General features: G+C 63.1%; 47 protein-coding genes and 1 tRNA gene (2 of these 48 only partly in view). 19 read left to right on the top strand and 29 right to left on the bottom strand.

What is annotated here, in order from left to right:
* From L1P09_RS01720 to L1P09_RS01730, 3 genes are all read left to right on the top strand, one after another.
* Positions 1-336 carry the 3' end of a phenylacyl-CoA dehydrogenase gene (locus tag L1P09_RS01720; RefSeq protein ID WP_235768367.1) on the top strand. The gene continues 1470 nt to the left of window position 1, outside the view, so 336 of the gene's 1806 nt are visible here — the last part of the coding sequence; its start codon lies off the left edge, out of view; its stop codon occupies positions 334-336.
* A 170-nt stretch (positions 337-506) separates the two neighbouring features.
* On the top strand, positions 507-1787 hold the full coding sequence (locus tag L1P09_RS01725) for a GGDEF domain-containing protein (protein ID WP_235768369.1): 1281 nt from the start codon (positions 507-509) through the stop codon (positions 1785-1787).
* A gap of 127 nt (positions 1788-1914) precedes the next feature.
* The gene (locus L1P09_RS01730; RefSeq protein WP_232892595.1) at positions 1915-3693 is read left to right on the top strand and encodes an acyl-CoA dehydrogenase C-terminal domain-containing protein; all 1779 of its coding nucleotides are present in this window, start codon (positions 1915-1917) and stop codon (positions 3691-3693) included.
* 280 nt (positions 3694-3973) lie between these two features.
* On the opposite strand, the gene L1P09_RS01735 is transcribed toward L1P09_RS01730, so the two are convergent.
* Positions 3974-4897: a LysR family transcriptional regulator gene (locus L1P09_RS01735; protein WP_029886350.1), complete on the bottom strand. Its 924-nt coding sequence runs from the start codon at positions 4895-4897 to the stop codon at positions 3974-3976.
* A 211-nt stretch (positions 4898-5108) separates the two neighbouring features.
* On the opposite strand from L1P09_RS01735, the gene L1P09_RS01740 reads away from it, so the two are divergent.
* Together L1P09_RS01740 and L1P09_RS01745 are read left to right on the top strand one after the other, a co-directional pair.
* A complete protein-coding gene (locus L1P09_RS01740) occupies positions 5109-6389 on the top strand; it encodes an aspartate aminotransferase family protein (protein ID WP_232892593.1) in 1281 nt (426 codons plus the stop codon).
* Positions 6390-6549: 160 nt separating this feature from the next.
* On the top strand, positions 6550-6708 hold the full coding sequence (locus L1P09_RS01745; protein ID WP_009681539.1) for a YqaE/Pmp3 family membrane protein: 159 nt from the start codon (positions 6550-6552) through the stop codon (positions 6706-6708).
* 376 nt (positions 6709-7084) lie between these two features.
* On the opposite strand, the gene L1P09_RS01750 is transcribed toward L1P09_RS01745, so the two are convergent.
* The 9 genes from L1P09_RS01750 to L1P09_RS01790 form a co-directional block, all read right to left on the bottom strand.
* On the bottom strand, positions 7085-8908 hold the full coding sequence (locus L1P09_RS01750) for an alpha/beta hydrolase family protein (protein ID WP_235768371.1): 1824 nt from the start codon (positions 8906-8908) through the stop codon (positions 7085-7087).
* A complete protein-coding gene (gene pqqE, locus L1P09_RS01755; protein ID WP_225624737.1) occupies positions 8874-10034 on the bottom strand; it encodes a pyrroloquinoline quinone biosynthesis protein PqqE in 1161 nt (386 codons plus the stop codon). The genes L1P09_RS01750 and pqqE overlap by 35 nt, the downstream gene beginning before the upstream one ends.
* On the bottom strand, positions 10006-10281 hold the full coding sequence (pqqD, locus tag L1P09_RS01760; protein ID WP_009682813.1) for a pyrroloquinoline quinone biosynthesis peptide chaperone PqqD: 276 nt from the start codon (positions 10279-10281) through the stop codon (positions 10006-10008). The genes pqqE and pqqD overlap by 29 nt, the downstream gene beginning before the upstream one ends.
* Complete coding sequence (gene pqqC / locus L1P09_RS01765) at positions 10278-11033, bottom strand: pyrroloquinoline-quinone synthase PqqC (RefSeq protein WP_009682812.1); 756 nt, start codon at positions 11031-11033, stop codon at positions 10278-10280. Before pqqC ends, pqqD begins: the two co-directional genes overlap by 4 nt.
* A 103-nt stretch (positions 11034-11136) precedes the next feature.
* A complete protein-coding gene (gene pqqB, locus L1P09_RS01770) occupies positions 11137-12048 on the bottom strand; it encodes a pyrroloquinoline quinone biosynthesis protein PqqB (protein ID WP_009682811.1) in 912 nt (303 codons plus the stop codon).
* 83 nt (positions 12049-12131) lie between these two features.
* The gene (pqqA, locus tag L1P09_RS01775; RefSeq protein WP_003243383.1) at positions 12132-12203 is read right to left on the bottom strand and encodes a pyrroloquinoline quinone precursor peptide PqqA; all 72 of its coding nucleotides are present in this window, start codon (positions 12201-12203) and stop codon (positions 12132-12134) included.
* A 158-nt stretch (positions 12204-12361) separates the two neighbouring features.
* Positions 12362-14662, bottom strand: a complete 2301-nt coding sequence (gene pqqF / locus L1P09_RS01780) for a pyrroloquinoline quinone biosynthesis protein PqqF (RefSeq protein ID WP_232892626.1) — start codon at positions 14660-14662, stop codon at positions 12362-12364.
* A 132-nt stretch (positions 14663-14794) separates the two neighbouring features.
* Positions 14795-15589 carry a carbon-nitrogen hydrolase family protein gene (locus L1P09_RS01785; RefSeq protein ID WP_054904258.1) on the bottom strand — a complete coding sequence of 265 codons (795 nt, stop codon included), beginning with the start codon at positions 15587-15589 and terminating at the stop codon, positions 14795-14797.
* Positions 15590-15604: 15 nt separating this feature from the next.
* A complete protein-coding gene (locus L1P09_RS01790; protein ID WP_054904257.1) occupies positions 15605-17287 on the bottom strand; it encodes a flavin monoamine oxidase family protein in 1683 nt (560 codons plus the stop codon).
* 629 nt (positions 17288-17916) lie between these two features.
* Here L1P09_RS01790 and L1P09_RS01795 point away from each other — a divergent pair.
* Entirely contained in the window at positions 17917-18207 is a 291-nt protein-coding gene (locus L1P09_RS01795; RefSeq protein ID WP_033690402.1) for a hypothetical protein, read from the top strand.
* 12 nt (positions 18208-18219) lie between these two features.
* Here the strand turns inward: L1P09_RS01795 and L1P09_RS01800 are convergent, their stop codons facing one another.
* The 6 genes from L1P09_RS01800 to rpsU form a co-directional block, all read right to left on the bottom strand.
* On the bottom strand, positions 18220-18681 hold the full coding sequence (locus L1P09_RS01800; RefSeq protein ID WP_029887892.1) for an Lrp/AsnC family transcriptional regulator: 462 nt from the start codon (positions 18679-18681) through the stop codon (positions 18220-18222).
* 223 nt (positions 18682-18904) lie between these two features.
* Positions 18905-18981: transfer RNA gene (locus tag L1P09_RS01805), tRNA-Ile, on the bottom strand.
* Positions 18982-18997: 16 nt separating this feature from the next.
* Entirely contained in the window at positions 18998-22741 is a 3744-nt protein-coding gene (locus tag L1P09_RS01810) for a bifunctional diguanylate cyclase/phosphodiesterase (protein WP_235768373.1), read from the bottom strand.
* A 296-nt stretch (positions 22742-23037) separates the two neighbouring features.
* On the bottom strand, positions 23038-24888 hold the full coding sequence (gene rpoD / locus L1P09_RS01815; protein ID WP_235768375.1) for an RNA polymerase sigma factor RpoD: 1851 nt from the start codon (positions 24886-24888) through the stop codon (positions 23038-23040).
* Between the two features lie 67 nt (positions 24889-24955).
* A complete protein-coding gene (dnaG, locus tag L1P09_RS01820) occupies positions 24956-26935 on the bottom strand; it encodes a DNA primase (RefSeq protein WP_235768377.1) in 1980 nt (659 codons plus the stop codon).
* Between the two features lie 302 nt (positions 26936-27237).
* The gene (gene rpsU, locus L1P09_RS01825) at positions 27238-27453 is read right to left on the bottom strand and encodes a 30S ribosomal protein S21 (RefSeq protein ID WP_003255575.1); all 216 of its coding nucleotides are present in this window, start codon (positions 27451-27453) and stop codon (positions 27238-27240) included.
* Between the two features lie 204 nt (positions 27454-27657).
* Here rpsU and tsaD point away from each other — a divergent pair, with 204 nt between their 5' ends.
* Positions 27658-28683 (top strand): tRNA (adenosine(37)-N6)-threonylcarbamoyltransferase complex transferase subunit TsaD, encoded by a 1026-nt coding sequence (gene tsaD, locus L1P09_RS01830; protein WP_054904252.1) that lies wholly within the window; start codon positions 27658-27660, stop codon positions 28681-28683.
* A gap of 16 nt (positions 28684-28699) precedes the next feature.
* Here the strand turns inward: tsaD and plsY are convergent, their stop codons facing one another.
* A complete protein-coding gene (plsY, locus tag L1P09_RS01835) occupies positions 28700-29269 on the bottom strand; it encodes a glycerol-3-phosphate 1-O-acyltransferase PlsY (protein ID WP_235768379.1) in 570 nt (189 codons plus the stop codon).
* 74 nt (positions 29270-29343) lie between these two features.
* Here plsY and folB point away from each other — a divergent pair, with 74 nt between their 5' ends.
* A complete protein-coding gene (folB, locus tag L1P09_RS01840; protein WP_009682799.1) occupies positions 29344-29700 on the top strand; it encodes a dihydroneopterin aldolase in 357 nt (118 codons plus the stop codon).
* The gene (gene folK, locus L1P09_RS01845) at positions 29691-30200 is read left to right on the top strand and encodes a 2-amino-4-hydroxy-6-hydroxymethyldihydropteridine diphosphokinase (RefSeq protein WP_054904250.1); all 510 of its coding nucleotides are present in this window, start codon (positions 29691-29693) and stop codon (positions 30198-30200) included. The genes folB and folK overlap by 10 nt, the downstream gene beginning before the upstream one ends.
* Before the next feature lie 277 nt (positions 30201-30477).
* Here the strand turns inward: folK and L1P09_RS01850 are convergent, their stop codons facing one another.
* The 11 genes from L1P09_RS01850 to L1P09_RS01900 form a co-directional block, all read right to left on the bottom strand.
* Entirely contained in the window at positions 30478-31584 is a 1107-nt protein-coding gene (locus L1P09_RS01850; RefSeq protein WP_054906108.1) for a hypothetical protein, read from the bottom strand.
* 55 nt (positions 31585-31639) lie between these two features.
* On the bottom strand, positions 31640-33208 hold the full coding sequence (locus tag L1P09_RS01855; protein WP_009685231.1) for a SpoVR family protein: 1569 nt from the start codon (positions 33206-33208) through the stop codon (positions 31640-31642).
* The gene (locus L1P09_RS01860; RefSeq protein ID WP_235768381.1) at positions 33205-34479 is read right to left on the bottom strand and encodes a YeaH/YhbH family protein; all 1275 of its coding nucleotides are present in this window, start codon (positions 34477-34479) and stop codon (positions 33205-33207) included. The genes L1P09_RS01855 and L1P09_RS01860 overlap by 4 nt, the downstream gene beginning before the upstream one ends.
* 175 nt (positions 34480-34654) lie before the next feature.
* Positions 34655-36577 (bottom strand): PrkA family serine protein kinase, encoded by a 1923-nt coding sequence (locus tag L1P09_RS01865; RefSeq protein WP_009685233.1) that lies wholly within the window; start codon positions 36575-36577, stop codon positions 34655-34657.
* Between the two features lie 284 nt (positions 36578-36861).
* Positions 36862-37194: a thiosulfate sulfurtransferase GlpE gene (gene glpE, locus L1P09_RS01870; protein ID WP_009685234.1), complete on the bottom strand. Its 333-nt coding sequence runs from the start codon at positions 37192-37194 to the stop codon at positions 36862-36864.
* Positions 37195-37208: 14 nt separating this feature from the next.
* The gene (locus tag L1P09_RS01875) at positions 37209-38075 is read right to left on the bottom strand and encodes a symmetrical bis(5'-nucleosyl)-tetraphosphatase (RefSeq protein ID WP_009685235.1); all 867 of its coding nucleotides are present in this window, start codon (positions 38073-38075) and stop codon (positions 37209-37211) included.
* The gene (gene apaG / locus L1P09_RS01880; protein WP_029885942.1) at positions 38075-38455 is read right to left on the bottom strand and encodes a Co2+/Mg2+ efflux protein ApaG; all 381 of its coding nucleotides are present in this window, start codon (positions 38453-38455) and stop codon (positions 38075-38077) included. Before apaG ends, L1P09_RS01875 begins: the two co-directional genes overlap by 1 nt.
* 204 nt (positions 38456-38659) lie before the next feature.
* Complete coding sequence (gene rsmA, locus L1P09_RS01885) at positions 38660-39463, bottom strand: 16S rRNA (adenine(1518)-N(6)/adenine(1519)-N(6))-dimethyltransferase RsmA (RefSeq protein WP_054906107.1); 804 nt, start codon at positions 39461-39463, stop codon at positions 38660-38662.
* The gene (gene pdxA, locus L1P09_RS01890) at positions 39460-40449 is read right to left on the bottom strand and encodes a 4-hydroxythreonine-4-phosphate dehydrogenase PdxA (protein ID WP_235768383.1); all 990 of its coding nucleotides are present in this window, start codon (positions 40447-40449) and stop codon (positions 39460-39462) included. The genes rsmA and pdxA overlap by 4 nt, the downstream gene beginning before the upstream one ends.
* The gene (surA, locus tag L1P09_RS01895) at positions 40446-41765 is read right to left on the bottom strand and encodes a peptidylprolyl isomerase SurA (protein ID WP_033690895.1); all 1320 of its coding nucleotides are present in this window, start codon (positions 41763-41765) and stop codon (positions 40446-40448) included. The genes pdxA and surA overlap by 4 nt, the downstream gene beginning before the upstream one ends.
* On the bottom strand, positions 41746-44553 hold the full coding sequence (locus tag L1P09_RS01900; protein WP_047150036.1) for an LPS-assembly protein LptD: 2808 nt from the start codon (positions 44551-44553) through the stop codon (positions 41746-41748). The genes surA and L1P09_RS01900 overlap by 20 nt, the downstream gene beginning before the upstream one ends.
* 130 nt (positions 44554-44683) lie before the next feature.
* Between L1P09_RS01900 and L1P09_RS01905 the strand changes: the two genes are divergently transcribed.
* The 3 genes from L1P09_RS01905 to L1P09_RS01915 are packed head-to-tail and all read left to right on the top strand — an operon-like array spanning position 44684 to position 47140.
* Positions 44684-45703 carry an aminoglycoside phosphotransferase family protein gene (locus L1P09_RS01905; RefSeq protein WP_235768385.1) on the top strand — a complete coding sequence of 340 codons (1020 nt, stop codon included), beginning with the start codon at positions 44684-44686 and terminating at the stop codon, positions 45701-45703.
* Positions 45700-46371 (top strand): N-acetylmuramate alpha-1-phosphate uridylyltransferase MurU, encoded by a 672-nt coding sequence (gene murU, locus L1P09_RS01910; RefSeq protein ID WP_054906105.1) that lies wholly within the window; start codon positions 45700-45702, stop codon positions 46369-46371. The genes L1P09_RS01905 and murU overlap by 4 nt, the downstream gene beginning before the upstream one ends.
* A 1-nt stretch (position 46372) precedes the next feature.
* Complete coding sequence (locus L1P09_RS01915) at positions 46373-47140, top strand: TerB family tellurite resistance protein (protein WP_009685244.1); 768 nt, start codon at positions 46373-46375, stop codon at positions 47138-47140.
* A gap of 427 nt (positions 47141-47567) precedes the next feature.
* Here the strand turns inward: L1P09_RS01915 and L1P09_RS01920 are convergent, their stop codons facing one another.
* The gene (locus L1P09_RS01920) at positions 47568-48566 is read right to left on the bottom strand and encodes an alpha/beta hydrolase family protein (protein WP_054906234.1); all 999 of its coding nucleotides are present in this window, start codon (positions 48564-48566) and stop codon (positions 47568-47570) included.
* Positions 48567-48659: 93 nt separating this feature from the next.
* On the opposite strand from L1P09_RS01920, the gene L1P09_RS01925 reads away from it, so the two are divergent.
* The 7 genes from L1P09_RS01925 to rpe form a co-directional block, all read left to right on the top strand.
* A complete protein-coding gene (locus tag L1P09_RS01925; RefSeq protein ID WP_235768387.1) occupies positions 48660-51047 on the top strand; it encodes a PAS domain-containing sensor histidine kinase in 2388 nt (795 codons plus the stop codon).
* Positions 51048-51057: 10 nt separating this feature from the next.
* The gene (locus L1P09_RS01930; protein ID WP_009685247.1) at positions 51058-51687 is read left to right on the top strand and encodes a response regulator; all 630 of its coding nucleotides are present in this window, start codon (positions 51058-51060) and stop codon (positions 51685-51687) included.
* A gap of 237 nt (positions 51688-51924) precedes the next feature.
* Entirely contained in the window at positions 51925-53049 is a 1125-nt protein-coding gene (locus tag L1P09_RS01935) for an ABC transporter ATP-binding protein (protein ID WP_054906233.1), read from the top strand.
* 40 nt (positions 53050-53089) lie between these two features.
* Entirely contained in the window at positions 53090-54124 is a 1035-nt protein-coding gene (locus L1P09_RS01940) for an ABC transporter substrate-binding protein (RefSeq protein WP_029885951.1), read from the top strand.
* A gap of 60 nt (positions 54125-54184) precedes the next feature.
* Positions 54185-55432: an ABC transporter permease gene (locus L1P09_RS01945; RefSeq protein WP_029885952.1), complete on the top strand. Its 1248-nt coding sequence runs from the start codon at positions 54185-54187 to the stop codon at positions 55430-55432.
* 11 nt (positions 55433-55443) lie between these two features.
* Positions 55444-56271, top strand: coding sequence for an ABC transporter permease (locus L1P09_RS01950; protein ID WP_009685251.1), 828 nt, complete (start codon positions 55444-55446; stop codon positions 56269-56271).
* Between the two features lie 241 nt (positions 56272-56512).
* Positions 56513-56719, top strand: partial view of a ribulose-phosphate 3-epimerase gene (gene rpe / locus L1P09_RS01955; RefSeq protein WP_009685252.1) — the 5' portion only. 468 nt of this gene lie beyond the right edge of the window; 207 of the gene's 675 nt are visible here — the first part of the coding sequence; the start codon lies at positions 56513-56515; its stop codon lies beyond the right edge, outside the window.

Raw genomic sequence — 56719 nt, forward strand, 5'->3', positions numbered from 1 at the left:
CTGGCAGCCATCAACAAGGAATGGGGCGAGCTGACCATGAAAGTGGGCATGGCTGCCATGAAAGACCGCGAAGAAGTGGGTGCAGCCTCGGTCGATTACGTGATGTATTCCGGCTACGCCTGCCTGGCCTACTTCTGGGCCGACATCGCCCGCCTGGCCGCTGAAAAGCTGGCCGCCGGCACCAGCGAAGCGGCGTTCTACACCGCCAAGCTGCAGACCGCGCGCTTCTACTTCCAGCGCATCCTGCCGCGTACCCGCACGCATGTGGCGGCCATGCTGTCGGGCGCCAACAACCTGATGGACATGGACGAAGAGAGCTTCGCCCTGGCGTACTGATTCAACCGCTGTTGCCAGAACCCGCCTGCCCTCACCGGCAGGCGGGTTTTTTTTGTTCAGGCCCAGGCCACTCGACAACCCTGGCCGAGTTGAAATTCAACTGTTCGGGTACACTGCCGATGAAATAAGGGCACAATGCCACTATTGATCTGCCGGGTCGGAGATTACCCTTGTTTCGTTTTAACGCTGTACGTGCCAGCCACTTCCTGCCCTCGCTGCTGCTGCTGTTGGCAGGGCTCGCCGCAGCTTATGTGAGAGACCTCAGTGTGTTTTTCACATCGCTGTTCAATGTTCTGCCCACCTTGGTGCTGCTGCTGGGTGGCGCTTACTGCGCGGTGTATCGTCGCCAACGTGAGCTGTTTCTGATGCTTACGGTATACATCGCCTACTTTCTGCTCGACACCCAGACCGACTTCTACCGCGACCACGGCCGTTTGCGCGAGGATGCAGCGGTGGTCTTCCACCTGGTATGCCTGCTGTTGCCGGCATTGTTCGGCCTGTATGGTGCCTGGCAGGAGCGCACCCACCTGCTGCAAGACCTGGTGGCCCGTGGCGCCGTGCTGTTTGCCGTAGGCAGCGTGGCAGTGGCCCTGGAGCAAAGCTACCCCGAGGCGCTGTTGACCTGGTTGGCGGAGATTCGCTGGCCGACCTTGCATGGCCAGTGGATGAGCCTGATCCAGTTGGCCTACCCGCTGGTCGCGGGGGTGTTCATCCTGCTGGTGGTGCAGTACCTGCGCGCGCCGAGGCCGTTGCACGCGGCCCAGATCACAGGCCTGCTGGGCATTTTCTGGATGCTGCCGCAAACGTTCATCCTGCCGTTCACGCTGAACATCATGTGCAGCCAGGTGATGTTGATGATCGCCGCAGCGGTTGCGCACGAGGCCTACCAGATGGCCTTCCGCGACGAGCTGACCGGTTTGCCCGGCCGGCGTGCGTTGAACGAGCGCATGCAGCGGCTGGGTCGCAACTATGTCATCGCCATGACCGACGTTGACCACTTCAAGAAATTCAACGACACACACGGTCACGATGTCGGCGATCAGGTGTTGCGCCTGGTGGCCAGCCGTTTGGCCAAGGTCACCGGTGGTGGGCGTGCCTACCGCTATGGGGGAGAGGAGTTCGCCTTGGTGTTCGCGGGCAAGACCGCCGAGGAATGCGTGCCCCATGTGGAAGCGGTGCGCGAGGTGATCGCCAACTATGTGATGCACCTGCGCGACAAGTACAACCGCCCGCAAGACGATACCGCCGGGCGCCAACGCCGCGCCGGCAGCAGCGGCGGCACGGTTTCGGTGACCATCAGCATTGGCGTTGCCGAGCGCCAGGCCGATCACCGCAACCCCGAAGCCGTGCTCAAGTCGGCCGACCAGGCGCTCTACAACGCCAAAGGCGCAGGGCGCAATTGTGTGGTGGTGCATGGCCAGCAATCGCGACGTGGGGCTGTACGCACTTAGTGACCAAAATAGACTAATTGGTCGATTGATGACCCTATGTCTCGTAAATGTTGTTCGGTTACACTGGTATCAACCCCAGTGTCGCGGTACCCCGAGACCGCCCAGACCCCACTTGCGAGAGGTTGTCATGGCTGACTATAAAGCGCCCGTGCGCGACATGCGCTTCGTACTGAATGAAGTGTTCAACGTGGCTGAGCAGTGGGCCCAGTTGCCCGGGCTGGCCGAAGTCGTCGATGCCGATACGGCCATGGCCGTACTGGAGGAGGCTGGCAAGGTGACCGCCAAGAGCATCGCACCGCTCAGCCGCGCCGCCGATGAAGAGGGCTGCCACTGGGACAACGGCGCGGTGCGCACGCCGGCCGGTTTCATCGAGGCCTACAACACCTACGCCGAAGGTGGCTGGGTGGGCGTGGGTGGCGACCCGCTGTTTGGCGGCATGGGCATGCCCAAGGCCATTTCGGCGCAGGTCGAGGAAATGGTCAATGCCTCGAGCCTGGCCTTTGGCCTGTACCCGATGCTGACCGCCGGCGCCTGCCTGTCGATCAACGCCCACGCCAGCGAGGCGCTGAAGGAAAAGTACCTGCCCAACATGTACGCCGGTGTATGGGCTGGCTCCATGTGCCTGACCGAACCGCATGCGGGTACCGACCTCGGCATCATCCGCACCAAGGCCGAGCCACAGGCGGACGGCAGCTACAAGGTCAGCGGCACCAAGATCTTCATCACCGGCGGCGAGCACGACCTGACCGAGAACATCATCCACCTGGTGCTGGCCAAGTTGCCGGATGCGCCGGCGGGGCCGAAGGGCATCTCGCTGTTCCTGGTGCCCAAGTTCATGGTGAACGAGGATGGCAGCCTCGGTGCGCGCAACCCGGCCACCTGTGGCTCCATCGAGCACAAGATGGGCATTCAGGCGTCGGCTACCTGCGTCATGAACTTCGACGAGGCTGTGGGCTATATCGTCGGTGAGCCGAACAAAGGCCTGGCAGCCATGTTCACCATGATGAACTACGAGCGCCTGGGGGTGGGTATACAGGGGCTCGCGACGGCCGAGCGTTCCTACCAGAATGCCGTGGAGTACGCGCGCGACCGTTTGCAAAGCCGTGCCCCCACCGGCCCGCAAGCCAAGGACAAAGCCGCCGACCCGATCATCGTCCACCCGGATGTGCGGCGCATGCTGTTGACCATGAAGGCACTCATCGAGGGTGGCCGCGCGTTTTCCACCTATGTGGCCATGCAACTGGACAGTGCCAAGTACAGCGAAGACCCTGGCGTGCGCAAACGCAGCGAAGAACTGGTGGCATTGCTTACGCCGGTGGCCAAGGCCTTCCTGACCGACCTGGGCCTGGAGTGCGCGGTGCACGGCCAGCAAGTGTTCGGCGGGCATGGCTACATCCGTGAATGGGGCCAGGAGCAACTGGTGCGTGATGTGCGCATCACCCAGATCTACGAGGGCACCAACGGTATTCAGGCCCTCGACCTGATGGGCCGCAAGGTGGTGGCCAGCGGCGGCGCCTACTACACGCTGTTCTCCGACGAAATTCGCCAGTTCATTGCCAGTGCGGGTAGCGAGCTGGATGAGTTCACCCGCCCCCTGGGTGCTGCGCTCGGCCAGCTGGATGGGCTGACTGAATGGGTACTGCAGCAGGCCAAGGGCAACCCGAATGAAATTGGCGCAGCATCGGTCGAGTACCTGCATGCCTTTGGTTATGTCGCCTATGGCTACATGTGGGCATTGATGGCGCGGGCGGCGAAGGCGGGGGAGGGCGACGAGGCGTTCTATTCGGGCAAGCTGGGCACGGCGCGGTTCTACTTCGCGCGCTTGCTGCCACGGGTGGATTCGCTGGTGGCCTCGGTGAAGGCGGGCAGTGAGTCGCTTTACCTGCTGGATGCCGAGCAGTTCTAGCTGATTCAGGGGCCGCACAGCGGCCCCTGTGCTTCACGTATCTGCGAATGCCTCTCTTGTGTAAGCCTTTTCCTACACAACGTGGTGACTTTTCACCACTGTTCTCAGATTGGATCCACGGCTAATCTCTACCACATGGACGTTGCGCAGGAAGCGCAAAGGACAGATCAAGGATGGCGACGAAGGACCACCTGCCAGGATGGCGGGGCGATACGGATGTCACAGGGAAACAGTCTGGAAAACCCCGCTTCGGCGGGGTTTTCTTTGCGCGCGTGTTTTATCAGGCCAGTACATCCAGCGGTGATGCGCCCAGCTGTCGCGCGTCCGTCTCTTCTTCCAGCAGCGTACGCAGCAGTTCGACCGATGCCTGCTGGCGCTGGGCATCGCGGAACACCAGCCCTACCTTCAACGGTACTCGCGGCTCGCTCAGCGGCTTCCACAACAGCCCTGGGTCGTCCTCGGCGGCGTCTTTGGCCCGGCCTGGCAGAATGGTTGCCAGCGCGGTGTGCGCCAGGCTGTCGAGAATACCCGCCATATTGTTCATCTCGGCCTGCACCTGCGGCCGCCGGCCCTGGCTGGCTAACTGGGCCTGCCAGATCTGGCGGATTTGAAACTCCTCGCCCAGCATCAGCATGGGCAACTCGGCCGCCTGGCGGATGGACACCTTCTTGAAATCCTTCAGTGGGTGGGTGGCGGGTATCACCAATTGCAGCTCGTCCTCGTACAGCAACAGGCCATGCAGGCCGGGCTGGCGTGGCGGCAGGTAGCTGATGCCGATGTCCAGGTTACCGCTGAGCAGGCGCCGCTCGATCTCCAGCCCCGATAACTCGTAGATCTGCACCACCAGGTGGGGTTGGGCCTTGCGCAGCCGTTCGAGCAATTGCGGCACCAGGCTGGGGCGTACCGTTTGCAGCACACCGATGGCCAGGGTGCGCAAAGACTGGCCCTTGAAGTTGCGCATGGCCTCGTGGGCACGCTGCAGGCCATCGAGCAGCGGCAGGGCATGGTTGTACAGGGTATGGGCCGCCAGGGTCGGCAGCAGGCGCTTGTTGCTGCGCTCGAACAGGCTCAGGTCCAGGCTGTGTTCCAGTTGGCGGATCTGTTGTGAAAGCGCTGGCTGTGACAGCGACAGGCGCTCGGCGGCGCGGCCGACGTGGCCCTCTTCGTACACCGCGACGAAATAACGCAGTTGGCGAAAATCCATAAGTGATGCTTATCAAAAGTGCTGGAAAATCGAAATGGCCGTAACCCCTCGTGGCGCCTAGTCTATCGCCGTATTCCAACGGGTTACAGCGCTGAATCAGTCGATTGTTACCGTGGATGAGAAACACTTTTGATAGGCAAGACAAAATAATGAGCGGCGGCGCCAAGACCGCCCTGTGCTCGCCCCTTACCGTGCATTGGCTGGAGCCCCGATGAACCTGTTCAACCTGCGCCGCTCGGCCCCGACCGCCGCGGCCGAGCCCAAGCCTGTGCCGGTGCGTGTGCCACCTGCTGCCGAGTTGTCGCGTGACTGCCTGATGCCCGGGACCGAACGGCCTGCGCAGGTGTTCGTGCGCGGGCAGGGCTCCTGGTTGTGGGACGATGCCGGGCATGCCTACCTGGACTTCACCCAGGGCGGCGCAGTGAACAGCCTGGGCCATAGCCCCAGCGTGCTGGTCAAGGCGTTGGGCAGCCAGGCCCAGGCGCTGATCAACCCAGGCGCGGGGTTTCATAGCCGTGGCCTGCTGGCGCTGGCCAACCGCCTGTGCCAGAGCACCGGTAGCGACCAGGCCTACCTGCTCAACAGCGGTGCCGAAGCCTGTGAAGGGGCGATCAAGCTGGCGCGCAAGTGGGGCCAACTGCACCGCAGTGGCGCCTATCACATCATCACCGCCAGCCAGGCCTGCCATGGCCGCAGCCTGGGCGCGCTGTCGGCGTCCGACCCATTGCCCTGCAACCGCTGTGAACCGGGCCTGCCCGGGTTCAGCAAGGTGCCGTTCAATGACCTGGCGGCGCTGCACGCCGAAGTGGATTCGCGCACTGTGGCCATCATGCTGGAGCCGGTGCAGGGCGAGGCCGGGGTAATTCCGGCGAGCCGCGAATACCTCAAGGGCGTGGAAACCCTTTGTCGTGAGCTGGGCATCCTGCTGATCCTCGATGAGGTACAGAGCGGCATCGGGCGCTGTGGCGCATTGTTGGCCGAGGAGACCTATGGCGTGCGTGCCGACATCATCACCCTGGGTAAAGGCCTGGGCGGTGGTGTGCCACTGGCCGCGTTGCTGGCCCGCGGTACGGCGTGCTGCGCCGAACCGGGCGAGCTGGAGGGCAGCCACCATGGCAATGCGCTGATGTGCGCTGCGGGCCTGGCCGTGCTGGATACCGTACTGGAGCCCGGCTTCTTCGGCCAGGTGCAGGACCACGGCCGCCACCTGCGCGACGGCCTGAGCCGCCTGGCGGGGCGTTATGGCCAGGGCGAAGTACGCGGGCAAGGGCTGCTGTGGGCGCTGCAGCTGAAGGAAAACCAGGCGCGTGAACTGGTGGCCGCGGCCCTGCACGAAGGCTTGCTGCTCAATGCCCCACAAGCGGATGTGGTGCGTTTCTCTCCGGCGCTGACCGTGAGCAAGGGCAATATCGACGAAATGCTGCTGCGCCTGGCACGCGCCTTTGCCCGCCTGCATGCGCAGCAGCATGCGCGCCGCGAAGTGTCGGCCTAAGTGTCGGGGTAAGTGGCACGTTAACCAATTCTACGAACCGTCTGGCGTTCCTGCGCATCGCCCCTGGCCTGTTCCATTCGGCCCGGGGCGTTTTTTTTGCCTGTGGAACCTCCAGGACCAGCGGCTAGTCTGTGTTGTAACCCCTTCAGGAGAGACTCACATGGACTTTATCCGCATTATTATCGCCATTATCTTGCCGCCGCTCGGGGTGTTTCTCCAGGTTGGGTTTGGCGGGGCGTTCTGGCTGAACATTCTGCTGACCCTGCTGGGGTACATTCCAGGGATCGTGCATGCGGTGTACATCATCGCCAAGCGTTAGCCTGCCCAGGCTTCATTACCGGTAGCCGGAGCATCTTCAGCGCCTATGAGATCGAGCGCCGCCCGCGCGGCGCAATCGCGAGCTGCGCTCGCTCCTACGTTTGTTTCGGGCCAGTAACGCCTGTGACAGGCGCGCGCGGCCGCCTTGTTTGTACGGCGCGATATTGAGGCATGCACCAAGGCGTTCGCGCGCGAATCCCACAGGAATAATTGGCCCGAAACAAACGTAGGAGCGAGCGCAGCTCGCGATTGCGCCGCGCGGGCGGCGCTCGATCTCACAGGCGCTGCATATCTTCTGACAAACACCTGTCAGCCCTGATGCGATCCCTGTGGGAGCTGGCTTGCCGGCGGTTGAGCTGCAAAGCAGCCCCCAGGGGTCAGCCTTCCAACACCCGGCAATAGAACTTCCACTCTTCTTCCAGCGCATGCGCCAGGTTCTGCGCCTTGCGGAACCCATGCCGCTCGCCCGCGTAGAAGTGCCCTTGCGCCTCGATCCCGTTGGCCTGCAACGCCGCCAGCATCGACCGGGTCTGCTCTGGCACCACCACCGCATCCAGCTCGCCCTGGAAGAAGATTACCGGCACCCTGATCTGCCCTGCATGCAGCAGCGGCGTGCGTTGGCGGTAGCGCTCGGCATCCAGGGCGGGGTCGCCAATCAGCCAGTCCAGGTAATCACCCTCGAACTTGTGCGTGGCACGCCCTAGCGCTATCGGGTCGCTGACCCCGTACAGGCTGGCACCGGCACGAAACACGTCATGGAACGCCAAGGCGCAGAGCGTGGTATAGCCCCCCGCGCTGCCGCCGCGGATGAACGCCTTGCGTGGGTCGACCAGGCCCTGTGCTGCCAGGTGCCGGACCGCTGCACAGGCGTCGGCCACATCGCTCTCACCCCAGCGCAGGTGCAGTGCCTGGCGGTACGCCCGGCCATAGCCGGTGCTGCCCCGGTAATTCAGGTCGGCCACGGCAAAGCCGCGCTGGGTCCAGTACTGGATGCGCGGGTCGAGCACCGGGTAGCAGGCCGATGTCGGGCCACCGTGGATGAACACCACCAGCGGTGCGGCCCCCTGCGAACGGGCCGCCGGGTAGAAGAAACCATGCGCCGGCTCACCATCACTGGCGTAGTGGAACGCCTGTGGCAGGCTGACGTGGTCGGCTGGCAGCACTTCGGCCCCACCTGCCAGCACGCGAACCTCGTGGTTGCTGCGGTCGATGGCAATCACCGCCGGCGGGCTGATGGGCGAGGCGGCGATGGCATAGAGGTGGTCGCTGTCTATGGCCAGGTTGCGAAAGCGGGTGTAGGCACTGGCGAAGCGCTCGGTGCGGCCATCGGCCCCGCGCACCCCCAGTTGGCCGAAGCCGTTTTCGAACCAGCTGGCCAGGTAGCTGTGTGGGCCCAATGGCAACCAGGTGCAGGTGCCCAGCTGCCAGGGGGCCGCCGCGTGGTCTGCCTGCTCGGCAGGCATCGCCTGCCACTGGCCATCGACTTCGCCCCAAGGTTGCCAGAACCCATTGCGGTCGGACAGGCAGTACAGCCGGCCTTCGCCATCGAAGCGCGGCTGCTGCAGCGATTCTTCGGCTGCCGCCACGCACTGGGCGGGCAACCAGTGGCCACTGGCATCGCGCATGCGGCACATCAACCGGGTCACGGTCCATGGCTGTGCCGGGCGGTCCCATTCGATCCACGCCAGGCGCTGGCCGTCGCCACTTACCGTCGGTGCAGCATAGAAGTCGGCGCCTTCGGCAAGCACTTCGCAGCCGCCGTCGCGCAGCGCGACCAGGCGATGTTCGACCTGGTCGGCGTGGCGTTCTTCAACCGCCAGCACCTGGCCGTCGTGCCATTGCACATCGCCATAGCGGCAGTTGGCATTCTGCGTCAGGGCCCGCGGTTCCAGGTCGTCCAGCGGCTGGGTATAGACCTGCTGGTCCTGCTCGTTGACGAACACCAGCCCGTCGCCGCCCAGGCAGAAACTGCCACCGCCATACTCGTAGACCCGGCTGCGCACGCTGAAGCCATCCGGGGTCAGGCAGCGAGCCTGGCAGTACAACCAGTGCCAGATGCGGCAAGCCCCATCGGCTGGGCGGAATTCCAGCCAGAACAGCCCGTCGGCACTGACCTTGAGTTCGGCAAAGTCGGTGCCGGCGGCCACGGCCTGGGCCGCGCTGAATTCAGCCGCGGGCGATGACACGGGAGTTACGTTCATTGCGGAAGGTCATCTGTTCAATGGCGAGCTGGGCGCTTTCGGCCTCCTCGCGAGCCTTGAGAATGATGCCGTGGTCGGCCGACTTGGCGCACACCGGGTCGGCGTTGCGGGCGTCGCCGGTCAGCATGAAGGCCTGGCAGCGGCAGCCGCCGAAGTCCTTTTCCTTTTCGTCGCATGAGCGGCACGGTTCGCGCATCCACTCGTAGCCACGGAAGCGGTTGAAGCCGAACGACTCGTACCAGATGTGGTGCAGGTCGTGCTCACGCACATTAGGGAACTGCACCGGCAGCTGGCGGGCGCCATGGCAGGGCAGTGCGGTACCGTCAGGTGTGATGGTGAGGAACAGGTTGCCCCAGCCATTCATGCAGGCCTTGGGGCGCTCTTCGTAGTAGTCCGGGGTGACGAAGATCAGCTTGCACGGGTTGCCTTCGGCCTTGAGTTTTGCGCGGTACTCGTTGGTGATGCGCTCGGCACGCTCCAATTGCGCGCGCGTTGGCAGCAGGCCAAGGCGGTTGAGGTGCGCCCAGCCATAGAACTGGCAGGTGGCAAGCTCGACGAAGTCGGCTTCCAGCGCGATGCACAGCTCGATGATGCGGTCGATCTTGTCGATGTTGTGCCGGTGGGTGACGAAGTTGAGCACCATCGGGTAGCCGTGGGCCTTCACTGCGCGGGCCATTTCCAGCTTTTGCGCAAAGGCCTTCTTCGAGCCGGCCAGCAGGTTGTTGACCTGCTCGTCGCTGGCCTGGAAGCTGATCTGGATATGGTCCAGGCCGGCCTCCTTGAATTCGGCGATGCGCGCCTCGTTCAGGCCAATGCCGGAGGTGATCAGGTTGGTGTAGTAACCCAGCCGGCGGGCCTCGCCAATCAGCTCGGCCAGGTCCTGGCGCACCAGCGGCTCACCACCGGAAAAGCCGATTTGCGCGGCGCCCATCTGGCGTGCCTCGGCCATGACCTTGAACCACTCTTCGGTGTTCAGCTCCTGGCCCTGGGCGGCAAAGTCCAGCGGGTTGGAGCAGTACGGGCACTGCAGCGGGCAACGGTAGGTCAGCTCGGCCAGCAGCCACAGCGGCAAGCCCACAGCGGGCGTGGGCGGCAACTCAGGCGAGGACGATCCAGTGTTCGGCACGGGCTACCTCCATGAACTGCTCGATGTCCTCGGCTACCTGGGGCACGCCGGGGAATTGCTGTTCGAGTTCGTTGATGATCGCTGCTACGTCGCGCTGGCCGTCGATCAGCCCACCGATCAGGCTGGCGCTGTCATTGAGCTTGATCATGCCTTCAGGGTAGAGCAGCACATGGCCTTTCTGCGCCGGTTCGTACTGGAAGCGGTAGCCGGGGCGCCAGTTCGGCACTTGGTTACGGTCGAAACTCATAGGGTGATCCCCTTGTGCCACACCCGGTCCTGGGTGACGGAGTGATAGGGCGGGCGGTTCAGCTCGTAGGCCATGCTCATGGCGTCGAGCATGCTCCAGAGGATATCCAGCTTGAACTGCAGTATTTCCAGCATACGCTCCTGGCCTGCGCGGGTGGTGTAATGCTGCAGGGTAATGGCCAGGCCGTGCTCCACGTCACGCCGGGCCTGGCCCAGGCGGGTACGGAAGTACTCGTAGCCGGCCGGGTCGATCCACGGGTAGTGTTGCGGCCAGCTGTCCAGGCGCGACTGGTGGATTTGCGGGGCGAACAGTTCGGTCAGCGAGCTGCTGGCCGCTTCCTGCCAGCTGGCGCGGCGGGCGAAGTTGACGTAGGCGTCTACGGCAAAGCGCACGCCGGGCAGTACCAGCTCTTGCGAGCGCAACTGGTCGGGGTCCAGCCCCACCGCCTGGCCCAGGCGCAGCCAGGCCTCGATACCGCCGTCTTCGCCTGGGGCACCGTCGTGGTCGAGCAGGCGCTGTATCCACTCGCGGCGTACTTCGCGGTCAGGGCAGTTGGCCAGGATCGCGGCATCCTTCATGGGGATGTTGACCTGATAGTAGAAGCGGTTCGCGACCCAGCCCTGGATCTGCTCGCGGCTGGCCCGGCCCTGGTACATCGCCACATGATAGGGGTGATGGATATGGTAAAAGGCGCCCTTGGCGCGCAGGGCCTGCTCGAACTCGGCAGGGGACATCGGCAGTGCATCGCTCATTCGGCTGGCTCCTGTAAAACGCTTGACTGGCCTGGCAACTCATCCCTGTGGGAGCGGGCATGCCCGCTCCCACAGGGTTTTAGTGCCGTCTGGCCGTCTGTATTTACAACTCGATACTCATGCCGTCGAAGGCCACTTCTACGCCCCGGCGCAGTACTTCGGCGCGTTCGGGCGATGCTTCATCAAGTATCGGGTTGGTGTTGTTGATGTGGATAAGCACTTTGCGCTGGCGCGGGAAGCCATCGAGCACTTCCAGCATGCCGCCGGGGCCGTTCTGCGCCAGGTGGCCCATCTCGCGCCCGGTGCGGGTACCAACGCCACGGCGCTGCATTTCATCGTCTTCCCACAAGGTGCCGTCGACCAGCAGGCAGTCGGCGCCGTGCATCATCGCCAGCAGCTTGTCATCGACCTGGCCCAGGCCGGGGGCGTAGAACAGCTTGCCGCCGGTACGGGTATCTTCGACCAGCAAGCCAAGGTTGTCGCCCGGGTGGGGGTCGAAGCGGTGCGGCGAGTAGGGCGGTGCGGCGCTGCGCAGCGGGAAGGGCGTGAAGCGCAGGTTGGGGCAGGCGTCGATCACAAAGCTGCCTTCGAGCTCGATGCGGTTCCACTGCAGCCCACCGTTCCAGTGGCTGAGCATGTTGAACAGCGGGAAGCCAGTGGTCAGGTCCTGGTGGACCATGTCGGTGCACCACACCTGGTGCGGGCAGCCTTCGCGCAGGCTGAGCAGCCCGGTGGTGTGGTCGATCTGGCTGTCCAGCAGCACGATGGCGTTGATGCCGGTATCGCGCAGGGCCCGGGCTGGCTGCATGGGCGCAAAGGCTTGCAGCTGCGCGCGGATGTCGGGCGAGGCATTGCACAGTACCCAGTGCACGCCGTCGTCGGACAGGGCGATGGACGACTGGGTGCGCGCCGTTGCGCGCAGGGTGCCGTCACGGTAACCCTTGCAGTTGACGCAATTGCAGTTCCACTGCGGGAACCCGCCACCGGCGGCGGAGCCGAGAACCTGGATATACATGGCCACTCTCTATGCTGTGCAAAATCCGTATCTTGAAAACGAAAACGCCCCGGCAGGCCGAGGCGTGGAACCGTAAGCCGGGCTTAGCGGTTAGCGAAGTACATGGTGACTTCGAAGCCGATACGCAGATCAGTGTAAGCAGGTTTGGTCCACATGGAGTTACTCCTTCCGGATGGGTTTTGGTTTGCTCAGCTACTACTTGGGTACCGCCATGCGCAGGAGGTTCCCAGAACTGGGATTGCGCTATCTTACAAGAAAAATTTGTACCGAAAGGTTAATTATTCGAAAAGTGCCATTGCACTTTGCGTAACAATCATGGGCTTCCGCCCTGCCAGGAAGTGTCTGGCGCGGCAGCGTTGGCCAGGCAAAGCCAGACAGCCCCCGTATCGAGCAGGTTGCTGAGCAACTGGTCCAGATCCGTCTGCCGCGTGTTCAGGATAGACCTGCGCAGGCCATCGAGCTGGCCTGGTTGTGTAGCCAGGTGTGTCTGCCATGCCCACTCGGCGACCTCCGCGTTGGCCATGGCCGGCTCGGCAAATTGGTCGGCCAAGGCCTGGCGAACCTCGGCGTCAAGGGTAACGCCCTGGCGCAGCAGGGCCGTCAGGTGGTCAAGGACCTGAACCTGGCCGGTGTGCGGAGACTGCACACCGAACAACAGGCCACCCACGCCCTCGATCTGGCGAAAGGCACTGAATACCGCGTAGCCCAGTTGCAGTTCCACTCGCAGCCTTTGGTAGACCGGGCCTTGCAGTAATTGGGCGAGCAGGCGGCCGCGGGCTTCGTCTGCCGCAGCCAGTGGGCAGAACAGCAGCAGGGCGTGTTCACTGCCTGGTGCGCTAACGTGGTACCAGCGCTTGCTGGCCCAGCTGGGTGCCGGCGTAGGCCGCGCGCCTTGGCCGGGGCACTGCTGCACGGCAACACCCAGTGCGCCCAGCGCCCGGGCGTCGAAACCCGTGGCCAAGCCTTGCCACTGCGATTGCTGCCATAGGCTTGCGAGGTGCTGCTGCCCCAGCGAGCAATCCGGCGTTGTTTCAGGCAGGCCACCGGCTACCGCATCCGGCAGTTGCTGCAGCAACAGGCGGATGGGTATCAATGCCGGAAGCTGCGCGGGGCTGGCTTGCCAGCAGTTGACAGGCGGTTCGCGCAGCAACCCCAAGGCCTGGTGCGTTGTGCGCAGCACCGCTGCTGGCAGCCCGGCGCAGCGCAACTGCCAGTAAGCGCCGGCACTGGTGAATTGCAGTTGCACCGAGGCGCGTTCACAGCGTTCCTGCAACGGCGCCAGGGCCTGCTCGAGCACCCGTTTCAGCGGCTGGCGCAAGGGCGAAGGCACCTGCCAGCGCAGGTACAGCGCCGCGTACTGGCGCGAGGCCGGGAGCTGGCCACTGATGGTCAGCGCCGCCGGCAGCGGCTGAGGGTTGGCATTGGGCAGTTCGGCACTGAGCAACGGGTCGGCTGGCGGCAATTGCCAATGGCCGCACTCGGCGCAGGGCAAATCAGCAAGCAGCGCATCCAGCGCGTGCAGGCCTTGGGCATCCAGTTGGGCGAACGGCCGGCCTGCGCTGTCCCGGCGGGCCAGCTCCAGTGCGCTTGCACTGTGCGCGCGGCTGCGCTGCAACACACCGAACTGCTGGTTCAGCGAACGGCGGTCGGCTTGGCGCATGAAACTGAACCAGCCGTGCAGCAGGTCGCGGGCTTCGTCCGGGCAGGCGTTGGCACTGAGCTTGAGGTCGAGGTGCCACAGCAACTGACCGGCGAATGCATACAGTGTTTCAGCTTTGAAACTGTGCAGCCAGCCACGCTCACGCAGGGTGCCCAGCCAGCTCCCGGGGCGGCTGTCTTCAAGGCCGGTGGTCAGCAGCTCCAGCGCTTGCTCGGCGCCGTTTGGGAGTTGCTGGTGCGTGAACACCAGCGGGTCGGCCGTTGCCGACAGGCAGGGTGGCTGCGCCTTAGCCACAGGCTGCCCCACAGCGAAAAGCCCGGCATGTTGGCGGCCGATTCGCTCCAGTTCAGCCAGCGGTTGTGGGCCGCACAGGCTCAAGGTGATCTGCCCGCCCTGGTAAAAGCGCCGGTGAAAACCGCCGAGCGCTTGCTGGAAGCGCGGATCCTGCAGGGCCAGGGTGTAACGGTTGCCGGCATGGAATGCGCCCAGCGGATGGCCAGGCCCGGCCGCTTGCAGCAAGGCGAACTGCTGCTGGGCCTGCGGGTTGCGGGCCCAGGCGATGAACTCGGCGTGAATCACCTCGCGTTCGCGGCGCTGGCGCTCGCTGCCCAGGTCGGGTTCGGCAAGCATCTGGCACAGGCGCTCAAGGCCGCCGGCCAAAGCACTGGGTGGCACTTCGAAGAAAAAGTCGGTAGTACGTTCGCGGGTGCTGGCGTTGACTTGGCCGCCGAGGGTTTGCACGTAGCGCATCAAGCCATCGTTCAGCGCAAAGCGGGAGGTACCGAGAAAGAACAGGTGTTCGAGAAAGTGCGCCAGGCCGGGCCATTTGGCGGGGGCATCGTGGCTGCCCGCGTGCACCCGCAGTGCGGCCGCCGAGCGCTTCAGGCGCGGGGCGTGGCGCAGGGTCAGCTGCAGGCCGTTGGCGAGGGTCAGGTGGCGGGTGGCGTCAGGCATGGGGGGCTCCGGTTGCTCGGTTTCCATGCTAACCCATTTGTTTCCAGGCCCGACCCCTTCGCGGGCGAGCCCGCTCCCACAGGTACTGCACAGGGCTTTAGATTCACGCGGTCGATGTGAAAGCGGCCCCCGTCAGCCTTGACGCAGGTGCAGCTCCTGGCGCAGATCGCTCAGGTAGGGGAAGGCCGCGCGCCCCTGCACCACCCGCTCATGCTCAAGTTCGGCCAGCAACAGGCATTCATCGTGCCCGGCCATCGCCAGCAGGCTGCCGTCCGGGCCGATGATGCTGCTTTGCCCGCAATACTGAATCTGCCCTTCTGCCCCGCAGTAGTTGGCATACACCAGATAACACTGGTTCTCCTGCGCCCGCGCCCGCACGGTCACCTGGCAGGTGAAATCGTAGGGCGCCATGTTCGCCGTTGGCACCAGAATCAGCTCGGCGCCGTCCAGTGCCAGGCGCCGGGCGTTCTCCGGGAACTCGATGTCGTAGCAGATCAGCAGGCCGACCTTCCAGCCCTCCAGCTGTACCACCGGGAAGTGATCGGGGCCGGGGCTGAACATCGAACGGTCCAGTTCGCCGAACAAGTGGGTCTTGCGGTAGTTGCCCAGGCTGCGCCCATGGGCGTCGATCAACTGCACGCTGTTGTAGATCGCCCCGTCCTCGCCGCGCTCCGGGTAGCCGTAGACAATGGCGATGCGGTACGCCTGGGCGATTTCCACCACCGCCATGGCTGCTGGACCATCGGCCGCCTCGGCCAGGTGCTCCACCTGAGCCAGGCCGATGTTGTAGCCGCTGAGGAACATTTCCGGGCACACCAGCAACTGCGCGCCACGTTCAACTGCCAGCTGCGCCTGCTGGCGCAGCCGTTGCAGGTTGCCGGGTACATCCAGCGGCTGGGGATGGCCCTGGAACAGAGCAATGCGCATGTTGCCTCCTGCGTGTCAGTCGGCCAGGGCGATCGGGCCGATCTCGTCGAACACGTCGCCAGGGCCTGGGTTGTCGGGGTGGGTACGGCCACCGAAGTGGTTCATGATACCCCACACCGCATTCAGTGAAGTTTGCACCGCGCCCTCGACCCAGGCAGGTGTCCACGACACGTCGTCCCCGGCGATGAACATGCCGCGCTGTTCGGCGGGCATGTCCTGCTGCATGAAGTGGGCGTACATGCGCTGGTTGTAGCGGTAGTGGCCCGGCAATGCACCCTTGAAGGCGCCGAGGAAGTACGGGTCGGCTTCCCAGGACACGGTGATCGGGTCGCCGATGATGTGCCCGGCAATGTCGGTTTTCGGGTAGATCTTTTTCAGCGCATCCAGGGCCAGTTGCACGCGCTTTTCCACCGGGTGCGGCAGCATCTTCAGCGCATCGCTCATCCACGCGTAGGACAGGCAGATGACCCCCGGTTTGTGGTCACCGTTATCGAACAGGTATGTGCCGCGGGTGAGGCGGTCGGTGAGGGTCATGCTCATCAGGTCGCGGCCGGTTTGCGGGTCTTTGTCCTTCCAGAACGGCCGGTCGACCATGACGAAGGTCTTCGAGGACTGCATGTAGCGGGTCCGGTCCAGGGCCATCCACATTTTTTGCGAGAACAGCGATTCCTCGCAGTCGATCTGCGTGGTCAGCAGCCAGGTCTGGCAGGTGGTGAGCACTGCACTGTAGTGGCGGGTGTCACCCCAGTTGTCGGTAACCGCCAGGCGCCCGTCGGCTGCGCGGGCGATACGTTTTACACCGGTACGCGGCGCGCCGCCATGCAGCGCGCTAAGGCTGGTGCCCTGTGGCCAGTGCACGCAGCGCTCCGGTACATGGCGCCAGATACCTTGTGGCACCTGCTCAACGCCGCCGACTACCAGGTGCTGATGGTCGTCGCAGTTGGTCATGACCACGCGGAAAATTTCCAGCATCGAGTTGGGGAAGTCCGAGTCCCACCCGCCCGTGCCGAAGCCGACCTGGCCGAACACCTCGCGGTGCTGGAAGCTCAGCTTGGCGAACGAGCGCGAGGTGGCGACGAAGTCATAGAAGGTGCGGTCGTCCCACAGCGGTACCAGCTTGTTCCACAGCGCCTTCAGGCGGGTGACATCACGGTCGCGGATGGCTTGCTGAATGTCGGAGAACTGGGCACCGCTTTCCAGCGCATCGGCCCAGGCGTCGGCCACTTCATGGAACAGTTGCGGCAGGTCGGCAGCCTTCTCGGCGTAGTAGGTCTGGCCCTCCAGGTCGATCACCGTACTGCCCGACGCCGGGGTCAGCGGGTTGGGGAAAGGCTTGGTTTCCAGGCCTAGCTTGTCCACATAGTGGTAGAAGGCAGTGGACGACACCGGGAAGCGCATGCCGCCGAGTTCGGCCACGATCCCGTCGGTGCCGTTGAAGGCTTGCGAGCGCAGCCGGCCGCCAAGCTTGGAGGCCTCGTAGACCACCGGCTTGAGGCCCAGCTTCATCAGTTCGTACGCCGCCACCAGGCCGGCGATGCCCGCACCTACGATGGCCACCTCTTCACCGTGGCGTTCAGCCGGGATACTGCCAAGGCCTGCCGGGTGTTCAAGCCAGTCGTCGAAAGCGAAGGGAAAGTCCGGGCCAAAGATGGTGATCGGCTTCTTGCCGTCGGCGGGGTGGCGGTTTTTCTTGTTCATGAAGTGACCTTGCCAGAGGGGCTGCGCGGTGAGCAGAGCCTGAGTATAGGAGATGCCTGGTGGTCATTTTAGGGACAGCGGGGTTCGTAATTAAGATGCAGAGTGTTGTCTTAATGTCGTTTTCTGAGTCGAAATCTATTTCAAAAAATACATTATGACGAACAATGGCCCGTTGTAGGAGCGGCCTTGTGTCGCGAAAGGGCCGCAAAGCGGCCCCAGCAACATCTGCTGTATGCACAAATCCTGGGGGCGCTTCGCACCCCTTTCGCGACACAAGGCCGCTCCTACAACGGGCTGTGTAGCACTTGCGATCTGGGTGATCAGATACGTCCTACACCCATGCCTTGAGATAAAGAATTACCCTACACCCGCTATAGCCCCGGTCTGGCTGCGCGGAAAATGTCTCAGGGTTAACGTCACCGGGTCGCCGTTCTAAGGGCGACTGGGTGTGAGAACCCATCATTCAACTTCGCACCAAGGCTTGTGTCATGGCAGCCGTGCGCGGGCAGGCTTTGGCCTGGCCGGATTTCCAAGTTGGCCGGTTCTCACCCCGTGCATGGCTGCCACCTATTTCCCGTGAGAAGGAGTTGGTAGGCAGTTTCCTCAAGGCTCAATTTGGGAATTGCATCATGAAACAGACGGATTCTGACCGACCCGAAAAACTCAAACCCACCGCCGAAAAGCCCTTCTGCAACTGCGAAGCCAGCCACCCGCCGCTCTTCGCCATCCGCCCCGGCATTGACGCCGCCGACGCCTTGGTCCACGCCTGCCTGCTAGCCCGTGGCCTCAACCAGATTGCCTCTGACTACGCGCAACACCACGCGCCCGAGCGCAGCCGTGACATTGTCTGGTCGATGCAGCATTCTGCCGAAAGCCTGTCGGCCATCCTCGATGGCCTGCTTGACGGTCAGGAAGCCTGACCGCCAGCCCGCTCACAGCGGCTGACCGCGGTCCACCTTGCTGCTGAGGATGATCGACGTGGTGGTTTTTTCCACCCCGTCGACACTGCCGATCTGGTCAAGCAACTGGTCCAGTTGCTCGGGTGAGTCCGTGCGCAGCCAAGCCACGTAGTCGAATTCGCCACTTACCGCGCACAACTGCTGCACTTGCCCCATCGCACTCAAACGCCGCACCACGTCCTTGCCGGAGCGCGGTTGCACCTTGATCCCCACATACGCTTGCAGCCCGCCACCAATCACACTTTGCCCAAGGCGCACACCGTAACCGGCAATGACCTTGGTCTTCTCCAGCCGCTCCAGGCGTGAGTTGACCGTGGTACGGGCGATACCCAGCTGACGCGCGAGGTTGGCCACGCTTTCACGGGCGTTGATCTGCAGCAGCGCGATCAGCTGGCGATCGATTTCATCCAGGGTGATAAGGCGGGCATCCGACATGGCGAGTCTCTACGGTTGGCCCGCTAGCCTAGCCAGCCAATGCCAATCAGGGCAAGGCCAGCCGCTGCCGACGCGGCCCCTGTAGGAGCGGCCTTGTGTCGCGAAAGGGTGCATAGCGCCCCCAGGATTTGTGCATCAAGCAGATATCGCCGGGGCCAGAGCACGCTCCGAAGCATATTGCCAGGCATGAAAAAGCCGCGCATTCGCGCGGCTTTTCAGTAGCTGGTGGGCCCACACGGACTCGAACCGTGGACCAAAGGATTATGAGTCCTCTGCTCTAACCGACTGAGCTATAGGCCCTCAGTAAGTGGCCGGATTATAACGAGGGTTTCGCAGCTGTGCCATCTGAAAGATCCGATAGTGCTATGCGAAGGAACGAAGCGGCGAATTCCTCTGGCGGCAGTGGCAGGCTGACGATGTAGCCCTGGATCTGCTCGCAGCCTTCCGCTGCCAGGAAACGCTGCTGGGCCTGGTTTTCCACCCCTTCGGCAATGATGGTCAATTGCATGCTGCGGCCCAGCGCGATGATCGCCCGGGCGATGGCTGCATCGTGGGGGTCGTCAGGCAGGCCGCGGATGAACGACTTGTCGATCTTGAGGATATCCAGCGGCAGGCGCTTGAGGTAACTCAGCGATGAATAGCCCGTGCCGAAGTCGTCAATGGCCAACTGCACGCCCAGTTTCTTCAGTTGGTGGAGCACGACCAAGGCTTCTTCGGCCTGGCTCATGATGAAGTTCTCGGTAATTTCCAACTGCAGGTCGCCCGCCTTCAGGCCGTAGGTCTTGAGTAATTGCTCGATGCGCTTGGCCAGGCCGTGATGGCGCAATTGGGCGCCAGCCAGGTTGATCGAAAGCGGGCCGAACGCTTCATAGTCCCGCTTCCAGCGATGCATCTGCCGGCAGGCCTGCTCCAGTACCCAGTCACCCAACTGCAGGATGGTGCCGTTCTCTTCGGCCAGGTGGATGAAGTGCTCAGGCGGCACCTCACCGAAGGTCGGGTGGCTCCAGCGGATCAGCGCTTCGGCGCCGACCAGGCTCTGGGTCTTGAGGCTGAGCTTGGGCTGGAAGCACAGGCTCATTTCATTGCGCTCCACGGCGCGGCGCAGTTCATGCTCCAGGGCAATGCGTTCGCTGGCCTGGGCGGTGAGGTCGCGGGTGTAGGCTTCGACGCGGTTGCGGCCCTTGGCCTTGGAGCGGTACATGGCGGCATCGGCGTTGCGGATCAGCGTGGCGACGTCGCTGCCGTCTTGTGGGTACAGGCTGATGCCAATGCTGGCGCTGGTGAAGAACTCGTGTTCGCCAGCCTGGAACGATGCGTTGAAGCAAGCCAGCAATTTGTTGGCGATGGAGCTGGCGTCGCTGGGCTTGTGCAGGCCGGGCAGCAGGATGATGAACTCGTCGCCGCCCAGGCGGGCCACGGTGTCGACGTCACGTACCTGCTCTTTCAGGCGCTGGGCGATACCTTTGAGCAGCAGGTCGCCGACCGGGTGGCCGAGGCTGTCGTTGATGTGCTTGAAGCGGTCAAGGTCAAGGAACAGCACCGCACCCTGGCGGTTGGACACCTGCGCACAGGCCAGTGCAGCCTGTAGGCGGTTCTCGAACAGGGCGCGGTTGGGCAGGCCGGTCAGTGGGTCGTGGTGGGCCTGGTAGTCGAGCTTGGCCTGGGCATGCTTGAGGCTGGAAATATCAGCGAACACCGCGACGAAATGGGTGATTTCGCGCTCGGTGTTGCGCACAGCGCTGATGGTCAGCCAGCTGGGGTAAAGCTCCCCGCTCTTGCGTTTGTTGAAGATCTCGCCCTGCCAGTGGCCTTCAGCGGTCAACTGGTGCCACATGGCGGCGTAGAAGGCACTGTCGTGCTGGCCGGAGGCGAGCAGGCGCGGGGTTTGGCCGAGGGCTTCGATTTCGCTGTAGCCGGTAATTTCGCTGAACGCACGGTTGACCGCGCTGATGCGCTGGTCGATGTCGGTAATCAGTACGCCCTCGGCAGTGTTCTCGAATACCGTGGCGGCCAGTTGCAGTTTTTCCTGCATGAGGTGGCGTTCGGTAATGTCGCGGGCGATGGTCAGCATGCAGTCGATCCCGGCAATCGGCAGTGGCCTTGCCGAGAGTTCGCACAAGCGGATTTGCCCGTCGCTGCGGCGAATGTGGCAGGTGAAATCACGCACGAAGCCGTCGCGGTTCAACTGGTCGACCAGGCGTTTGCGCTCGTTGAGGTCGACCCAGATGCCAAGGTCCAGCGACGTCTGGTCGATGGTCGGGTTCAGATCGTAGCCGGTCAGGCGGCAGAAGCCTTCGTTCACCTCCAGCAGCAAGCCGTCACTCTGGCGCGACAGCAGCAGCCCGTCGGGTGAGGCGTGGAAGGCCTTGGCGAATTTTTCTTCAGAGGTTTGCAGTTGCTGCTGGGTTTCCTTGAGCTGGCTGATGTCGCGTACCGCCACTACCAACGCGGGGGTGCCGTCGAGCTCAAAGGTTTCCGCCGAGGTCAGGCCGGTAAACAATTGGCCATTGCTGCGGCGGAAGGTCATCTCCAGGTTGCGGATACCGCCTTGGTGCAGGCGCTCCAGCACCCGTGGCCCGCTGCCTTCTACGCCCCACAGGTTGAGCTCGGTAGCGGTACGGCCGATCACCTGGTCCGGCGCCAGGCCGATCTGTTCCTCGAACGCCTCGTTCACCTCCAGCAGGCAGCCATCGCTGTGGCGCGCGATAAGCAGGATGTCGGGGCATTGCTGGAACACCGAGGCGAATTTTTGCTCGGACAACCGCAGGGCGTCCTCGGTGCGCTTGGTTTCGCTGATGTCGATCATCAGGCCGCGCATCACGGGGTGGTGGCCATGTTCGATCATGCTGACGATGTTGCGTACCCAAAGCGCTTGGCCGTCGGCGCGGATGACTCGGTAATCGAGGCTGTGGTCGCGCCCGGCGGCGGTTTCGCTGTCGCAGTACGCCTGGGCCCAGAGGGCATCTTCCGGGTGCAGTATGCTGCGCCAGAAGCCCGGTTTCAGCCAGTCGGTCAGCGGGTAGCCGAGCAGGCCCTCGGCGTGGGGTGACACATAGCTGTAGGTATAGTCATTGGCGTCGGCTTCCCAGGCAATGGCTGACAGGCTTTCGACCAGCCCACGGTAGTGGTATTCGCTGCTGCGCAGCTCCTGCTCCAGGGCAATGCGGCGGGAAATTTCCGAGCTGAGCCGGCGGTTGATGCGGATGACAATGGCCAGTACGCCCATCAGGAACAGCACGGTTGGCAGGCCGTACACCAGCAAGTCAGACCAGAACATCCGCTGATCGACCACATTGCCCACCCAGCGCTGCTGGATCTCGCTGATTTCGCCGCTGCTCATGTCGGCCATCACTTTGTCGAGAATGCCGACCAGGACTGGATTGTTGCGCGGCACGGCCATTGCCAGTTGATAGCGATAGGGTGTTTCACCGCTGACATACAGGCCATCGAGCTTCAGCTGGCGCAGGCTCCAGATACTCGATGCCAAGTCCCCGACCACAGCATCCACCTGGTCGGTGGCCAGGGCCTGCAGCGCCGAGCTGACGTTAGGCAGTGCCACAAGGTTGAGGTCTGGGTGGTGGGTGCGCAGCAACTCATGTGGCGCATAATTTTCGACCACGGCAATTTTCAGCCCATACAGGTCTTTCAGGTCGCGCGGTTGAGCGCCGCCCTTGTGGGCGAGGATCACGATGGGAAAGTCCAGGTATGGCCGGGTGAAGGACAGGTATGCCTGGCGTTCTGGCGTCGACATGATGCCGGGCAGTAAGTCGATTCGGTTTTCGCGTGCCTGTGCCAATACCTCGGTCCAGTTACTGGGCTCGACCGGTTTCAGTGTCACGCCCAGGCGTTGCTGGATCTTGGCGATGTAATCGGCGGCCAATCCCTGGTAGCGGCCCTCCTGGTCGCGAAACTCGAACGGCGGCCAGGAGGCATCTACGCCCAGGCTCAGCTGCGGGTGGGCAGCCAGCCAGGCTTGCTCCTCGTCTGTCAGGGTAAGGGCGCCGGCCGTTGTGCTCCAGACAATCAGGATCAGCAACAGGATGGCCGGCTTCAGGGGCATGACGGCCTCGCTTTCAGGTGGTCTGAAGTCGAGTGTAGACGGGCATTGCTGCTGGTGTGCGGAAGAACAAGAGGCCTTTTGTCAGATACAACAGTGCCTTGAGAAAAACCCCGGCCTGGGCTTAATGCGAGTCAGTTGAGAAATTTGGGGTCGCTTTGCGACCCTTCGCGGGCACGCCCGCTCCCACAGGGGATCGCGCATTTCTTGAGTGGGAGCGGGCGTGCCCGCGAAGGGCTGCAGAGCAGCCCCAGTAACGCTTAACTAACAGGCATTAGGCCTGGGCCGGGGTTCGTTCGTCACTCGTCGAGGAAGGAGCGCAGGTGCTCGCTGCGCGTCGGGTGGCGCAATTTGCGCAACGCCTTGGCTTCGATCTGACGGATCCGCTCACGGGTCACGTCAAACTGCTTGCCCACCTCTTCGAGAGTATGGTCGGTGTTCATGTCGATACCGAAACGCATGCGCAGCACTTTGGCTTCGCGTGCGGTCAGGCCCGAGAGCACGTCACGGGTGGCTTCTTTCAGGCTCTCGACCGTGGCTACATCGATCGGGGACTGCATGGTCGAGTCCTCGATGAAGTCGCCCAGGTGCGAGTCTTCGTCGTCACCGATCGGGGTTTCCATGGAAATCGGCTCTTTGGCGATTTTCAACACCTTGCGGATCTTGTCCTCAGGCATTTCCATGCGCTCACCCAGCTCTTCCGGGGTCGGTTCGCGGCCCATTTCCTGCAGCATCTGCCGGGAAATACGGTTGAGCTTGTTGATCGTCTCGATCATGTGCACCGGAATACGAATGGTGCGAGCCTGGTCAGCGATCGAACGGGTGATTGCCTGGCGAATCCACCAGGTGGCGTAGGTCGAGAACTTGTAACCACGACGGTATTCGAACTTGTCTACCGCCTTCATCAAGCCGATGTTGCCTTCCTGGATCAGGTCGAGGAACTGCAGGCCACGGTTGGTGTACTTCTTGGCGATGGAGATAACCAGACGCAGGTTTGCCTCGACCATTTCTTTCTTGGCGCGGCGGGCCTTGGCTTCACCGATCGACATGCGACGGTTGATTTCCTTGATCTCGGCAACGGTCAGGCCGGTTTCGGTCTCAAGGTCGATCAGCTTTTGCTGGCAAGCAACGATGGCGGCGTCCTTTTCACCCAGGGCGGCTGCCCATTTGGTGTTGCGCTTGGCCAGGTCACCGCTCCAGGTCTGGTCGGTTTCGTTGCTGGGGAACAGGCGCAGGAAGTCGGCGCGCGGCATGCGGGCGTCACGCACGCACAGTTGCATGATGGCGCGTTCTTGCTGGCGCAGACGGCTCAAGGCGTCACGCACGCGCTCGACCAGTATCTCGAACTGCTTCGGTACCAGTTTGATCGGCATGAACAGGTCAGCCAGGCCCTGCAGGGCCTCGATGCTTTCCTTGTGGTTGCGACCGTGTTTCTTCAGAACCTTGTTGGTGACCTGAAGCTGGTCGTTGACCGCACCGAAACGCTGTGCGGCGACAACGGGGTCGGGACCGCTTTCGGTCTCTTCTTCGTCGTCACTGCCTTCGCTTTCTTCGTCTTCGTCGTCCGACTCTTCCTTGGCCGCTGGGGCCTTGGCGCCGATGACTGGCACTTCGTCGGTGGGCGCTGCGATATTGTCGTCAGGGTCGATGTAACCGCTGAGAACATCGGACAGGCGGCCACCTTCCGCGGTGACACGGTCATATTCGCCGAGAATGTAATCGACAGTGCCCGGGAAGTGGGCGATGGCGCCCATGACTTCACGAATGCCTTCCTCGATACGCTTGGCGATTTCGATCTCGCCTTCGCGGGTCAGCAGCTCGACCGTACCCATTTCGCGCATGTACATGCGCACCGGGTCGGTCGTGCGGCCGATATCGGTTTCAACTGCCGCCAACGCAGCAGCGGCTTCTTCGGCCGCGGCTTCGTCGGTGTCGGCTTCCGCCAACAGAAGGGCATCCGCATCCGGAGCACTCTCGAATACGTTGATCCCCATGTCGTTGATCATGCGGATGATGTCTTCCACCTGTTCCGGATCTGAAATATCCTCAGGCAGGTGGTCGTTGACCTCCGCGTAAGTCAGGTAGCCCTGCTCACGACCGCGGGTGATCAACTCTTTGATACGAGACTGCTGTTGCGCTTTTCCGGACATAACACCCTATCCACTGAAGGTCTTGGCGGGCAAAAAACAAGCCGAGGATTATACCCGAGCATGGGCCTCACGCGCCAGATGAGGTCGGCGTTTGTGCGGGAACATTCCGGCTCAGCAAGGCGAGGAGCTGGGTTTTTTCCTCGCTGGTCAATTCGCTTTGACGTGATTTCCTGAGCAGTTGTTCCAGGCTGCGCTCGCGTTGGCGGGCGGACAAGCTAGTAATGGTGTCGAAAAACTGTTGTTCAAGGTTGTCGGCCACGATCAGCCATTCCTTTTCTGCCAAGGCCCGCAGCAGGCGGCCCTGTTCGGTGCCATGCCAGCGTGCAATCAGCTGCATTGAGCTTAGCCCAGGATTTTTCTGTGCGGCTTCGATCAATGCTACCAGCAGCTGGCTGTACAGGTGCTCTTCGTCGGCGAAGTGGCTGGCATCTTCCACCTTGCCCGCCAGCAGCGGGTGGTGCAGCAAGGTACGCAGGGCCGCCAGGGTAGGTGGTTCGACCGGCGCCGGCACCCGTGGTGGCGCTTCATCGCGCTGCCAGTTTTTCCCGCCCTTGCGGTTCTTGTCCCATGGTTTGTCGCCCCACGGCTTCTTGCCGCCGCCCTTGTTGGGCTTCCAGGCCTGCTCCTGCTGGAACGGCGCCGGCTCGAACTGCGGCATGTCACCATAGTCGGGGGTGTAGCTGGCCATGGCGTCGTAATCGTAGCCAGGGTCGTAGTCCGGCATGCTGGTGGGCGCGGCTGCCTGCTGGGCCAGTTGCTCGACCTGTTGAGGGTCGAGGCCGGTGATTTCTTTCAGGCGGTTGCGCATCAGCTGGCGCAGGTTGGCGCCGGGAATCTTTTCGATCAACGGTGCGGCCAGGGTCGCCATGTGGGCCTTGCCTTCCAGCGAGCGCGGGTCGGCTTCGACGCCCAGTTGCTCGAAGAAGTAGTCGGCCAGCGGCTGGGCGTGCTGGTTGATGCGGGCCATGAAGGCGTCGGTGCCTTCGGCGCGTACCAGGCTGTCTGGGTCTTCGCCTTCAGGCAGGAACAGGAAGCGCGCCCGACGGCCGTCCTGCAGGTTGGGCAGCGCCGACTCCAGCGCGCGCCATGCCGCTTTGCGCCCGGCCTGGTCGCCGTCGAAGCAGAACAGCACGCTGGGCACCACGCGGAACAGGCGCTTGAGGTGTTCTTCGCTGGTGGCCGTGCCAAGGGTGGCCACGGCATTGCGCAAGCCTTGCTGGGCGAGGGCGATGACATCCATGTAGCCCTCGACAACGATGATTTCGTCGAGGTTGCGGTTGTGCTTGCGCGCCTCGTACAACCCGTACAGTTCCTGGCCCTTGTGGAATACCGGGGTTTCCGGGGAGTTCAGGTACTTGGGTTTGTCGTCGCCGAGCACCCGGCCACCAAAGGCGATGATGCGCCCGCGGCTGTCACGGATGGGGAACATTACCCGGTCGCGGAAGCGATCGTAGCGCTTGCCGCTTTCGGCGTTCTCGATCAGCAGGCCGGCATCGATCATCACCTTCTGCTGCAGGGCGTCGGCGCCCAGGTGCTTGAGCAGGTTGTCCCAGCCGGGCGGGGCGAAGCCCAGGCAGAAGTCGCGGGCAATTTCCCCGGACAGGCCGCGGCCTTTGAGGTAGTCCACCGCCGCCTTGCGGGTCGGGTGGCTGCGCAACGCCTGGCGGTAGAATTCGGAGGCTGCACCCAGCAGTGGGTATAGCGGCGAATCGGTGGGCTGACGTGGCTTGTTGTCACGGCGCCCTTGTTCGCGGGGTACTTCCATGCCGGCGGCGCGGGCCAGCTCCTCGACGGCCTGGGGGAAATCCAGGTTGTCGTGGTCCATGACAAAGCCCAGGGCGTTGCCACCGGCGCCGCAGCCGAAGCAGTAGTAGAACTGCTTGTCGGGGCTGACCGTAAAGGAAGGGGTTTTTTCCTTGTGGAACGGGCAGCAGGCGGAGTAGTTCTTGCCGGTTTTTTTCAGCTGGACGCGCGAACTCACCACATCGACGATGTCGAGGCGGTTGATCAGGTCGTCAATGAAGCTCTGGGGAATCAGCCCGGCCATGGCAGTCTCGTCATCTGGCAACTGGCAAGTCTAATCGCTCGCGCGCCGAATGGGGCGGGTGCCGCTTGATATGGTGCGAGGGAATGTGTGCTCGCCGCCGGCCACTAGGGGCCCGTCAGTCTGACGTGCACGTCTGGTCATGGAACAGCGAAGACCAGCTCTGACGTTTCAGGCAGGTTGCCCGTATGCAGTTCGCGTGAAGCTTGTGCGGGGCCTTGGGCTGGCTGCCCAAGTGTAAAACGACCACTGCCATCGCCCGGCGTTAGCCGGGCAGGGCAGAAGCTTTGCGTTGAACGCCTGTATTAGTACAGACGAACGGCGCGGCGCTGTTCGCGCTGAACTTTCTTGGCGTGACGCTTAACAGCAGCAGCTGCTTTGCGCTTACGCTCTGCGGTCGGTTTCTCGTAAAACTCGCGGCTACGAACTTCAGCCAGTACACCGGCTTTTTCGCAGGAGCGCTTGAAACGACGCAGAGCTACGTCGAAGGGTTCGTTCTCTTTAACTTTGACGGCTGGCATCCAGGGCTACCTTAATTCATTACCGGGGTAGACGTGCTCCTGGCAAAACAAAGGTGTGCTGGAGAACGTCGGTTTTCAAGGGTTGCGGATGTTAACCCTTAGCAAGCCGGAATGCAAAGCCTCTGATCGAAAACCGCTGGTCGGCACTCGGCACGGGGACTATCATGCGCGGCTTCGAATTCAGCCCCCACAAGGGACGAGCCCATGCTAGTACTGGGATTGGAAACATCCTGCGACGAAACTGGCGTCGCATTATACGACAGCGAACGCGGTTTGTTGGCCGACGCGCTGTTCAGCCAGATCGACCTGCACCGCGTGTTTGGCGGTGTGGTGCCCGAGCTTGCCTCGCGTGACCACGTCAAGCGCATGCTGCCCCTCATCCGCCAGGTGCTGGACGAGGCGGGCTGTGTCGCCACCGAAATCGACGCCATCGCCTATACCGCCGGCCCTGGCCTGGTCGGGGCCTTGCTGGTGGGGGCGTCGTGCGCCCAGGCCCTGGCATTTGCCTGGGACATTCCGGCAATTGGCGTACACCACATGGAAGGCCACCTGCTGGCGCCCATGCTGGAAGAAAACCCGCCCGAGTTTCCGTTCGTCGCTTTGTTGGTGTCCGGCGGCCATACCCAGCTGGTTCGGGTGGATGGCATCGGCCGATACGAGCTGCTGGGCGAGAGCCTGGACGATGCCGCTGGCGAAGCTTTCGACAAGACCGCCAAGCTGATTGGCCTGAATTACCCGGGTGGCCCGGAAATCGCGCGCCTGGCCGAGCAGGGCGTGCCGGGGCGCTTTGTGTTCCCCAGGCCGATGACCGATCGCCCTGGCCTGGAATTCAGCTTCAGTGGCCTGAAGACGTTCGCCCTGAACACCTGGCAGCAGTGCAAGAATGCTGGCGACGACGGCGAGCAAACCCGTTGCGACGTGTCGCTGGCATTCCAGCAGGCCGTGGTAGAGACTTTGACCATCAAGTGCAAGCGGGCCCTCAAGCAGACGGGCCTCAAGCGCCTGGTCATCGCCGGGGGCGTAAGTGCCAACAAGGCCTTGCGCGCCTCGCTGGAAGAGATGCTGGCTGGCATGAAGGGCAACGTATATTACGCGCGGCCGCAGTTCTGCACCGACAACGGCGCGATGATCGCCTATGCCGGCTGCCAGCGGCTGCTGGCCGGGCAGCAGCAGGGCCTGGGGATCAGCGTGCAGGCACGCTGGCCGATGGAGCAATTGCCACCGCTGTAACGGTGGGCGGCAAGGTTCAGAAGTGGCGCTCGCGCCCGGCAAACAGATCGCGCAGGTTGCTGCGGTGGCTCCAGACGATCAAGGCGGTGAGCACCGTGATCGGCAGCAGGGCTTGCGGCTCGCGCCAGGCCAGCAATGGCAAGGTCAGCGGGGTGGCGATCAGCGCGGCCAGCGAGCTGGTACGGGTGAGGTAGAAAATCAGCAGCCAGGCGCCAACCGCCAGCAGCGCGGCGGGGAAATACAGGCCCATGAGCATGCCGGCAGCCGTCGCCACGCCTTTGCCACCCTGGAAGTGGAAGTACACTGGAAACAGGTGGCCCAGCACTGCATACACGCCTACCCAGGCCTGTTCTTGCAGGTCCAGCCCGGCGAGGCGGGCGAGCAATACTGGCAGCAGGCCCTTGCACAGGTCGCCAAGCAGGGTCAGGATCGCCATTTTACGGCCTGCCAGGCGTAGCATGTTGGTAGCGCCGGCATTGCCTGAACCACTGGAACGCGGGTCCGGGCTGCCTGAGAGGCGGCTGAGAACAATGGCGAAGGACAGCGAGCCGAGCAGGTAGGCGAGCAACGCCAGTAACCAAAACATGCTAACTATTCCGGGCGAGGACGCCCTGATTCTAACGGCGCCAGTCGCCCTTGTCGTGCTGTGGAGAGAAGTGCTTGGACAGAGTGTTCATCGAAGGCCTGGAAGTCGATACCGTTATCGGTGCCTATGACTGGGAGCGGGATATTCGCCAGTGCTTGCGCCTGGACTTGAGCTTTGCCTGGGACAACCGCCCCGCGGCGGCCGGCGACGACCTGAACCTGGCCCTGGATTACGCCAGCGTTTCGGCGCGTATCCAGGCATTCGCCGAGCAGGCCCGTTTCGAGCTGGTGGAAACTTTTGCCGAGCGCCTGGTGGCTGCCTTGATGGAAGAGTTCCACATCCCGTGGGTGCGGTTGAAGCTGACCAAGCCTGGCGCGGTGCCGGCGGCCCGTGGCGGTGTTGGCGTGGAGATCGAGCGCGGATGTCTCTGAGCACGGTTTACCTGGGCCTTGGCAGCAATGTCGACCGTGAGGCGCATTTGTGTGCCGGGCTTGATGCGTTGGCCGCAATTCTCACCGACATGCGCTGCTCTCCGGCTTTCGAAAGCCAGGCGGTGGGGATCAAGAGCGGGCCATTCATCAATTTCGTGGTCAGCGGGCAAACCGCGCTGCCGTTGATCGAACTGGACCGCCGGCTGAAGTTCATCGAGGCCGACAATGGCCGTTATGCGCCTGACCGCAAAGGGTTGCCGCTGGATATCGACGTGCTGATGTATGACGACCTGCATGGCAACTTCGATGGGCTGGTACTGCCCCGGGCAGAGATCTTGAAGAACGCCTTCGTGTTATGGCCGCTGTCGCTGCTGGCGCCGGAACTGGTGCATCCGGGGGCGGGCAAGACCATGGCGCAGTTGTGGCAGGACGCGCAGATCGACCAGGTGCTGGCCCCGGTGGCCTTTGAGTGGCGTGGGTTGCAGTTGACGCCGGCGTAAGCCTGTTCCGGCCTTTTCGCGGGCTTGCCCGCTCCCACAGGTGAATCGCGCAGGCTTCAAATTTTGAGAAAGACAGTTGCTCCTGCAAGTCCGGCGGCAACTCCAAGCCAGCGCAGGCCCCCTGTGGGAGCGGGCATGCCCGCGAACACCGGCGAAGCCGGTGCCAGGCACCGCGTCGCCTGCTTCGCGGGCTTGCCCGCTCCCACAGGGGCTGTGTTGCCTTCACGTTGGCGCGCTACCTATGGGAGCGGCTTTGGTCGCGAAAGGGCCGGTAGCACTAGCAGTGCCGGTAAGCCTCAAGCGCTTTCAGCCGCTGCGCTTTGAGCGCTTCGCCCAGTGCCTGGCCAGTCAGCCCAGCCTGCACAAGCGGCTTCACATCCACCGCCCGCGCCGCTGCCGCAGCGCCACGCAAGTACTCGCCCTGTGGATAACCCGCTTTGCAATTCCCCAGTGCCACCATCTCGCAGGCAGCCAGGAAATCCTCAAACCGCTGCGGGCGCCGGTACACATCGAACTTCTGCAACAGCGCCAGCAGTGACATGGCAGGCAGCTGCAGCGCCTGATCAGCCTGCACCAGGCACTCCCCCGTCAGCAGGGCCAGCTCCTGGCATTCCCGCGGCGCCTTGAGGCGTTGGTTGACGGTCTTGATCGAGGCGGGGGGCAACTGGTGCAACAGGCAGGCCCAGCGCACGTGCAGGGGCTGGAGATGCGCAGCTGCTTGTTCCAGCGCAGCCAGGGCTTGGGGGGCGCTATCAAGCTCAGGCAACAGTTCCCGGAGGGCGGCGCACGCATGCAGGACCTGGAAGAACACCTGCGGCTGCGCCTCCATCAGCGCGCGCTCGATCTCCTTCCAGCTGCGTTCTGCAGTCAATGCCTGCAATTCACCCGAGGCACTGATCTGGCGCATCAGCTCCAAGGTTTCATCGGCCACCCGAAAGCCCAAGGGTGCATAGCGCGCAGCAAAGCGCGCCACCCGCAGCACACGCAGGGGGTCTTCAGCGAACGCTGGGGAAACGTGGCGTAACAGGCGTTGGTCCAGATCCCGCGCGCCCTGGTAAGGGTCATGAACCTGCCCGGCCTCATCCTCGGCCATGGCATTGATGGTCAGGTCGCGGCGGATCAGGTCTTCTTCCAGAGTTACGTCGGGGCTGGCATGGAAGGTGAAGCCACCGTAGCCGCGCCCGCTTTTGCGTTCGGTACGGGCCAGGGCGTATTCCTCGCCGGTTTTCGGGTGCAGGAATACCGGGAAGTCGGCGCCGACCGGGCGGTAACCCTTGGCCAGCATTTCCTCGACGCTGGCACCGACCACCAGCCAGTCGATATCGCTGACCGGTCGGCCGAGCAGGCGGTCACGTACGGCACCGCCAACCTTGTAAATGTGCATGAGCAACTCTCCATAACTGCCGACAGCATAACCCGCCGGCAGTCATGGCGTGGCTTCAGAGATGGTGAATCACCGCCAGGTCCATGCGGCCGTATTCGCCACCGTCGCCGTGCTCGCCGCGTGGCGGCATGTGGTGGGTCTTGACCACCTGCTCGCCTTGCACGGTCTCCAGGTGGATATCGAAGCCCCACAGCCGATGCAGGTGCTTGAGGACTTCGTCGGTCGAGTCGCCAAGCGGTTTGCGGTTGTGCTGCTGGTGACGCAGGGTGAGGGAGCGGTCCCCACGGCGGTCGACACTCCAGATCTGCACGTTCGGCTCACGGTTGCCCAGGTTGTACTGGGCTGCCAGCTGCTCGCGAATGAGCCGGTAACCCGACTCGTCGTGAATGGCCGGTACCAGCAGATCGTCCCGTTGGTCATCATCGAGAATGCTGAACAGCTTGAGGTCGCGCATGACCTTGGGCGACAGGTATTGCAGGATGAAACTCTCGTCCTTGAAGCTGCTCATGGCGAACTTGATGGTAGAAAGCCAATCACTGCCGGCAATGTCGGGGAACCAGTGGCGATCCTCTTCGGTTGGGTTCTCGCACATGCGGCGGATGTCGGTGTACATCGCAAAGCCCAGCGCGTAAGGGTTGATGCCGCTGTAGTACGGGCTGTCGAAACCAGGCTGGAACACCACACTGGTATGCGACTGCAGAAACTCCATCATGAAGCCTTCGGTTATCAGCCCCTCGTCGTACAAGTCGTTCATCAGGGTGTAGTGCCAGAAGGTTGCCCAGCCTTCGTTCATCACCTGGGTCTGGCGCTGCGGGTAGAAATACTGGGCTATCTTGCGCACGATGCGCACCACTTCCCGTTGCCAGGGTTCCAGCAGCGGGGCGTTCTTTTCGATGAAGTACAGGATGTTTTCCTGCGGCTCGGCGGGGAAGCGCCCTTCATCGCGGTCATTGCCCTTGTCGGCGCTTTTCGGGATGGTCCGCCACAGGTCGTTGATCTGCCGCTGCAAGTGTTCCTCGCGCTCCTGTTGCCGGCGCCGCTCCTCTTCGGCAGAAATAGGGTAGGGCCGCTTGTAGCGGTCTACGCCGTAGTTCATCAGGGCATGGCAGGAGTCGATCAGGTCTTCCACGGCGTCAATGCCGTGGCGTTCCTCGCACTGCGCGATGTACTGCTTGGCGAACACCAGGTAGTCGATGATCGAGCTGGCATCCGTCCAGGTGCGGAACAGGTAGTTGCCTTTAAAGAAGCTGTTATGCCCATAGCAGGCATGGGCGATCACCAGTGCCTGCATGCACATGGTGTTCTCTTCCATCAGGTAAGCGATGCAGGGGTCGGAGTTGATCACGATCTCGTAGGCCAGGCCCATCTGGCCACGGCTATAGGACTTTTCCGTGCTGAGGAACTGCTTGCCGTAGGACCAGTGGTGATAGCCCAGCGGCATGCCGACGGAAGCGTAGGCGTCCATCATCTGCTCGGCCGTGATCACCTCGATCTGGTTGGGGTAGGTGTCCAGGGCGTAGCGCTCGGCCAGGCGGCTGATTTCCCGGTCGTAGGTCTGGATCAGTTCGAACGTCCATTCGGACCCGGTGGAAATGGGTTGGCGTCTCTGTGCTCTGGCGGTCATGTGGCTAACCTGCGCTGGAAGAGTTCACGGAAGACCGGGTAGATGTCGCCGGCCGATACCAGCTGCTGTTGGGCAAACGTGTCGGGGAAGGCCTCGCCGATGCGTTCGTATTCGTACCACAGCGCCTGGTGCTCACGGGGGGTGATTTCGACGTAAGTGTAGTACTGCACGTGCGGCATGATCTGCTTGGCCAGGATATCGCGACAGATTGGCGAGTCGTCGTTCCAGTTGTCGCCGTCGGACGCCTGGGCAGCATAGATGTTCCAGTCACTGGCCGGGTAGCGTTCAGCCATGATCTCCTGCATTAGCTTGAGTGCGCTGGAAACGATGGTGCCCCCGGTTTCCCGCGAGTAGAAAAATTCTTCCTCGTCCACTTCGCGGGCACTGGTGTGGTGGCGAATGAACACGACTTCGATGCGGTCGTAATTACGCTTGAGGAACAGATACAGCAGGATGAAGAAGCGCTTGGCGATGTCTTTGGTCGCCTGGGTCATCGAACCGGACACGTCCATCAGGCAGAACATCACCGCCTTTGAACTGGGGTTGGGTTGCTTGACCAGCAGGTTGTACTTGAGGTCGAAGGTGTCGAGAAACGGCAGGCGGTTGATGCGTGCCTTGAGGCGCTCGATTTCCTGTTCGATTTCCTGGATATCGGTGGAATTGTCCGGTTCCTCTGCGCGCAGGCGCGCCAGCTCTTTCTGTGCTTCGCGCAGCAGGGCACGGCTGCTGCCGGTCAGGGCGATACGTCGGGCGTGGGCCGAGCGCAGGGTGCGCACGATGTTGATGCGCGACGGGTTGCCTTCGTTGGCGATACCGGCGCGCACAGTTTTGAAGGTGTCGGCACCGGTCAGGTGGCGTTTGACCAGGTTGGGCAATTCGAGGTCTTCGAACATGAATTCGAGGAACTCTTCCTGGGTGATCTGGAAGACGAATTCGTCCATGCCTTCGCCGGAGTTGCCGGCCTTGCCACGGCCGCCGCCACCCCCGCCGCCGCCTTGCGGCCTGGGTATGTGTTCACCGGCAGTGAACTCCTTGTTGCCGGGGTGCACGATGGTCTGTTTGCCCCCGCGGCCATGGTGCAGCACCGGTTCGTCGATATCACGCCCGGGAATGCTGATCTGCTCGCCGTGTTCCATGTCCATGATGGAGCGGCGGCTCACCGCCTCTTCGACGGCCTTCTTGATGTGTTCGCGGTACCGCCGCAGGAAGCGCTGGCGGTTGACCGTGCTCTTGTTCTTGCCGTTCAGGCGGCGGTCTATAACGTAGCTCATGGTCCCTCCGGTAGCTGGAGCAGCTGCAAGCCACAAGCCCTGGACGCCAAGCGGTAAGCTTCAAGCTGCAAGTAAGAGCAGCCATCGCTGCCGCAGATGCTGGCGCCTGGCATGCGTCGGCGCCAGCCAGCTTGTGGCTTGCAGCTTGTAGCTTGGCACTAGGCGGCTTGCCGCTTTATTGCGATTTCCTGACCCGCAGGTACCACTCCGACAGCAGGCGCACCTGCTTGTCGGTATAACCACGCTCCACCATTCGGGTGACGAAGTCGTTGTGTTTCTTCTGGTCCTCTTTGCTGGCTTTGGCATTGAAGCTGATGACCGGCAGCAGGTCTTCGGTGTTGGAGAACATTTTCTTCTCGATCACCACCCGCAGTTTTTCGTAGCTCAGCCAGCTTGGGTTCTTGCCGTTGTTGTTGGCGCGTGCGCGCAGTACGAAGTTGACGATCTCGTTGCGGAAGTCTTTCGGGTTGCTGATGCCGGCCGGCTTCTCGATTTTCTCCAGCTCTTCGTTGAGCGCGATGCGGTTGAGGATCTCGCCGGTTTCCGGGTCGCGGTATTCCTGGTCCTGGATCCAGAAGTCGGCGTACAGCACATAGCGGTCGAAGATGTTCTGGCCGTATTCGCTGTAGGACTCCAGGTACGCTGTCTGGATTTCCTTGCCGATGAACTCGATGTAGCGCGGTGCCAGGTACTCCTTCAGGTAGCGCAGGTAGCGTTCGCGCACTTCTGCAGGGAACTGTTCCTGTTCGATCTGCTGCTCCAGCACATACAACAGGTGCACGGGGTTGGCGGCAATTTCGTGTGGGTCGAAGTTGAACACTTTGGACAGGATCTTGAAGGCGAAGCGGGTCGACAGGCCATTCATGCCCTCGTCGACGCCGGCCGAGTCGCGGTATTCCTGGATCGACTTGGCCTTCGGATCGGTGTCCTTGAGGTTTTCACCGTCGTACACGCGCATTTTCGAATAGATATTGGAGTTTTCAGGCTCTTTGAGCCGCGACAGCACCGTGAATTGCGCCAGCATTTTCAGCGTGTCCGGAGCGCAATGGGCCTTGGACAGCGAACTGTTGACCAGCAATTTGTCGTAGATCCTGATTTCGTCGCTGACGCGCAGGCAGTACGGCACTTTGACGATGTAGATCCGGTCGATGAACGCTTCGTTGTTCTTGTTGTTACGGAAGGTGTGCCACTCCGATTCGTTGGAGTGGGCCAGCAGGATGCCGGTGTACGGGATGGCCCCGAGGCCTTCGGTACTGTTGTAGTTACCTTCCTGGGTGGCGGTGAGCAAGGGGTGCAGGACCTTGATCGGCGCCTTGAACATTTCCACGAATTCCATCAGGCCCTGGTTGGCCCGGCACAGTGCCCCCGAGTAGCTGTAGGCGTCGGCGTCGTTCTGTGGGTATTCCTCGAGCTTGCGAATGTCGACCTTGCCGACCAGGGCAGAGATGTCCTGGTTGTTTTCATCGCCCGGTTCGGTCTTGGCGATGGCGATCTGGTTGAGGATGGAAGGGTAGAGCTTGACCACTTTGAATTTGGAAATATCGCCGCCGAACTCCTGCAGCCGCTTGGTTGCCCAGGGCGACATGATGGTGTTGAGGTAGCGCCGCGGGATGCCGAACTCTTCCTCGAGAATGGCCCCGTCTTCGGTGGCGTTGAACAGGCCCAATGGCGATTCGAACACCGGTGAGCCCTTGATGGCGTAGAACGGTACCCGCTCCATCAGCTGCTTGAGTTTTTCCGCCAGCGACGATTTGCCGCCACCTACCGGGCCCAGCAGGTAGAGGATCTGTTTCTTCTCTTCCAGGCCCTGTGCGGCGTGGCGGAAGTACGACACGATCTGGTCGATGCACTCTTCCATGCCATGGAAGTCGGCAAAGGCTGGATAGCGGCGGATCACCTTGTTGGAAAAAATGCGCGACAGCCTGGAGTTGGTAGAGGTGTCGATCAGCTCTGGCTCACCGATGGCCAGCAACAGCCGTTCGGCCGCCGATGCGTAGGCACTGCGATCCTCTTTGCACAGCTCGAGGTACTCCTGCAGCGAGAGTTCTTCCTGGCGCGTTGACTCGAAACGTTGTTGGAAGTGGCTAAAAATACTCATGACGTCACCTCGCTCGATACGTGGAGACGACGCCGGATCAGTCAGCTGATGCTGGCAAGCAACCGGGTTCGCCAGTTGCTGTATACCCCCCAGAACACCCTGTTACGCTACCGATGACCCGCACGCCGGTGTACCGGCTCTCCCCTTTTTTGGATGGCCTGAGCTTAAGCGTAGTTGGTTATCTGCAAGGTCAAGGGGCGAGGAGTGCAGAAGTTACGAACGACCGTTCGTCAGGTAAGCCGCAAGCCCGCGCAGGGCGCGGGCTGCAGTAAAAATGAAAATATTTATTCGGCAGCGCCTTGGGCTGTCTCGGCCGGGTAGGTGGTGCGCCACAGTTCAAACCCACCGTCGACGCTGTACACGTCCGAGAAGCCCTGGCCTACCAGGTAGGCGGCAGCGCTCTGGCTGGAGTTGCCGTGGTAGCAGACCACCAGGGTGGGGGCGTCGAGGTCGGCATTGCGGATGAACTCGGCAACCGAATGGTTATCCAGATGCCGGGCGCCGGTAATGTGGCCGGCAGCAAAGGCTTGCGAGTCACGGATATCGACCACGACCGCACCTTCTTGCTTGCGAAGCTCCAAGGCCTGTTCGGGAGGGATGCGCTTGAATTCGCTCATGGGTACTACTTCCTTCAGGTGTGGTCATTGAGTGTAGTGGGTTGTGCCGGCTGGCGCAGGGTGCCGTCGGCGGCGCAGTCGCAGCGGTGGTATTGGCCGCTGTCGAGGTTGTACAGGGTCATGGCGCCGCCCCACACGCAGCCGGTGTCCAGGGCGATGACGTCAGGCTGGTCGACGCGCCCTTCAAGGGCGGCCCAGTGGCCGAAGATGATCTTCACGTGCCGCGAGCGGCGGTCCTTGTGGGCAAACCAGGGTTTGTAGCCTTTGGGCGCGGTGCCCAGGCCTTCCTTGCTTTTGAGGTCGAGTTTGCCTTCTGCGGTGCAGAAGCGCATGCGCGTGAAGTAGTTGGTGATGACCCGCAGGCGCTCGATACCGGTGAGGTTCTTGCTCCACTTGTTCGGCTCGTTGCCGTACATGCCATCCAAGTACAACTTCAGGCGAGTGTCATCGCGCAGCACCTGTTCCACCTCGTCAGCCAGCTTCAGGGCTTGCCCGAGCGTCCACTGCGGCGGGATGCCGGCATGAACCATGGCAACGCCCCGCGCCTCATCGTAGTGCAGCAGCTTTTGCTGGCGCAGCCAGTCGAACAACTGATCCGCATCTGGCGCTTCGATGATCTCGCGCAAGGTGTCGCTTTTCTTCAGGCGCTCGACGTTGTGCCAGGCGGCCAGCAGGTGCAGGTCGTGGTTGCCCAGCACGCAGACCAGGGACTGGCGCATGGAGTACAGAAAGCGCAGCGTTTGCAGTGACTCGGGGCCGCGGTTGACCAAGTCGCCCACCAGCCACAGGCGGTCCACGGCGGGATCGAAGCGTACGCGTTCGAGCAGGCATTTGAGTGGCTGCAGGCAGCCCTGCAGGTCGCCGACGGCGTAAGTGGCCATCAGTGCAGGGCCCCGGGCACCGCCAGGCGAAACGGGGCGATCTCGGCATCAAAACGTTTACCGTCTTCGGCAAACATCTGGTAGCTGCCCTGCATGGTGCCTACGCGGGTGCTGATGACAGCCCCACTGCTGTAGGTGTGGCTCTGGCCCGGCTCGATATTGGGCTGCTGGCCGACCACCCCGGCGCCGCGCACTTCTTCGACCTTGCCGTCACCGTTGGTGATCAGCCAGTGGCGCGACAGCAGTTTGGCTTTCAGCGAGCCGTTGTTCTGCACAGTGATGGTGTAGGCGAAAGCGAAACGACTGTTTTCCGGGTCGGATTGCTCTTTGAGGTAGCGGGTCACGACGCTGACGTCGATTTGATAGCGGGGGTCGGACATGCAAGGGCCTTGGGCGAACTGACGCAATAATGCAGTCTAGGCCATTGGCGGGGGGGAGGGCCAGCGGTGGAAGGGCTGGGGGTTTTGTGTTGCCTGGGCTGGCCTCTTCGCGGGCACGCCCGCTCCCACAGGATTCCACCGCATTTGAGGGGTGATTTACCTGTGGGAGCGGGCATGCCCGCGAAGAGGCCGGATCAGGTTGAATCAGGCTTTGGGCTGATCGGCCAACTGATCGGCCAGGCGCACGAAGGCGGCCAGGTCCAGCTGCTCCGGGCGCAGGCTGCCATCCACGCCGGCAGCTTCGATGGCCGCGCTGTCGAGCAGGCCCTTCATGGTGTTGCGCAGTGTTTTGCGGCGCTGGTTGAACGCGTCACGCACCACCCGCTCCAGCAGTTGTGCATCTTTGGCCGGGTGAGGCAGCACTTCGTGCGGCACCAGCCGCACGATGGCCGAATCCACTTTCGGTGGCGGGTTGAACGCCCCAGGGCCAACGTTGAACAGGTGTTCCACGCGGCAGTGGTACTGCACCATGATCGACAACCGCCCCCAATCACCACCGCCAGGGCCGGCGGCCATGCGCTCGACCACTTCCTTCTGCAGCATGAAGTGCATGTCGCGGATCAGCCCGGCATGGCTGAGCAGGTGGAAGATCAGCGGCGTGGAGATGTTATAGGGCAGGTTACCCACCACCTTGAGGCTGCGCGGCGGGACGCCCAGCTGGTTGAAGTCGAACTTCAGGGCGTCGCCCTGGTGCAGGCGGAAATTGCTGCGGTCGGCGAACTTGTGCTGCAGGATCGGCACCAGGTCCTTGTCCAGCTCGACCACGTCCAGTTGCGCGCCGCTGCCCAGCAGGCCCTCGGTCAGGGCGCCCTGGCCCGGGCCGATTTCCAGCAGGTGTTCGCCAGGCTTGGCGTGGATAGCGCGCAGGATACGGTCGATGATGCCGGCGTCGTGCAGGAAGTTCTGGCCGAAGCGCTTGCGCGCCCGGTGTTGGTATTGCTCGTTCATGGTCGGTTCTCGGCCATCTGGTAGGCGGTTTCCAGCGCGACGCGCAGGCTGCCGGTGTCGACCTTGCCGCTGCCGGCCAGGTCCAGAGCGGTGCCGTGGTCAACCGAGGTACGGATGATCGGCAGGCCCAAGGTCACGTTCACGGCCGCACCAAAACCCTTGTACTTGAGTACGGGCAGGCCTTGGTCGTGGTACATCGCCAGCACCGCGTCGCAGTGCTCCAGATATTTGGGGGTAAACAGGGTATCGGCCGGCAGCGGCCCGCGCAGGTCCATGCCTTCGGCGCGCAGGCGGGCCAGGGTCGGCTCGATGATGTCGATTTCTTCGCGGCCCAGGTGGCCGCCTTCACCGGCATGCGGGTTGAGGCCGCACACCAGGATGCGTGGGGCGGTGATGCCGAACTTGTCGCGCATGTCTGCATGCAGGATGCGGGTAACCCGCTCGACGCGCTCGGCAGTGATGGCGTCGGCGATGTCCCGCAGCGGCAGGTGGGTGGTAACCAGGGCCACGCGCAGGCCGCGGGTCGCCAGCATCATCACCACTTGTGCGGTTTGGGTCAGTTCGGCGAGGAATTCGGTGTGCCCGGAAAAGGCGATGCCGCTCTCGTTGATCACACCCTTGTGCACGGGGGCGGTGATCATCCCGGCGAATTGCCCGTCCAGGCAGCCCTGGCCAGCACGGGTCAGGGTTTGCAGCACGAACGCGGCGTTGGCCGTGTCGAGCTGGCCCGCTGTTACCGGGGCCGCCAGCGGGGTATCCCAAACATACAGGCTGCCCGCTGGGGCTGGCTGCTCGGGCCATTGGCCCGGGGCAACCGGCAACAGGTCGACAGCCAGCCCCAGCTGGGTGGCCCGCTCGGCGAGCAGGTCACGGCTGGTGATGGCAATCAGGGGGTGGGGCTGGGCGTCTGCGGCGAGCAGCAGGCACAGGTCAGGACCTATGCCGGCCGGCTCGCCGGGGGTGACGGCGAAGCGCAGGGGCTTCACTGGGCGGCCTGGTCGGCGCCAGGCAGCTTGATTTCAACGTAGGCTTCGTCGCGGATCTGGCGCAGCCAGGTTTGCAGCTCTTCGTCGTATTTGCGGTTACGCAGCACGTTCAGGGCCTGTTGCTCACGCGCCTGCTCGGTGCTGTCGGTGGCCCGACGGCCCAGTACTTCCAGCACGTGCCAGCCATACTGGGTTTTGAACGGCTTGGTCACGACGCCTTGCTGGGCGTTGGCCATCTGCTCGCGGAACTCCGGCACCAGGCTGTTCGGGTCGACCCAGTTGAGGTCACCGCCGTTGAGCGCTGAGCCCGGGTCTTCCGAGTAGCTTTTCGCCAGTTCGGCGAAGTCTTCGCCGTTCTTGATGCGTTCGTACAGGCGCTCGGCCAGTTGCTCGGTGGCCGCGTCGCTGCGGATCTCGCTTGGCTTGATCAGGATGTGGCGCACGTGCACTTCGTCGCGCAGCACGTTCTCGCTGCCACCACGCTTCTCTTCCAGCTTGAGGATGATGAAGCCGTTGGGGATGCGGATCGGCTGGGTGATTTCACCCACGGGCATGCTGCTGAGCATCTTGGCGAAGTCTGGTGGCAGCTGGGCCGCTTTACGCCAACCCATCTCGCCGCCTTCCAGGGCGTTTTCGCTGGCGGAGCGGGCGATGGCCAGTTGGCCGAAGTCCGCGCCTTGCTTGAGCTGCTGGTACACCTCGCCCACCTGGCGTGCAGCCTTCTGGATGTCTGCCGAGTTGGCCGCCTCCGGGGTGGGGATCAGGATGTTGGCCAGGCGGTACTCTTCCGACATCTGCATCTTGCCCATGTCGGAGTTGAGGAAGTTCTTCACTTCCTGCTCCGACACCTGGATGCGCTCGGCCACGCGGCGTTGGCGCACGCGGCTGATGATCATCTCGCGCTTGACCTGGTCGCGGGCGTCGTCGAACGACAGGCCGTCATGGGCCAACGCTGCGCGGAACTGGTCCAGCGACATGCCGTTGCGCTGGGCAATGGTGCCGATGGCCTGGTTCAGTTCTTCGTCGGTGATGCGAATGCCGGAGCGTTCGCCAATCTGCAGTTGCAGGTTTTCGACGATCAGGCGTTCCAGTACCTGCTGTTCCAGGGCGCCGGCGGGCGGCACGCTGCCGCCGCGCTTGGCGATGGTTTGCTGAACCTCATGCACGCGCTGGTCCAGCTGGCTTTGCATGACCACGTCGTTGTCGACGATGGCCACCACGCGATCAAGCGGCTGTACCGCGGCATGCACCGCGCCACTCAGCAAAGCAACGCCCAGCAGCACTGGGCGCAGTCGATCAATAAGCTTGGTCTTCACGTTCACGGTAACCTTGAATGCCTTGGTCGAGGAAAGATTCGACCTTGTTGCCAACTACACCACCGAGGCCTTTCAGGACGATCTGAAGGAAGACACCGTGGTCGCCTTTTTCGTTCTGCGGAAGGGCCTGGCTGAAATCGTCGTAGTCGATCCAGTACCGGTTGACCAGACGCAGCTTCCAGCAGCAGTTGTCGTATTCGAAACCACCCATGGCTTCCAGGGTGCGGTTGCGGTTGTAGTCATGCTGCCAGCGGGCAATCACGCTCCACTGTGGCACGATCGGCCAGATGACCGAGAAATCGTGCTGCTGGATCTTGTAGTAATCCTTGATGTAGTTCGGATCGCCTGGGGTGCCATAGTCACCGCCGCCCACCTTCCAGGTACCCGTTGTCGAGTCGTAGGCGATGGTGTCGTTACGGTAGCGGTAGCCGAGGTTGACGATCTTGTTCGGGTTGTCTTCAGGCTGGTAGTGGAACATCGCGCTGCCCGAGCGGGTGCTGTGGCTGTCCGGGTCCCAGTTGAAGTCCGAATTGAAGCGCCAGTCGCGGTTGAAGTAGTAGTTGTACACCAGGGCGTATGGCGACACGTCGGACTGCGAGTCTTTGCGGGTGCGGTAGTCGATACCCGGCAACTGTACCTTGCGGTCTTTGAAGTAGTAGGCCTGGCCGATGCTGAAGTTCTGGCGCTCGAAGCCGTTGTCTTCGATCCAGCGGGTGGTGACACCCAGCGACAGCTTGTTCTCGTCGCCGATGCGGTCGGTGCCGCTGAAGCGGTTGTCGCGGAACAGCGAATCGTAGCTGAACAGGGTTTCGCCAGTATCGAACAGCGGGATGTCCTTCTGGTCCTTGTACGGGACGTACAGGTAGAACATGCGCGGTTCGAGGGTTTGACGGTAGTTGTTGCCAAACAGCGAGGTATTGCGGTCAAAGTACAGGCCGCTGTCGACGCTGAAGATCGGTACATCGCGGCTTACGGAGCTGTCGTAGCTGCCGTAGGCGGTTGGATTTCGAGCTTCCAGGGCGATTGCATCGGCCTTGCCTTTGCTGTCGAGGTCCAGGTCGTACTGGGTGTAGGCATATTTCAGCTTGGGCGTCAGGAACCCGTAGCTGGCCGTCATCGGGTAGCTGATGGACGGCGCCACATTCAGGCGCGTGCCGTTGGCTCGCTCGATGCCTTGAATGTTCTGATCCAGGCGACGACCGTCTGGCCCGGCTGTGAGGTCGAGGTTGCCATCCTTGTCGAACACGGTGTCGTTCTTCAAGTCACGCTCGAAGCGTACCGCTTCGGTCTCGTAACCCAGGTTCAGGCCGCCTGGCTGGAATGGCAGGGTACCGTTGAGGGTCAGCTGCGGCAGGCGGTCATACGGCGTGATCTGCGAAATGGTCGCCATTTCGTAGGCATGCACGTTCAGGCGCGCGGTGTAGCTGTCGCCACGGTAGGTCAGCGCGCCCTGCTGGTTCAGCACGTCGCGGCTTTCTACGCCGATCTGGTCGGACTCCAGGTCCTGGAAGTAGAACGGGTCGCTGATGTCGGTGTAGTCCACCTCGGTCATCAGGCGTTCGTCCAGGCCACCCTTGTGCTGCCAGTTGACCATCCAGCGCTGGTCTTTGTAGTCCGTCTGGTCTTTGCGGTCGTCGTTCTTGTCGTTCAGGTACGCGCCGCCGAACTGGCCTTCGCTGGACTTGGTCAGGTAGCGGAATTCGCCTTCCATCAGCAAGCCGCGCTTGGTCATGTAGCGCGGGTACAACGTGGCGTCGTAGTTCGGCGCCAGGTTGAAGTAGTACGGCGTGACCAGCATGAAGCCGGTGTCGCTGCTGCTGCTGAACGAAGGTGGCAGGAAGCCGGACTGGCGACGATCGTCGATCGGGAAGTAGATGTACGGTGTGTAGAACACCGGGAAATCCTTGACCCGCAGGGTGACGTTGGTCGCGGTGCCGAAGCCGGTGGCCGGGTTCAGGGTGATGTTGTTGCCCTTCAGCTGCCAGGCGTTGCTGCCCGGTTCGCAGGTGGTGTACGTACCGTCCTTGAGGCGGATGATGGCGTTTTCGCCACGCTTGGCGTACAGGGCGCTGCCGCGGATATGCGACTTGTGCATCACGTATTCGGCGTTGTCGACCTGGGCTTCGCCCGTGTCGAGCTGAATCTGTGCCTGGTCACCGACTACCAGCGAGCCGTTGTCACGGATCTTGACGTTGCCTTTGAGCTCGCCACGGTTTTCGGCCTGGTACAGGTTGGCCTCGTCCGCTTCGGCCTGCATGCTGCCCTGGCGCATGACCACGTCACCGGCGAGGGTAGCGATCTGCTGCTCCTGCTGGTACTTGGACACCTTGGCATTGATGTAGGTCGGCGACTCGTCCTTGGGCGTGGTGTCGGCCATGCCTGGGCGAGTCGGCTCGATGTAGGCGCCACCGCAGTACGGGCCGGTTTCGGCCAGCTGTGCGGCAGTGAGCTTTTCACGCGGCACCCAGTCGAGGTGGCTGTAGTCTTCGCTGCGCGACTTCAGGCCGCGGCCTTTGGCCTCGGTGACCAGCATCGGCCGGTCCGCAGTTTCGCCTTCGCTCGCGGCTTCGGTGCCGCCGCTGACGGCGGCACCTTCGTGCACCGGGCGTGGCGGCAGGTTGCTGGCTGGGGTCTTGGGCTTGCAGTCCCAGCCGCCGGCGGCGGACACTTGGCAGTCAAACTGCTCGGCTGCCACCACGTACGATGTGGCCAGAGGTTGCAGGGCCAGCAGACCGCCGGTGACCAGCAACGGAAACTTTCTACGAAACGCGGGGGATTTCAATGCCATCTTATTAGTCCGGGCTTCCTGCGTGCCATCTGCCCGCGTGTGGGGCCGCACGCCTCTCGATGGTCTGAAAAAGATGCTGGATAATAAAGCATGACCCGCTTGACGGCTAGGGCCGTCGGAGACCCTTGTAATGCCTGAACACGATGTACGCCTGCAACAGCTGACGGTCTGGCTCGCCGAGCAGCTCGATGAACTTTTCCGCAGCAAGGCTTGGGGCGAGGTGCCCGAAGGCCGCCTGACCGCGGCCAGCAGCGATGCCAGCTTCCGCCGCTACTTCCGCTGGCAGGGGGCTGGGCACAGCTTCGTGGTCATGGACGCGCCCCCGCCGCAGGAGAACTGCCGACCGTTCGTCGCCATCGACCACCTGCTGGCCAGCGCCGGTGTGAATGTGCCGCAGATCCACGCCCAGGACCTGGAGCGTGGGTTCCTGCTGCTGGGTGACCTGGGTCACCAGACATACCTGGACATCATTGATGAAGACAATGCCGACAGCCTGTTCGCCGACGCCATCGAGGCGTTGCTGAAGTTCCAGCGCCTGCCAATGGACGCCCAGTTGCCCAGCTACGACGACGCCCTGCTGCGCCGCGAGGTTGAACTGTTCCCCGAATGGTACGTAGGGCGCGAGCTTGGCCTGGCCCTCAACGATAGCCAGAAAGCTGCCTGGCAGCGCGTCAGCCAACTGTTCATCGACAGCGCCCTGGCCCAGCCGAAAGTGCTGGTGCACCGCGACTACATGCCGCGCAACCTGATGCAGAGCACCCCGAACCCTGGCGTGCTGGACTTCCAGGATGCGGTGTACGGCCCGGTCACCTACGACATTACCTGCCTGTTCAAGGATGCCTTCCTCAGCTGGCCACAGGCGCGCGTCGAAGGCTGGTTGCGTGCCTATTGGGAGCGGGCAGTGGCGGCCGGAATCCCGGTTCATGCTGAGTTCGAGGCGTTCCAGCGTGCCAGCGACCTGATGGGCGTGCAGCGCCATTTGAAGGTGATCGGCATTTTTGCCCGTATCTGCCACCGCGACGGTAAGCCGCGCTACCTAGGGGACGTGCCGCGTTTCTTCGCCTATATAGAAGAAGTGATCGGTCGCCGGCCCGAATTGGCGGAGCTGGGTGAGCTGATTGCCGAGCTGCAAGCCGGAGCGCGTGCATGAAGGCAATGATCCTGGCGGCGGGGAAGGGTGAACGCATGCGCCCGCTGACGCTGCATACCCCCAAACCGTTGGTTCCGGTCGCCGGCCAGCCGCTGATCGAGTACCACCTGCGTGCGCTGGCGGCTGCGGGTGTCCGCGAAGTGGTGATCAACCATGCCTGGCTCGGCCAGCAGATCGAAGAGCACCTGGGCGATGGCGGCCGCTTCGGCCTGCGCATTTGCTACTCGCCGGAGGGTGAGCCGCTGGAAACTGGCGGCGGCATCTTCAAGGCGCTGCCTTTGCTGGGCGACGATCCCTTCCTGCTGGTGAACGGCGATGTCTGGACCGACTACGACTTCACCCGCCTGCAGGCCCCCCTGCAAGGCCTGGCGCACCTGGTGCTGGTTGATAACCCTGGCCACCATGGCCGTGGCGACTTCCGCCTGGCGGACGGGCAGGTGGTCGATGGCGACGACGCGCCGGGTACGCTGACGTTCAGTGGTATCTCGGTCTTGCACCCGGCGCTGTTCGCGGGTTGCCAGGCTGGTGCCTTCAAATTGGCGCCGTTGTTGCGCCAGGCCATGGCGGCTGGCCGGGTCACGGGCGAGCACTACCGCGGGCATTGGGTGGACGTCGGCACGCTCGAGCGGCTGGCCGAGGCCGAGCGGCTGATCGGCGAGCGCGCCTGACATGTGGTGGCCAGGCACACTGATTGGCGCTGGCGCGGGCTTTGCCGTGGCCAATATCCCCGGGGCGCTGTTGGGGCTGCTGCTCGGCCAGGCCCTCGACCGCCGCTTGCGCCTGCAGGGCTGGGATGACATGCGCGACCGCCTCAGCGGGCGCCCGGCGCTGGCTGACGATGAGTTGCTGTTCGTGATGCTGGGGCGCCTGGCCAAGAGCGATGGCCGGGTGGCCGAGCAGCATATCCAGCAGGCGCGTCAGGAAATGTCGCGGCTGGACCTGGCGGAGCCGGCCCGCTTGCGCGCCATCAAGGCGTTCAACCGTGGCAAGGCCGGCAAGGACCGGCTAGGCGGCCACTTGCGGCGGATTCGCGAACAGCCGCATGCGGCCGAAGGCACCTTGCGCGCCTGTTGGCGCATGGTCTGGGCCGACGGCAAGATGGGCAACAAGGAGCGTGAGCTGCTGCTGGACTGGGGGCAGAAGCTGGGCCTGAGCCGGCGCCAGGTGCAGGCCATGTCGGTGGAATACGAGCCGCGCAGGGCTGCCCGGCCGGAAGGGTTGGCCATGACCTATGCGGCGGCGTTGCGCTTGCTGGCGGTAGAGGCGGACACCGAAGCTGACAAGGTCAAGCAGGCGTATCGCCGGCTGGTCAGCCGGCACCACCCGGACAAGCTGGCAGGCACCGGCGCCAGCGAGGCACAGGTGCGTGAAGCGACCGAGCGCACGCGGGAGTTGCACCAGGCCTATGCCATGATCCGCAAGCGGCGGGGCCTTTGAGGGGCTCATCGCCGGCAAGCCAGCCCCAGGGATCGCAGCAGGGCTGGCAGGTGTTTGTCAGAAGATATGCAGCGCCTGAGACATCGAGCGCCGCCCGCGCGGCGCATCGCGAGCTGCGCTCGCTCCTACGTTTGTTTCGGGCCAGTGAGGCCTGTGAGGGGCGCGCGCGACCGCCTGATTCATACGACGCGATATTGAGGCATGCGCCAAGGCGTTCGCGCGCAAATCCCCCAGGCATAATTGGCCCGAAACAAACGTAGGAGCGAGCGCAGCTCGCGATGCGCCGCGCGGGCGGCGCTCAATCTGACAGGCGCTGAAGATGCTGCGGCAAGCACCCGGCAACCCTGATGCCATTGCCAGAAACCATAGAGTCTCCCACAGGTAATACACAACGCCTGAATATTGTGGCCTACCTGTGGGGGCAATCTTACCCTTGCGGGTTCATCCAGCCTCGCACGCGGCGGAACAACTGCTCTTGCTCGGCGGCCTGGTTGCCTGGCATGGCGATCAGCGACAACTGCCGGTACTGGCTGTCTTTCTGCCGCTTGCTGGCCTGCAAGCGCAGCGCGGCGGCGCTGCGGTCAGCACTGCGGGTGGCGTAGTAGATGTCGGCGGTGGGCACCTTCAACGTCGGCGCCAGGCTTTCCAGGTCATGCTCCACGCGCGCCGGCGTCTGCGCCGCCACCATGACCAGCTTGTGCACCTGCGGTGGCTGTTTTTCGCTCAGGTAGCGGGCTGCCCAGTACGCACCACTGCCATGGCCGATCAGCACGATGCTGCGGGCATTGCGCTGCTGGGCAAACGCCACGGCAGCGTCCAGGCGGGCGAAAATCCGCTCGGCATCGGCCGGGTCGCTCTGTTCGCTGGCCAGTTCGGCATCGGTGCTTTCTGCGGTGTCGGCATCGGCGGCGGTGGCCTGGGCGACATTGGCATTGGCGTCGGCTGGCACATCCTTGACCGGTGCACGCTCACCCTGGGCTTGGTCCATTGCGGCCTTGGGCTTGGCTTCTACCCGGGCTTGCGGGCTGTCGGCGAGCAGGTCAGGCAGGCTGATGCTCAGGCTGTGCCAGCCGACATCAGGGAATTTTTGCCGCAGCGGGCCAACGGCATTTGGCCAGTCGGCGTTTTCGCCGGCACCCGGCACGATGATCACGGCACCTTGCGGATCACTGTCGTTGGCCGGCTTCCACAACGCCAGGAAACTGTCGGCACCTGCCTGTAGCGTCTGTTGCTCGGCCTTGGGTACCAGCCGCTCGAGTGCCAGGGCATCCTCTTGGCTGCGCTCGAGCAGCGGCGGGCGTGGTGTTTCGGCTGCCGGTGCCGCATTGGCCGCCGGCGGTGTTTCGGCATCGGCGGCCAAGGCGCCGAGTGGCAGGAGCGAAGCCAGGCAGCACATTGCCAGCGTCGTGCGATAAAGTGTGGACATGCGTCACCCAAGGCCAGAATGATACCGGCAGCCTAATAGTATTTGCCCGTGACGGCCATGCTGCATGGCCGCCTTGCCAAGACGAGCGTATAGATGAAGCGAGTGCGTCGCCTGTTGGTTATCGGCTGCTTGTGGCTGCCCTTGATTGCCTTTGCCCGGCCCGAGGCGCCGGCCACTGTTGCGCTCGAGCCGGCCCAGCAGCAGTGGTTGGACGCGCACCGCAGCCTGCGTGTGGGCCTGGTGCTGCAAGCACCCTATGCTCAGTTCGACCGGCGCCTGCAGCAGTTGTACGGTGCCAACGTCGAATTGGTCAGCAACCTGGCACACGTGCTGCGCCTGGACCTGACCTGGCGCCATTTCAGTGACCAGGCCAGCCTGGAGCATGCCCTGCAGAACGGCGAAATCGACTTCGCCCCCGGCCTTACCCAAACCCCGGCCAGCCTGCGCCTGTGGTTGTTCAGCGACCCGTACATGCGCGTGCCGCAATTGGTGGTAGGGCCACGCACCGGGGCCATGGCGGTGGAGCTGGAAAAGCTCGACCGCGAGCAGCGCGTGGCCGTGCGCATGCCCAGCCAACTGGCAGAGTACTTGCGCGGTAACTACAGCAACCTGAACCTGCAGGGGGTGCCCAGCGAGCGCGAGGCCTTGCAGCTGGTGGTGGGCGGCCAGGCCAGCTTCGCCGTGCTGGACGAGGCGCAACTCAGCCGCCTGTCACGCGAGAGCGAGTTCGGTGAGCTGGCCGTGGTGGGCGATATTGGCCTGCCGCAGTTGCTGCGGTTTGGCTCGCGGCGTGACTGGCCGGTGTTGGCCGATGTGCTCGAACAAGGCTTGCAGGCCCTGCCTGCCAAGGAGCTGGAGCAACTGCACCAGCGCTGGTTGCAGCCCAAGTACCCGCGCCTGAGCGAGTCGCCCGGTTTCTGGCAGAACCTGGCGTTGCTGTTCGGCCTGCTGCTGCTGTGCGCCCTGGCTACCCTGGTGTGGCAACGCCGGCAACAGCGCCAGCTGGAGCGCAGCCTGCTGGCTGCGCGGGAAAGCCTGGTGGAGCGCCAGGTGCGTGAAGAGGCCCTGCGCCTGAGCCAGTTCGCGATTGACCAGAGTACGGTGGGTATTCTGTGGGTCAACTGGGACAGCCATGTCCGGTACGCCAACCACGCCGCTGAACGCATGCTCGGTTATGCCGAAGGCGAGCTTCTGGAGCGGCCGCTGAGCGACTTCGAGCCGAGCCTGAGCATGGACCGCTGGCTGGAGCTGTGGAAAGGCGCCCGCGCCGGGGCTGGCGGTGTAGGCCAGTTCGAGGCGCAGTGCAAGCGCGCGGACCACAGCTTGCTGCCGGTCGAGCTGTCGTTGAGCTTCTTGCGCTTTCGCGACTCGGAGTACCTGGTGGTGTACCTGGCCGACGTTACCGAACGGCACCGGGCCTTGGCGGCTTTACGCGAAAGCGAGGCGCGGCTGAAGGGCATTGCCGGCAACGTGCCAGGGCTGGTGTTCCGCCTGGAGCGGGACCCGGCCGAGGGCGAGCTGGAGTTCCCCTATATCAGTGAAGGCAGCGAGGCCCTGGTCGGTTATGCGCCCAGCGAGATCCAGCACCCGCAAATGGGCCTGCGCAACCTGGTACACCCCGATGACCGCGCCGATTACCACCGGGTCCAGGACCTGGCCCTGGCCAGCGACCAGGACTGGTCCTGGCAGGGGCGTATTCTCACCCGCCAGGGTGAACAGCGCTGGGCCGACATCAAGGCCAGTACCCGACACCTGGGCAACGGTCAGGTGGTATGGGACGGCGTGGTGTGGGATATCACCCAGGGCAAGCGCGCCGAACTGGCGCTGGCCAAGTCACAGGAGCAGCTGCGCGAGCTGTCGGCCCACCTGGAAAGCGTGCGCGAGGAAGAGAAGGCCCGCATCGCCCGCGAAGTGCATGATGAGCTGGGGCAGATGCTGACCGTGCTCAAGCTGGAAGTGTCGATGTGCGAGCTGGCGTTTGCCGAGCTCGACCCGGGGCTCAACGAGCGCCTGGCCAGCATGAAGCGCTTGATCGCCCAGTTGTTCCAGTTGGTGCGTGATGTGGCCACTGCCCTGCGCCCGCCGATCCTCGACGCGGGCATCGCCTCGGCCATCGAGTGGCAGGCCAGGCGCTTCGAAGCCCGTACGCAAATCCCCTGCCTGGTGCAGGTACCGGATAATCTGCCAGCATTGAGTGACGCCAAGGCCACCGGGCTGTTCCGCATTCTGCAGGAGGCGTTGACCAATGTGATGCGCCATGCCCAGGCGCACAGCGTGGAAATCGAGCTGGTTCATCAGGGCGGGCAGTTACGCCTGACAGTCAGTGATGATGGCCAGGGCTTTTGCCGTGAGCAGCCCCGGCCCACCTCGTTTGGCCTGGTCGGCGTACGCGAGCGGGTACTGATGTTGGGCGGCAGCATGGTGCTGGACAGTCAGCCGGGCGAGGGCACCAGCCTGAGCGTGGCCATACCGTTGGAGTAGGAGAGCAAACGTGATTCGAGTGCTGGTAGCCGAAGACCACACCATTGTCCGTGAAGGCATCAAGCAGTTGATTGGCCTGGCCAAGGACATGCAGGTGGTGGGGGAGGCCGGGAATGGCGAGCAGTTGCTCGAGACCCTGCGGCATACGCCGTGCGAAGTGGTGCTGCTGGATATCTCGATGCCGGGCGTGAGCGGGCTGGAGGCGATCCCGCGGATTCGCGCGCTGCTCGACGCGCCGGCGATCCTGATGCTGTCGATGCATGACGAGGCGCAAATGGCCGCGCGGGCGCTGAAGGCCGGTGCGGCGGGCTATGCCACCAAGGACAGCGACCCGGCGCTACTGCTGACGGCGATTCGCCGGGTGGCTGCTGGCGGACGCTATATCGACCCGGCGTTGGCTGACCGCATGGTGTTCGAAGTGGGCCTGACCGAGTCGCGGCCGTTGCACACCCTGCTCTCAGAGCGGGAGTTTTCCGTGTTCGAGCGCCTGGCCCAGGGCGCCAACGTCAATGACATTGCCCAGCAACTGGCGCTGTCGAGCAAGACCATCAGTACACACAAGGCGCGGCTGATGCAGAAGCTGAAGGTGAACTCGCTGGCGGAGCTTGTGAAGTACGCCATGGAGCACAAGCTGGTCTGATTGCGACCCCGGCGGTATCTGCGGTGCAGCGGGAATTCTGGGGCCGCTGCGCGCACCATCGCGACACAAGGCAGCCCCCCAGGGGCAAGGCTGTTCTGAACGCGCCATCCTTGTAGGGCAATCCCTACATCAAATCTTCCATCCGGATGATGGCATTCTCTCAGCACCCCCGATTTTCCGGCGCTTGCGCCTCTTTTACGCTTTGCCCACGCAGTCATCCAACAAGAAGGTGCAGGCATGAGCGAGGCGAAGTCGAACGCTGCAACCAGCGAAACGCTGGTCAGCTTCCGTGGTGTGCAGAAGAGCTACGACGGCGAGTCGCTGATCGTCAAAGACCTTAACCTGGATATCCGCAAGGGCGAATTCCTCACCCTGCTTGGCCCTTCTGGCTCCGGCAAGACCACCAGCCTGATGATGCTGGCAGGGTTCGAAACCCCCACCGCCGGGGAAATCCACCTGGCCGGGCGCTCGATCAACAATGTTCCGCCGCACAAGCGTGATATCGGCATGGTGTTCCAGAACTATGCGCTGTTCCCGCACATGACGGTTGCGGAAAACCTGGCCTTCCCGCTGACCGTGCGCAATTTGAGCAAGACCGATATCAGCGAACGGGTCAAGCGCGTGCTGAACATGGTGCAACTGGATGCCTTTGCCAAGCGCTACCCCGGCCAGCTTTCTGGCGGCCAGCAACAGCGCGTGGCGTTGGCCCGGGCGCTGGTGTTCGAGCCCCAGTTGGTGCTGATGGACGAGCCGCTCGGGGCACTGGACAAACAGCTGCGTGAGCACATGCAGATGGAGATCAAGCACATTCACCAGCGCCTGGGGGTGACCGTGGTGTACGTGACCCACGATCAGGGCGAAGCGCTGACCATGTCTGACCGGGTGGCGGTATTCCACCAGGGTGAGATCCAGCAGATCGCCGACCCGCGCACGCTGTACGAGGAACCCTGCAACACCTTCGTCGCCAATTTCATCGGCGAGAACAACCGCCTCAACGGCACGCTGCTGGCCAGCGACGGCAAGCGCTGCCAGGTGCAGCTGCCGCGCGGCGAGCGGATCGAGGCACTGGCAGTGAATGTCGGCCAGGCCGGCGAACCGGTCACCCTGTCCATCCGCCCCGAGCGGGTACGCCTGAACGGCCACAGTGAAAGCTGCGCGAACCGCTTCTCGGGCCGGGTGGCGGAATTCATCTACCTGGGCGACCACGTGCGGGTGCGCCTGGAAGTTTGCGGCAAGGGCGATTTCTTCGTGAAACAGCCCATTGCCGAGCTCGACCCGGCCCTGGCCGTGGGCGATGTGGTACCGCTGGGCTGGGAGGTGGAGCACGCCCGCGCGCTCGATCCGATTGCCGAAGCCCATTGATGGATTGCTTCACCAACCCTGTACTGTGGAGAGAACAAGAATGCGCAAGCAGTTGAAACTGACCGCCCTGGCCCTGGGGCTGTTCACCGCCGGCCAGGCCATGGCCGCAGACCTCACCGTGGTCTCGTTCGGCGGTGCCAACAAGGCCGCCCAGGTCAAGGCGTTCTACGAGCCGTGGGAAAAGGCCGGGCATGGCAAGATCGTCGCAGGCGAGTACAACGGCGAAATGGCCAAGGTCAAAGCCATGGTCGATACCAAGAGCGTGTCGTGGAACCTGGTGGAGGTAGAGTCGCCAGAGCTGGCCCGCGGCTGTGACGAGGGCATGTTCGAAGAGCTCGACCCCGCCCTGTTCGGCAACGAAGCCGATTACGTGCCGGGCGCTATCCAGCCTTGTGGCGTGGGCTTCTTCGTCTGGTCCACGGTATTGGCCTACAACGCGGACAAGCTCAAGACCGCACCGACCAGCTGGGCCGACTTCTGGGACACCAAGAAATTCCCTGGCAAGCGCGGCTTGCGCAAGGGCGCCAAGTACACCCTGGAATTCGCCCTGATGGCCGACGGCGTGGCGCCCAAGGATGTTTACCAGGTGCTGGGTACCAAAGAGGGCGTGGACCGCGCCTTCAAGAAGCTCGACGAACTCAAGCCAAGCATCCAGTGGTGGGAAGCGGGTGCCCAGCCACCTCAGTACCTGGCCTCGGGTGACGTGGTCATGAGCTCGGCCTATAACGGCCGCATCGCGGCGGTGCAGAAGGAAAGCAACCTCAAGGTGGTGTGGAATGGCGGCATCTATGACTTCGATGCCTGGGCCATCCCGAAAGGTGCCAAGGATGCCGACCAGGCGAAGAAATTCATCGCTTTCAGCGTGCAGCCTGAGCAGCAGAAGATCTACTCCGAGAACATCGCCTACGGCCCGGCCAATTCCAAGGCAGTGAGCCTGCTGTCGGACGAGGTGAAGAAAGACATGCCGACCACGCCTGAGAACATTGCCAACCAGGTGCAGATCGACGTGGCCTTCTGGGCCGACAACAGCGAGCAGCTGGAGCAACGCTTCAACGCCTGGGCGGCGAAGAAGTAACCGACCAGCGCAAGGGGCCGCTATGCGGCCCCAATTTCAGTTCGTATCGCGGAGTTTGCCATGGCCATTGCAGTGCCACTCAAAGAAGGCGCAGGTCAAAGTCTGAAGCAGCGCCTCAAGCATGCCGAGCGGGTCAACCGCTGGAAGGCGCAAGCGCTGATCGCGCCGCTGGCGCTGTTCCTTCTGCTGGTGTTCCTGGTGCCGATCGCGGCGCTGCTGTACAAGAGCGTCGGCAACCCGGAGGTGGTCGGTGGCCTGCCGCGCACGGTCGACGTCATCAGCCAGTGGGACGGCAAGAGCCTGCCTGGCGAGGACGTGTACAAGGCGCTGAGCCAGGACCTGGCCGAGTCACGCAAGAACCAGACCCTGGGCGACCTGTCCAAACGCCTGAACATGGAACTGGCCGGCTACCGCAGCCTGCTGGCCAAGACGGCGCGCGCATTGCCGTTCAAGACCGAGCCCGCCTCTTACAAGGATGCCCTGCAGGCCCTGGACGAACGTTGGGGCGACCCGGCCTACTGGCAGGCGATCCGCCGCAACACCAGCACGCTGACCCCGTTCTACCTGCTGGCTTCGCTGGACCACCGTATCGATGACCTTGGCGAACTGGCCAAGGCGACCCCGGACCAGGCCATTTACCTGGATATCTTTGCCCGCACCCTGTGGATGGGCGTGGTGATCACCGCCATTTGCCTGGTGCTGGCCTACCCGCTGGCGTACCTGCTGGCCAACCTGCCGACCCGGCAGAGCAACCTGTTGATGATCCTGGTGTTGCTGCCGTTCTGGACCTCGATCCTGGTGCGGGTGGCAGCGTGGATCGTACTGCTGCAGTCGGGCGGGCTGATCAACAGTGCGCTGATGGCCATGGGCATCATCGACCAGCCGCTGGAACTGGTGTTCAACCGCACCGGCGTGTACATCTCGATGGTGCACATTCTGCTGCCGTTCATGATCCTGCCGCTGTACAGCGTGATGAAAGGCATTTCGCCAAGCTACATGCGCGCGGCGATTTCGCTGGGTTGCCACCCGTTCGCCAGTTTCTGGCGGGTGTACTTCCCCCAGACCTATGCCGGTGTCGGCGCCGGGTGCCTGCTGGTGTTCATCCTGGCCATTGGTTACTACATCACCCCGGCACTGCTGGGTAGCCCGAACGACCAGATGGTCAGCTACTTCGTGGCCTTCTATACCAACACCAGCATCAACTGGGGCATGGCCACCGCACTGGGCGGGCTGTTGCTGCTGGCGACCGTGCTGCTGTACCTGATCTATAGCTGGCTGGTCGGCGCCAGCCGCCTGCGCCTGAGCTGAGGAGCCTTGTCATGCTGAGCCCTTACATGTCGCCCGTGGAGCGGGTGTGGTTCTACAGCCTGCGCATTCTTTGCGGCCTGATCCTGCTGTTCCTGATCTTGCCGGTGCTGGTGATCGTGCCCTTGTCGTTCAACAGTGGCAGCTTCCTGGTGTACCCGCTGCAGGGCTTCTCGCTGCAGTGGTACCAGGACTTCTTCAACTCGGCCGAATGGATGCGGGCGCTGAAGAACAGCATCATCGTTGCCCCTGCGGCCACGGTGCTGGCCATGGTGTTCGGCACGTTGGCGGCCATCGGCCTGACCCGCGGCGACTTTCCCGGCAAGTCGCTGGTGATGGCACTGGTGATTTCGCCGATGGTGGTGCCGGTGGTGATCATTGGGGTGGCCAGCTACCTGTTCTTTGCCCCGCTGGGCATGGGCAACAGCTTCACCTCGCTGATTCTGGTGCATGCGGTGCTGGGCGTGCCGTTCGTCATCATCACGGTGTCGGCAACCTTGCAGGGCTTCAACTACAACCTGGTGCGCGCGGCAGCCAGCCTGGGCGCTTCGCCCCTGCTGACCTTCCGCCGGGTGACCCTGCCGCTGATCGCCCCCGGGGTGATTTCGGGGGCGCTGTTCGCCTTTGCCACGTCGTTCGATGAGGTCGTGGTGACCCTGTTTCTCGCCGGCCCGGAACAGGCGACCCTGCCGCGGCAGATGTTCAGCGGTATTCGCGAGAACCTGAGCCCGACCATCGCTGCCGCGGCGACGTTGCTGATTGCGTTTTCGGTGATCTTGCTGCTGACCCTGGAGTGGCTGCGCGGGCGTAGCGAGAAGCTGAGAACCCAGCAGCCTGCCTGATTTTCCAGTAGCTGTACGGGCCCTATCGCCGGCAAGCCGGCTCCCACAGCGTTCTGCACAAGAGTCATGCGATGCAGAAACCTGTGGAGATCCCATGTGGGAGCCGGCTTGCCGGCGATAGGGCCCGTACAGGCACTACAAGGCGTTTGGTCACTGGTCGACACCCATTGATACCAATCAGCCTTCACCCCTTTCCCTGAGTTACAATGCGCGCCACCGTGATTCTGCCAACAGGTGCGCCATGCAGCCCTACGCTATTGCCCCCTCCATTCTTTCTGCCGATTTCGCCCGCCTGGGCGAGGATGTCGACAAGGTACTGGCGGCGGGTGCCGACATCGTCCACTTCGATGTCATGGACAACCACTACGTTCCCAACCTGACCATCGGCCCGATGGTGTGCGCTGCCCTGCGCAAGTATGGCGTCACCGCCCCGATCGATGTGCACCTG

Source organism: Pseudomonas juntendi (assembly GCF_021560075.1).
GTDB classification, from domain to species: Bacteria; Pseudomonadota; Gammaproteobacteria; order Pseudomonadales; family Pseudomonadaceae; genus Aquipseudomonas; species Aquipseudomonas juntendi.

What these genes read in the sequence shown, in the direction of transcription:
- L1P09_RS01920 (WP_054906234.1), bottom strand. Translation starts at nt 48,566, where the DNA reads ATGTCCACACTTTATCGCACGACGCTGGCAATGTGCTGCCTGGCTTCG.
- pqqC (WP_009682812.1), bottom strand. Translation starts at nt 11,033, where the DNA reads ATGAGCGATGCACTGCCGATGTCCCCTGCCGAGTTCGAGCAGGCCCTG.
- L1P09_RS01860 (WP_235768381.1), bottom strand. Translation starts at nt 34,479, where the DNA reads ATGAGCTACGTTATAGACCGCCGCCTGAACGGCAAGAACAAGAGCACG.
- L1P09_RS01750 (WP_235768371.1), bottom strand. Translation starts at nt 8,908, where the DNA reads ATGAACGTAACTCCCGTGTCATCGCCCGCGGCTGAATTCAGCGCGGCC.
- pqqF (WP_232892626.1), bottom strand. Translation starts at nt 14,662, where the DNA reads ATGCCTGACGCCACCCGCCACCTGACCCTCGCCAACGGCCTGCAGCTG.
- L1P09_RS01875 (WP_009685235.1), bottom strand. Translation starts at nt 38,075, where the DNA reads ATGGCCACTTACGCCGTCGGCGACCTGCAGGGCTGCCTGCAGCCACTC.
- L1P09_RS01945 (WP_029885952.1), top strand. Translation starts at nt 54,185, where the DNA reads ATGGCCATTGCAGTGCCACTCAAAGAAGGCGCAGGTCAAAGTCTGAAG.
- apaG (WP_029885942.1), bottom strand. Translation starts at nt 38,455, where the DNA reads ATGTCCGACCCCCGCTATCAAATCGACGTCAGCGTCGTGACCCGCTAC.
- L1P09_RS01935 (WP_054906233.1), top strand. Translation starts at nt 51,925, where the DNA reads ATGAGCGAGGCGAAGTCGAACGCTGCAACCAGCGAAACGCTGGTCAGC.
- L1P09_RS01925 (WP_235768387.1), top strand. Translation starts at nt 48,660, where the DNA reads ATGAAGCGAGTGCGTCGCCTGTTGGTTATCGGCTGCTTGTGGCTGCCC.
- tsaD (WP_054904252.1), top strand. Translation starts at nt 27,658, where the DNA reads ATGCTAGTACTGGGATTGGAAACATCCTGCGACGAAACTGGCGTCGCA.
- L1P09_RS01905 (WP_235768385.1), top strand. Translation starts at nt 44,684, where the DNA reads ATGCCTGAACACGATGTACGCCTGCAACAGCTGACGGTCTGGCTCGCC.
- L1P09_RS01740 (WP_232892593.1), top strand. Translation starts at nt 5,109, where the DNA reads ATGAACCTGTTCAACCTGCGCCGCTCGGCCCCGACCGCCGCGGCCGAG.
- L1P09_RS01865 (WP_009685233.1), bottom strand. Translation starts at nt 36,577, where the DNA reads ATGAGTATTTTTAGCCACTTCCAACAACGTTTCGAGTCAACGCGCCAG.
- L1P09_RS01855 (WP_009685231.1), bottom strand. Translation starts at nt 33,208, where the DNA reads ATGACCGCCAGAGCACAGAGACGCCAACCCATTTCCACCGGGTCCGAA.
- folK (WP_054904250.1), top strand. Translation starts at nt 29,691, where the DNA reads ATGTCTCTGAGCACGGTTTACCTGGGCCTTGGCAGCAATGTCGACCGT.
- murU (WP_054906105.1), top strand. Translation starts at nt 45,700, where the DNA reads ATGAAGGCAATGATCCTGGCGGCGGGGAAGGGTGAACGCATGCGCCCG.
- rsmA (WP_054906107.1), bottom strand. Translation starts at nt 39,463, where the DNA reads ATGAACGAGCAATACCAACACCGGGCGCGCAAGCGCTTCGGCCAGAAC.
- L1P09_RS01785 (WP_054904258.1), bottom strand. Translation starts at nt 15,589, where the DNA reads ATGCGCATTGCTCTGTTCCAGGGCCATCCCCAGCCGCTGGATGTACCC.
- L1P09_RS01940 (WP_029885951.1), top strand. Translation starts at nt 53,090, where the DNA reads ATGCGCAAGCAGTTGAAACTGACCGCCCTGGCCCTGGGGCTGTTCACC.
- L1P09_RS01795 (WP_033690402.1), top strand. Translation starts at nt 17,917, where the DNA reads ATGAAACAGACGGATTCTGACCGACCCGAAAAACTCAAACCCACCGCC.
- L1P09_RS01950 (WP_009685251.1), top strand. Translation starts at nt 55,444, where the DNA reads ATGCTGAGCCCTTACATGTCGCCCGTGGAGCGGGTGTGGTTCTACAGC.
- glpE (WP_009685234.1), bottom strand. Translation starts at nt 37,194, where the DNA reads ATGAGCGAATTCAAGCGCATCCCTCCCGAACAGGCCTTGGAGCTTCGC.
- L1P09_RS01730 (WP_232892595.1), top strand. Translation starts at nt 1,915, where the DNA reads ATGGCTGACTATAAAGCGCCCGTGCGCGACATGCGCTTCGTACTGAAT.
- pqqD (WP_009682813.1), bottom strand. Translation starts at nt 10,281, where the DNA reads ATGAGTTTCGACCGTAACCAAGTGCCGAACTGGCGCCCCGGCTACCGC.
- L1P09_RS01900 (WP_047150036.1), bottom strand. Translation starts at nt 44,553, where the DNA reads ATGGCATTGAAATCCCCCGCGTTTCGTAGAAAGTTTCCGTTGCTGGTC.
- L1P09_RS01810 (WP_235768373.1), bottom strand. Translation starts at nt 22,741, where the DNA reads ATGCCCCTGAAGCCGGCCATCCTGTTGCTGATCCTGATTGTCTGGAGC.
- plsY (WP_235768379.1), bottom strand. Translation starts at nt 29,269, where the DNA reads ATGTTTTGGTTACTGGCGTTGCTCGCCTACCTGCTCGGCTCGCTGTCC.
- L1P09_RS01735 (WP_029886350.1), bottom strand. Translation starts at nt 4,897, where the DNA reads ATGGATTTTCGCCAACTGCGTTATTTCGTCGCGGTGTACGAAGAGGGC.
- L1P09_RS01790 (WP_054904257.1), bottom strand. Translation starts at nt 17,287, where the DNA reads ATGAACAAGAAAAACCGCCACCCCGCCGACGGCAAGAAGCCGATCACC.
- L1P09_RS01745 (WP_009681539.1), top strand. Translation starts at nt 6,550, where the DNA reads ATGGACTTTATCCGCATTATTATCGCCATTATCTTGCCGCCGCTCGGG.
- L1P09_RS01800 (WP_029887892.1), bottom strand. Translation starts at nt 18,681, where the DNA reads ATGTCGGATGCCCGCCTTATCACCCTGGATGAAATCGATCGCCAGCTG.
- rpoD (WP_235768375.1), bottom strand. Translation starts at nt 24,888, where the DNA reads ATGTCCGGAAAAGCGCAACAGCAGTCTCGTATCAAAGAGTTGATCACC.
- L1P09_RS01850 (WP_054906108.1), bottom strand. Translation starts at nt 31,584, where the DNA reads ATGCACATTTACAAGGTTGGCGGTGCCGTACGTGACCGCCTGCTCGGC.
- L1P09_RS01915 (WP_009685244.1), top strand. Translation starts at nt 46,373, where the DNA reads ATGTGGTGGCCAGGCACACTGATTGGCGCTGGCGCGGGCTTTGCCGTG.
- rpsU (WP_003255575.1), bottom strand. Translation starts at nt 27,453, where the DNA reads ATGCCAGCCGTCAAAGTTAAAGAGAACGAACCCTTCGACGTAGCTCTG.
- dnaG (WP_235768377.1), bottom strand. Translation starts at nt 26,935, where the DNA reads ATGGCCGGGCTGATTCCCCAGAGCTTCATTGACGACCTGATCAACCGC.
- pqqB (WP_009682811.1), bottom strand. Translation starts at nt 12,048, where the DNA reads ATGTATATCCAGGTTCTCGGCTCCGCCGCCGGTGGCGGGTTCCCGCAG.